We start from the raw sequence: 47,083 nt of genomic DNA, 5'->3' as shown, positions 1-47,083 counted from the left end.
ATTATATGTAAATACAGCCATAACATCGTAGGTTCTCAGTGAACCATTTTCAGGATAACTTTCTATGAAAGTAAACTTAATACTTTTCAGCTTATTTTTATTGGTCTCTATTATGGCATGCAATGTTTTTGCATTTTCCATTTCTGGTGGTGTAAGTGAGAGGAGCTATAAAGAGACTGAAAAAACATCAGCGATGACAACCACACACTCTACAAAATTTCAGCCATCACAGGCGATTTTGTTTAAGATGAGAGAAGATGCGCCACCATTAAACCTCACAGAAGAAATCACGCCTACTTATCCGACAAAGGCGAATTATCTTATTCATCCTGTGCGATAGCGTCTGTCACATGGCAGGTGAACAATCATGTCTGATGCTGATGTGAACACCTGCCCAAATGAGCCATCCTGACCCACTATCGCCTGCCATACCCCACCATAAAGCGAATCATCAAGCCACAAGCCGGGGCAAGAAACATAAATATCCCCGTCACTAGTTCATTACCGCCAGTTAACCACATGGTGAAGTAATAAATGAGTGCAGCGAGGATCACCATGCCGAAGAAAGAAGAGACCGCCGATACCACGTTCAGTACCTGACCGATGTAGCCGCTTACGCAGACAATACACAGGGCGAGAAACATCCATAAATAAATCATAGCTCAACCTCCTGCCGCGCTAAAAAACCTGTAACTTCAGTCACTTTAATAGTAAGACAATCCTTAACCTCTGGCAATTTTTGCTAAGCATCAATGAAAACAGCATGTTAAATGCAAGACTGTTGTGTACGGAAAAATATTTACTTTGCACGATTAATAATCAGTAGCTGAAAGCAGTCAGCGAGTGATAAAGTACAGATACCGCATTCATGCTCCTCGTGGTTATGTCCTGACTAGTCTTTACACTCTTTACAGGAACCATTGTCGTACATGATGGCCCAACCAATTGAGTGTACCGCTGTCGACATGGAATCTTCTGCGATACAACAATTCGTATCTACAGAAGGTAACTATGTTTCCACAATGCAAATTTTCCCGCGAGTTTCTACATCCTCGCTACTGGCTCACATGGTTTGGGCTTGGTGTACTCTGGCTTTGGGTACAGCTTCCTTATCCTGTTCTCTGCTTTCTCGGCACGCGTATTGGCGCAATGGCGCGACCATTCCTGAAACGTCGTGAATCTATCGCCCGTAAAAACCTGGAACTTTGTTTCCCGCAGCATTCTGCGGAAGAACGCGAGAAGATGATTGCCGAAAACTTTCGTTCACTCGGCATGGCGCTGGTAGAAACCGGCATGGCATGGTTCTGGCCCGACAGTCGCGTACGTAAATGGTTTGATGTTGAAGGGTTGGATAACCTTAAACGCGCACAAATGCAAAATCGCGGCGTAATGGTTGTCGGCGTCCATTTTATGTCGCTGGAACTGGGCGGCCGCGTGATGGGACTGTGCCAACCAATGATGGCTACCTATCGTCCACATAATAATCAGCTGATGGAATGGGTGCAGACCCGTGGGCGCATGCGCTCTAACAAAGCGATGATCGGCAGAAATAATCTGCGCGGCATTGTCGGTGCACTGAAGAAAGGTGAAGCGGTATGGTTTGCTCCCGATCAGGATTATGGTCGTAAAGGCAGCTCCTTCGCGCCGTTCTTTGCGGTGGAAAATGTCGCCACAACCAATGGCACCTATGTTCTCTCCCGTCTCTCTGGCGCAGCCATGTTGACCGTAACGATGGTAAGAAAAGCGGATTACAGCGGATATCGTTTGTTCATCACCCCAGAGATGGAAGGCTACCCGACAGATGAAAATCAAGCCGCTGCCTATATGAACAAGATTATCGAGAAAGAGATCATGCGCGCACCGGAGCAGTACCTCTGGATCCACCGTCGCTTTAAAACGCGCCCGGTGGGAGAATCGTCGTTGTACATTTAACAAACTGCTCTTACTCTTTCCCTCCTCAAATCGGCCATAATAACCTCATGGTTTTTATGGCTTTTTTCTTAAGGTTTTTTCCTTCGCTGAATATCTAATTATTACCGTCAGAAATTAAACTGTCGCCGATATGAGACACTTGTAAGTTACTAAAAGTAAATAAGAAAATGTCTCTTGTCTCGTTTCAGTTTTAGGCGTACATTAGCGCCGTCTCGAGCAGTTTAGCTCAGAATTCTGGGGTGATGCCCACGGTAAAATACAGGGCTTTTAAGGTCGCTTTGCCCGGTGTCAACTCACTGTATCAGGTGTAATGAAGTCATTCAGGCGTAACAGTAATTACGCGGAGAGATGTAAAGTGAAATATTTCTTTATGGGCATTTCTTTTATGGTCATCGTTTGGGCCGGTACTTTTGCCCTGATGATCTAAAAGCAAACTGTGCAATGAAAAACAGGAGCCATCAGGCTCCTGTTTGCATTTCTGACGACGGTGTTTATTCCGCGTTTTCGTGAATATGTTTGCTGCTGGCGGGTAGTAAACCGTCGGCACGGAACATCGCTTTAATCCCACGAATCGCCTGACGAATACGGTCGCGGTTTTCAATCAGTGCAAAGCGAACATGCGTATCACCATAGTCGCCAAAGCCAATCCCCGGCGAGACACAAACCTTCGCTTCGTTAAGGAGCTTCTTGGCAAATTCCAGCGATCCCATGGCCGCATATGGTTCCGGGATTTTCGCCCAGACATACATCGAAGCCTTCGGCATTTCAACCATCCAGCCCGCTTCATGCAGCCCTTTAACCAATACATCACGGCGGCGTTTGTACTGTTCGGCAATGTCGCGCACGCACTGTTGATCGCCCTCCAGCGCCGCAATCGCCGCCACCTGCAACGGCGTAAAGGTGCCGTAATCGTGATAGCTTTTAATACGAGCCAGGGCGCTGACCAGCGTTTTGTTGCCAACCATAAAGCCGATACGCCAGCCCGCCATGTTGTAGCTTTTCGACAGCGTAAAGAACTCGACTGCCACATCGCGTGCACCCGGTACCTGCATGATTGACGGCGCTTTCCAGCCATCGTAGACGATATCGGCATAGGCCAGGTCGTGGACCACCAGCACATCGTAGCGTTTCGCCAGCGCCACAACCTTTTCGAAGAACTCCAGCTCCACGCATTGCGCGGTTGGATTCGACGGGAAGCCGAGGATCATCATCTTCGGTTTCGGATAACTTTCACGAATGGCGCGCTCCAGTTCGTTGAAGAAATCGACACCTTCCACCAGCGGCACTGAGCGTACCTGCGCCCCGGCAATCACCGCGCCATAAATATGGATCGGGTAACTTGGATTCGGCACCAGCACCGTGTCACCATGATCCAGCGTCGCCAGCATCAGATGCGCCAGGCCCTCTTTCGAACCAATAGTGACGATGGCTTCTGATTCCGGGTCGATTTCAACGTCGTAGCGATCCTGATACCAGCGGGAAATGGCGCGACGTAACCGCGGAATGCCGCGTGAAGTGGAGTAACCATGCGTGTCCGGGCGCTGGGCCACAGTACATAATTTTTCGACGATATGCGGCGGAGTCGCACCGTCCGGGTTACCCATGCTGAAATCGATAATATCTTCGCCGCGCCGACGCGCAGCCATTTTCAGTTCAGCGGTGATGTTAAAAACGTAGGGCGGGAGACGATCAATGCGCGTAAAGCGACGTTCAGGGCGAGTGTCAGCCATAATTTCCTCAGATTAACGTTAGCGCCCGGACCGTCCGAGCGACGCTGCCACAATGGTGGCTGTTTTGAAAATAGCCTGATTAATTTCTGTCTGTCCAGCGTTTTAGAACATTTTTATCAATGGCTTTAAATGAGGAACTCCACTTCAAAAACAGGAAATTTTTCTACGCTAACAAGAAAATTACCACCAATTTTATTAACATTATAATTTCAATAAATTTACCAGCCAGAAGTGCATTATCAAGAGATACATTGCTAATACACCATTTATCTTTCAATCCCCTTTTAAATTTATGGTTTTTCCTCAAAAACGGCCTGCTGGTCATCAGCCTTCAGGTTACCTATCATAGAGGTTTAATCCTTATTCAGAGTCACCCGTGCACGAAATATTCAACATGCTACTGGCGGTCTTCGATCGGGCAGCGTTAATGCTTATCTGCCTGTTCTTTCTCATCCGTATCCGCCTGTTTCGCGAACTGTTGCACAAGTCGGCGCACTCCCCAAAAGAATTGCTCGCCGTTACCGCCATTTTCTCGCTGTTCGCCCTGTTCAGCACCTGGTCCGGCGTTCCCGTAGAAGGCTCGCTGGTGAACGTACGTATTATCGCGGTGATGTCCGGCGGGATTCTGTTTGGCCCGTGGGTAGGCATCATTACCGGCGTGATTGCGGGTATTCACCGGTATTTAATTGATATCGGCGGCGTGACGGCGATCCCCTGCTTTATCACCAGCATTCTGGCGGGTTGTATATCGGGCTGGATCAACCTGAAAATCCCCAAAGCACAGCGCTGGCGCGTCGGTATTCTCGGCGGCATGTTGTGTGAGACGTTGACCATGATTCTGGTAATTGTCTGGGCACCAACTACCGCGTTGGGGATCGATATCGTCTCTAAAATCGGCATTCCAATGATCCTCGGTAGCGTCTGTATCGGCTTTATTGTGCTTCTGGTGCAAAGCGTTGAGGGCGAAAAAGAGGCCAGCGCCGCGCGGCAGGCCAAGCTGGCGCTGGATATCGCCAACAAAACGCTACCTCTGTTTCGCCATGTCAATAGCGAGTCATTACGCAAAGTTTGTGAAATTATTCGCGATGACATTCACGCCGATGCGGTGGCGATTACCAATACCGATCATGTGCTGGCCTATGTTGGCGTGGGTGAACATAACTATCAGAATGGCGATGACTTCATTAGCCCGACTACCCGTCAGGCGATGAATTACGGAAAAATCATCATTAAAAACAATGATGAAGCCCACCGCACACCAGAGATTCATTCCATGCTGGTGATCCCATTGTGGGAGAAAGGCGTTGTGACCGGAACGCTGAAAATTTACTACTGCCACGCGCATCAGATCACCTCGTCATTACAGGAAATGGCGGTCGGTCTGTCGCAAATCATCTCCACCCAACTGGAGGTTTCACGCGCCGAGCAGCTACGTGAAATGGCAAATAAGGCAGAGCTTCGCGCCCTGCAAAGCAAAATTAATCCCCATTTCCTGTTTAACGCTTTGAACGCTATTTCATCATCAATCCGTCTGAATCCGGATACTGCTCGCCAGCTGATCTTTAATCTGTCGCGTTATCTGCGCTATAACATTGAATTAAAAGACGATGAGCAAATCGATATCAAAAAAGAGCTGTATCAAATTAAAGACTATATTGCCATTGAGCAGGCCCGCTTTGGCGACAAGCTGACGGTTATCTATGATATTGATGAAGAGGTGAATTGCTGCATTCCCAGCCTGCTGATCCAGCCGTTGGTGGAGAATGCCATTGTCCACGGTATTCAGCCTTGCAAAGGTAAAGGCGTTGTCACCATCAGCGTTGCAGAGTGCGGCAATCGGGTACGCATTGCGGTGCGGGATACCGGGCACGGCATCGATCCAAAGGTGATTGAGCGGGTCGAAGCGAATGAAATGCCGGGCAATAAAATTGGCCTGCTGAATGTTCATCATCGCGTGAAGTTATTGTATGGCGAGGGGCTGCATATCCGCCGCCTGGAACCAGGAACGGAAATTGCGTTTTACATTCCTAACCAACGCACCCCAGTCGCCTCACAGGCTACGTTATTGCTTTGAGCCGGAGTGATATTGTGAAAGTCATCATTGTTGAAGACGAATTCCTGGCACAACAGGAACTGAGCTGGCTAATTAAAGAGCACAGCCAGATGGAGATTGTCGGCACCTTTGACGACGGTCTGGACGTGTTGAAGTTTTTGCAGCATAACCGCGTCGACGCCATTTTTCTGGATATCAATATTCCGTCGCTGGATGGCGTGTTGCTGGCGCAAAACATCAGCCAGTTCGCCCATAAACCGTTTATTGTGTTCATCACCGCGTGGAAAGAACATGCGGTAGAAGCGTTTGAACTGGAGGCGTTTGACTACATTCTCAAACCGTATCAGGAGTCACGTATTACCGGGATGCTGCAAAAACTGGAAGCGGCCTGGCAACAACAGCAGACCAGCAGTACGCCTGCCGCGACGGTAACGCGTGAGAATGACACCATTAATCTGGTGAAAGATGAGCGAATAATCGTCACGCCAATTAACGATATCTATTACGCCGAAGCGCACGAGAAAATGACCTTTGTCTATACGCGGCGTGAATCCTACGTAATGCCGATGAACATTACCGAATTTTGCAGCAAACTGCCGCCGTCGCATTTTTTCCGCTGCCATCGCTCATTTTGTGTCAATCTGAACAAAATACGCGAAATCGAACCGTGGTTTAATAACACCTACATTCTGCGACTGAAAGATCTAGATTTTGAAGTGCCGGTCAGCCGCAGCAAAGTGAAAGAATTTCGCCAGTTAATGCATCTTTAATCGGGAACTTTCATGAAAGCACCAGGCTTGCCCGCCGATCAACAATTTTTCGCCGATCTGTTCAGCGGCCTGGTGCTTAACCCGCAACTACTGGGGCGCGTCTGGTTTGCCAGCCAGCCTGCCTCGTTACCGGTGGGCAGTTTATGTATTGATTTTCCCCGTCTGGATATCGTGCTGCGCGGCGAATACGGCAACCTGCTGGAAGCAAAGCAGCAGCGAATGGTGGAAGGAGAAATGCTGTTTATTCCGGCACGCGCGGCTAATTTACCGATCAACAACAAACCGGTGATGCTGTTAAGCCTGGTGTTCGCACCGACCTGGCTTGGGTTATCGTTTTACGATAGCCGCACCACGTCGTTGTTGCATCCTGCTCGCCAGATCCAGCTTCCCAGCCTGCAACGCGGTGAAGGTGAAGCGATGCTTACCGCCCTCACCCATCTTAGCCGTTCGCCGCTGGAGCAGAATATCATTCAGCCACTGGTGTTAAGTTTGCTGCATCTTTGCCGCAACGTGGTGAATATGCCGCCGGGTAATTCGCAACCGCGCGGCGATTTTCTCTATCACAGCATTTGTAACTGGGTTCAGGATAATTATGCCCAGCCGCTCACCCGCGAGAGCGTGGCGCAGTTTTTTAATATCACGCCCAATCATCTGTCAAAACTGTTTGCTCAGCATGGAACGATGCGTTTTATCGAGTATGTGCGTTGGGTGCGAATGGCGAAGGCGAGGATGATTTTGCAGAAATATCATCTGTCAATTCATGAAGTGGCACAGCGTTGCGGTTTTCCGGATAGCGACTATTTTTGTCGCGTTTTCCGGCGTCAGTTTGGTCTGACGCCGGGAGAGTACAGCGCCCGTTTTCAGGGCTAACGTCAGAAGGTTAATTCTGTTTCCAGCAGCGTCAGGATACTTTGTGCATCTTGCGCGGCAAACAACGACTGGCGGAAGTTTTTATTCACCAGTTTACGCGCCAGCTGCGAGAAGACTTTCACATGATTCATCCCTTCGTTAGCACCCAGCGTCAGCATGATCACCAGTTCGACTTCGCCCATTTCTGACTGCCAGTCAATCGGTTTCGCCAGCCGGGCAATGCTGATACTGGAATGACGGATCCACTGAGATTTGGTGTGCGGGATCGCTACGCCAAAACCAACGCCGGTGGTAACAATCTCTTCCCGCTGCCAGACATCTTCTTCCAGCTCAAACGGATGTTCAGTGCGCCCGTTAACGCCGAGGTTGCCGCACAGGAACTGGATCGCCTGCTCTTTATTGCTAAAATCCTGATCAACAAAGATATTCTCCAGCGCCAGCAGTGGGCGAACGTCTTCTTCCGGCGTAAAGGCGGTGAGTAACGCTTCAATTTCCTGCGCACTGCGGCATTCACATGCCTGACGCGCCAGTTCCCGACACGCCTCGCTATCCAGTTGACGAAGCTGGCTTTTCACCGCCGGAATACGCGGGCTACTCATACTCAGCTCATCCAGGCCCAGCCCAAGCAGTAGCGGCAGATAACGGCTTTCACCGCCCAGTTCACCGCAAATGCCTACCCATTTGCCCCGCTGATGCGCAGTGGTAACAATCTGCTGCAACATGCGCAGGAACGATGGCGTAATCGGGTTATACAGCGGCGATACGCGCGGGTTATTACGATCGACCGCATACAGATACTGGGTCATATCGTTAGAACCGATACTGAAGAAATCGACCTCATCGCAGAAGTGGTCGATGATGTAACACACCGACGGCACTTCCACCATGATACCCAGAGTAATCGTCTCTGCATGACGCAGGCCATCGCGCTTAAGCTCAACGATCGCTTTTTGGATCTCGCCCTTCACCCATAAGATCTGATCGAGGCTGTGAACCATCGGGATCATCAACTGGGCGTTGCCAAAACTGGCAGCGCGCAAAATCGCCCGTAGTTGAGTGCGGAACAGGCCAGCAAATTCCGGGTAAATACGTACCGCGCGATAGCCGAGGAACGGGTTCTCTTCCTGGGGAATATTCAGATAAGGAATGCTTTTATCGCCTCCGATGTCCATTGTGCGGAAGATAATCGGCTTGTCGCCCGCTGCCAGTAGCACCTGCTGGTAGGCTTCAAATTGCTCCTGCTCGTCCGGCGCGCTGTCACGATCCATATACAGCATTTCGGTACGGAACAGCCCGACGCCTTCCGCGCCGTTGGCAAACGCGCCTGGTGCTTCCAGAGCGGTGCCAATATTCGCCGCGATATCAATACGCTTGTTATCACGGGAATAGGCCAGCTGCGCGGCAGCCTGCGCCTGTTGTTTTTGGCGTTTATCCGCCAGCGTCTGCGCAACCTGATAATAACCGCTCACCGCGTCATTCGGGTTAATCGCCAGCACGCCGCACTGGGCGTCAAGCACCGCCGGTTGCCCGGCATAACGGGCAATCGCATCCAGCGGCAGGCCGCTCAGTACCGGGATCGCCGAGGCGCGGGCCAGAATCAGGGTATGCGAGGTGCGCCCGGTTTTCTCCAGAATCATGCCCGCAAGATTTTTCAAATCAAGGCTCAAAAACTGGCTTGGGGTTAAATCTTCAGCCACCAGAATGGTCGGTTTTTCCAGCACCAGATTGTTGCGCGGCTTCAGTTCCGGCCAGGTGATATGCAGCAACTGTTCGCTAATATCGCGAATGTCGCTAACACGTTCGCGCAGATAATCGCTGGCAGAAGCAGAAAGCTTGGCGCAAACCTGCTCCATATTGCTGATGATCGCCGCCCCCAGTCCCTGATGCTGTTCTGTCATCAGGCGACGGATATTGCCTGCAAATTCATCATCCTGAATCAGCGACAAATGAGCGCTGAGGATAGTTTTGCTTTCGCCGTCACGCTCACGCAATTGCTGGTTCAGTTGCTCGGCAAGCGTTGCCTGGCTGTGCTCCAGCCGGGTGGAATCTTGCGCACTGGCGGGGATTGCCCGATAACTGTCGAGGCTGTCGCTTTGTAACAGGGTCAGCGTACCCACGCCGACGCCGCTTGCCAGCACATTGCCGTACAGTAAATCCGGGTTAAGGCGGCTTAATGAACGCGGCAGCGGATGCGCCGTCAGTTCTGCCTGCGTAGGCTGAACGCTGTCGCTGTCGATAAAGCGCACCTGGATGTACTCTTCCAGCACGCGCCGCGCCTGCTCTTCATCGCTGCCGCTAATGTTCAGGCTGCAACTGTCATTAAATAGGGTGCCGGTGCCAATCAGCGCCAGCGAACTTTTCGCATCGGCCTTTGCGTTCTGGCGATGGTTAATAAAGGTGACTTCACTTTGCCACTGGCTGCACTGTTCTTTAAGTTCCCACGCCGGACGAGCATGCAGACCGTTAGGCAAAGGACAGAGAAATTGAATCGTTAACATAACCGCTCCGGGTTAATCAGGAGATCATCTGAAATCCGTCAGTTGAACAACCGTCTCACGGGTAAGACGTTGAATAAGGGCAGATAAAAGTTGCTGCATCTGCAAAATGTCGCGGCAATCGGCAATCGATGCCGCACAATGTCCGTGGCGCGTCGCTGGCCCCATCACCACCGTGGGCACGCCGGTGCCGGTTAAATGCACCGCTCCGCCGTCCGTGCCGCCGTTGCTGAACATATCCGCCTGCAACGGCACGCCAATTTCTGCCGCGACGGTTTCGATCCAGGCGGTAAGTTTTGGCGGCGCAATCAGCGACTTGTCGCTTAACACCAGCATCGGCCCGTTACCAATCTGGCGATGGTTAGCCGCGCTATAATCAAAGTTTTTCGCCCAGCAGGCGGTATCAAGCACAATGGCGACATCCGGCGACACCGCGCGGGTGGCAGTTTGCCCGCCGCGTAATCCCACCTCTTCGCTGGAACTTGCCACCAGCCACACCTCCGCAGGCAGTTCGGCGTCGTGCAGCTCACGTAGTAACGTCACCAGCAGATAGCAACCGAGGCGGTCATCAAAGGCTTTCCCCATCACCCGCTGGTGAGGGAGAACCTGAAAAGTTGTATCAAAGGTGACGCGATCGCCTGGACGAATTCCCGCCTGCATCACTTCGTCATACGAGCGCGCACCAATGTCCACGCGCATGGCGCTGACGTCATTCCCCTGCCGGTCGCCGTCAAGCAGGCCTGGAATTTTGCACTCTTCACGGGTGGTGATGCGCACCGGCTGCAGCTGGCGGGCAGCCATGCGCACGTTGCCAACCGGCAGCACGTCAATAGCGCCTTCGCGGGAGATGCTGCGCACCATAAATCCCACTTCGTCCATATGGGCGCAGATCATCACCTTCGGACCTGTCGATTCATTGAGGCGGATCAGCACCGATCCCAGACCATCAAATCGCACTTCTTTTTGCAGGCGATCCGCTTCTTCCAGTAGGATCTGCCGCACTTCCTGTTCCGAGGAGGCGATCGCATCTGCCTCGCTCAACGCTTTTAATAGCGATAAATCCATTATGCCTCTCCCGTGAGCAACACTGTTTTCGGCATGGCGTAGAGCACTTCTGCGCCTTGCGGGGTAACCAGCACAACATCTTCGATGCGCACGCCCCCTTGCCCTGGCAAATAAATCCCCGGCTCCACGGTCAGCAACATGCCTGGCTGTAGCGTCGTGGTGTCCCGCGGTGAAAAACGCGGATCTTCATGGACTTCAATGCCGATAGCGTGACCAGTGTTATGACCGAAATAGTCGCCAAATCCAGCCTCGGTAATGACCCGGCGCGCGGCGTCGTCAATCTGCTGGCAGCGCACGCCGGGGCGAATTGCAGAGATTGCCGCGAGCTGTGCCTGCAGGACAATCTGATAGACGTCAAACAGCGGGTGAGATTCGGCGCTCACCCCTTCGCCATTCACCAGCAAGGTGCGCGTCATATCAGAGCAGTAGCCCTGATACAGCGCACCAAAATCGAGAGTGACAAACTCGCCCGCTGCAACAATCTTGTCGCTGGCTTTGCCGTGCGGCAGCGCCCCGCGCCAGCCGCTGGCGACAATGGTGTCAAAAGAGGCTTTTTCTGCGCCCTGCTGGCGCATAAACCACTCCAGTTCAGCGGCTATCTCGCGCTCGCTCATCCCCGCCTGAATAAAGCGGCGAATATGCTCCGCTCCGCGATCGGCAATCCCACAGGCGAGGCGGATTATCTCCACCTCCTCTGGCGTTTTGATTTGCCGCAGCACATCCGGCGTGGCGCTAACCAGTTTCGCATTGAGTTCAGACTTCCAGCGGTGCGCGGTTTCCCAACTCACCTGCTGGCCTTCAAAACCGAGCGTTTGCAACTGCTCATCGGCAATGATTTGATTGACGATAGTGGTAAGCGTGTTCGTCGCGTCAAGCAAATGCAGCTGGTAGCCTTGCGCACGGGCTTCCACCTCAACGAAATAGCGCGAATCTACCAGAATGTGCGCACTTTCACGGCTAATAACCACATAGCCTGATCCGGTGGAGATCCCCAGATGCGGCTGTTTGTTCTGCCGTGAGGAGAGAAGCACTGCATCCAGTTGTTGCGCCTTAAGCCAGTCGCGCAGCGAAGCGAGTAATGTCATCTGGATTTTCCTTCTTACAGGCTATCGATTAACAATTTGCCTTTACGGAACATCATCAGACGCAGGAACACCACCATCAGCGCAGTTATGACTGCCCCCAGCGCGATCCCCGCCATATAGACGCCCAGGTTAGTGACCAGCGGCCATGCCCAGATAGCGGATTCCGGGAACCATTGCACTGCGCCCAGCCAGACAGCGGCGGTTGAGCCGACAATCGCGCCGACCATATACGACGGAATGGCGGTGATGGGGCTTTCCAGCGCAAACGGAATCGCACCCTCACTAATCCCCATAAAGGCAAGGAACATCGCGGTCTTACCCTGCGGATAAAGTTGAGCGTTGAACAGGCGTTTGCCGGTTAAACGACGGTCAATAATGGTCGCCAGACCCAGACCAATCGGAGGAATAACGATAGCGATAGAACGAGCGGTGACCGGTAATACGTGGTCGGTGGTAAAGCTGAAGGCAACGAAACCTGCCGCTTTGTTGATTGGGCCACCAAGGTCGATTGCGGTCGCCGCGGCAATCCCCATTGCATACATCAGCGCGCCCTTCTCACCTGCGGCAGTCAGCACGGTACGGATACCGCCGTTGATCCAGCCACCAAATGGGGTGATGACATAGTACATCGCCAGCATGACAAAAATGGCGGAAAGAATCGGTAGCAAAAATGTGGTTTTGAACGCTAACAGGAAATCTGGTAACTGGATTTTCTGGTTCATCCATTTCACAAGGTAACCAGCAACGATAGATATAATCAGCGCACCAATGAAGGTGGACGGCACCGGCGAAGAGGTCGCCCATTGCATAGTGCTGGGATCGAAGTTCAGCAGTTGCGTCGGCTGGGTAGACATCAAGCCGCCGATAAAACCAGCCGGGAACGCCAGTTTGCCGCCGATAGAGTTCGCCACAAAAGCGGCAAACATCGGAATAGCAAAGCCAAACAACACGCCGCCGAAGGACTGCGACAGCCAGGCAAATTTCAGTAAGGAGAGGTCGAAACCGGAGAATTTCCCGCTATTAAGAGCATCCATGATGCCGATCTCAGCAGGAATTTTAAGCCAGCTATAAGCAATCAGCTGGCTGAAAGCGAGGATCACACCGCCCATAATTAAGGTCGGCACCATGCGTGAAATCCCTGACATCACATGCTGCGGGAGTTCACCCCAGAAGCTGCTTTTAGAGGCCTGCGGATTCTTAACTGCCGCTGCCGCACCGGATGCGCCAGGCACAACGGTTGCACTGCGTTTTTTAATGGCCATAACAATTATCCCTGTCGAATATTACTGTTGTTCAGAGGCAATCATCTCTTCGATTTCTTTGATGATGCCTACAGCGTTTTTAATTGCGTCCTGCAAAGTGATTTCATAAACGTCGCGTGATTCGAAACGTTCGTTATCTTCCGGGGTAACTGCCACGGAATGGATGATGATGGTCGCTTCGGCGATATCCTGCGCCGTCAGGCGATTCTGGATGCCGTCCGCGCCCTGGGTTTCAATTTTCACTTCATAACCGGCTTCTACCGCCGCTTCTTCCAGCGCCTGAGCGGCCATAAAAGTGTGAGCCAGGCCCATCGGGCAGGCACATAAGGCAATCAGTTTCTTACTCATCGTTAATTCCTCGTTCAGTGATAGTTGACGAGTGAAATTATGAACGTGCAAAACAAATCGCCGTTACCAGACAAATAATGCATTTACTGGAGAATTAATCCCGCTGTATGGAAGTGTGACGCAGGTCGGCCTTGTGAGGGGACACAAAGAAAAATTGAATTAACTGTATGATTTAAAAGATTATCGGGAGAGTTACCTCCCGATATAACAGGAAGGATTTACAGAATGTGACCTAAGGTCTGGCGTAAATGTGCACCGGAACCGAGAAGACCCGGATTGTCATGGACGATGAGATACACCGGAATATCATGGACATATTCTTTAAAGCGCCCTTTATCTTCAAATGCGGCACGGAAACCAGAGGCTTTGAAGAACTCAAGGAAGCGCGGCACGATACCGCCCGCAATAAACACGCCGCCAAATGTCCCGAGATTGAGCGCCAGATTGCCGCCAAAACGGCCCATAATGACGCAAAACAGCGACAATGCGCGGCGGCAATCGGTGCAGCTGTCAGCCAGCGCGCGTTCGGTAATATCTTTTGGCTTGAGATTTTCTGGCAGGCGGTTGTCAGCTTTCACAATTGCGCGATACAAATTCACCAGCCCAGGGCCAGAAAGCACGCGTTCCGCCGAAACATGGCCAATTTCCGCACGCAGTATTTCGAGGATAATGGCCTCTTCTTCACTATTCGGCGCAAAATCAACGTGACCGCCTTCGCCCGGCAAGCTTACCCAACGCTTATCGACATGGACCAGATGCGCAACCCCAAGCCCCGTTCCGGCACCGTAAACCGCAATAGGCTTACCTTCTACCGGTTCTGCGCCACCAAACTGAATCAGATGCTCTTTTTTCAGCATCGGGATCGCCATCGATACAGCGGTAAAATCGTTAATAATTTCCAGATGGCTAAAACCGAGATTCTTTTTCATTTCGGCAATTGAGAACGCCCAGGTATGGTTGGTCATTGCCACCCAGTCACCGGTAATTGGGCAAGCGATGGCAATACAGCCGTCTTTCACCTCGACCTTATGTTCTTCAAGATAAACGCGAATGACCGCTTCGAGGCTGGGGTAATCAAGCCCTGAATAGGTCTTAGCCTGCGAGATTTCACCACTGGCAATATCACACAGAGCAAGACGTGCGTTGGTGCCGCCCACATCACCGACTAATGCATACTTTGTCATTCTTCAACTGCTCCGCTAAAGTCAAAATAATTCTTTCTCACACTGTAAATACCTGGGGGCATAACAACAACGCCGGAAAGGCAGGCTCCCTGTAAATATCGATCTGGGTCACACATTTACTTTATCGTTTCAGCACCAATTGCAGCGATGCCTTTTTGCAAGCTGGGCAAACTAAGTATCTGACCCCGCATAAGGAATAGAACATGCTCCATCCGCGAGCCAGAACCATGTTGTTATTATCGCTCCCCGCCGTGGCAATTGGGATTGCGTCCAGTCTTATTCTGATTGTGGTGATGAAAATCGCCTCGGTATTACAGAATTTGCTCTGGCAACGACTGCCGGGAACTCTGGGGATAGCCCAGGATTCACCTCTCTGGATCATCGGTGTATTAACGCTAACGGGTATTGCGGTGGGGTTGGTTATCCGTTTCAGCCAGGGTCATGCCGGACCAGACCCCGCCTGTGAACCGCTGATCGGCGCACCAGTTCCGCCCTCTGCGCTACCAGGACTTATCGTAGCATTAATTCTCGGTCTTGCTGGCGGCGTCAGCCTGGGGCCGGAACATCCGATCATGACCGTCAATATCGCCCTTGCCGTCGCCATTGGCGCTCGTCTGTTACCGCGCGTCAACCGAATGGAGTGGACTATTTTAGCCTCTGCCGGAACCATCGGCGCGCTGTTTGGCACACCTGTTGCAGCGGCGTTGATATTTTCGCAAACCTTAAATGGCAGTAGTGAAGTTCCGCTATGGGATCGTCTTTTTGCGCCGTTAATGGCGGCAGCAGCTGGTGCACTTACTACCGGATTATTTTTCCATCCCCATTTTTCACTGCCCATTGCGCATTACGGACAGATGGAAATGACCGATATTCTCAGCGGTGCAATTGTCGCGGCGATTGCCATCGCAGCAGGGATGGTCGCCGTATGGTGCTTACCACGGTTGCACGCGATGATGAATCAAATGAAAAATCCGGTGCTCGTGCTGGGTATTGGCGGATTTATTCTCGGTATTCTGGGGGTTATTGGTGGACCAGTTTCGCTGTTTAAAGGGCTGGATGAGATGCAGCAGATGGTGGCAAATCAGGCTTTCAGCACCAGCGATTACTTTTTGCTGGCGGTAATTAAACTTGCCGCCCTGGTCGTTGCTGCCGCCAGTGGCTTTCGCGGTGGGCGAATCTTCCCGGCAGTGTTTGTCGGCGTGGCATTAGGGTTGATGCTGCATGAGCACGTACCCGCCGTACCAGCGGCAATAACCGTTTCTTGCGCTATTCTCGGCATCGTGCTGGTGGTAACACGCGATGGCTGGTTAAGTCTTTTTATGGCGGCGGTCGTTGTACCCAATACCACATTGCTACCGCTGCTCTGTATCGTCATGCTTCCGGCATGGCTGTTATTAGCAGGTAAGCCGATGATGATGGTCAATCGTCCGAAGCAACAGCCACCCCACGATAACGTTTAGCAAAAAATGCTCTCCTTTATGATTTAAGAGTTATGGCGATGATACGGGGCTTTACCTCCCCGTAATATTGCGTTAACAGGCCGCTGACGGCTTCGATCGTGAAGGAGAATAACAATGTTCAGGTCACTGTTTCTGGCGGCCGCCCTGATGGCATTTACCCCGCTTGCAGCAAACGCAGGTGAAATCACCCTACTGCCATCAATCAAATTACAAATTGGCGATCGCGATCATTACGGTAATTACTGGGACGGTGGTCACTGGCGCGACCGTGACTACTGGCATCGCAATTATGAGTGGCGTAAAAACCGCTGGTGGCGTCATGATAATGGCTATCATCGTGGCTGGGATAAGCGTAAAGCGTATGAGCGTGGCTATCGTGAAGGCTGGCGCGATCGTGACGATCATCGCGGAAAAGGCCGCGGACATGGACACCGCCATTAAACACATTCGCCAATGGAACACAATGCCTGATGCGACGCTAGCGAGTCTTATCAGGCCTACAAACCGGCTCTTTAACGCGTAGGGCGGATAAGGCGTTTACGCCGCATCCGCCAATAGTGCCAGATGCGACGCTCATTCAACTACAATCCCAGCGCCGTCCCCACCAACAACCAGATATTCAGCGCCACGACCAGCACTACAATCACCCAGCCTGTCTGTTTTACGCGTTTGCTGTTCACCAGATCGCCCATCAACTTGCTGTCACTGGTGAAAATCAGCAGTGGAACCAGCGCCAGGGCGATACCAAAACTTAACAGCACCTGACTCATAACCAGAATCCGTGTCGGATCTAATCCCATCAGAATGACAATAAATGACGGCAACATGGTGACTGTACGACGCACCCACAGCGGGATATGGAAGCGAATGAATCCCTGCATCACCACCTGCCCCGCCAGTGTCCCCACCACCGTTGAGGACAGTCCGGCAGCAACCAGACTTAACCCAAAGACCGTTGCCGCAGCATGGCTTAACAGCGGTTGCAGCGTCAGATAAGCCTCATCAAGATCGGCAACACCAGTATGACCAGAAAAGTGGAACGCCGCCGCAGCTGTAGCCATCATCGCCAGATTGACAAAACCGGCAATCGTCATGGCGATAGCCACATCCCATTTGGTGGCGGAATAACGTTGTTGACGCGAACCGCCATGTAAATGCTGAGTGAGCGAGGAGTGCAAATAAATCACATGCGGCATAATCGTCGCCCCTAACACGCCTGCTGCCAGGAAGACCGCCTCCGAAGTAGGTAAACTCGGGATCACCATTCCTTTACCCAGCTGCGCCAGGTTAGGCTGGGAGAAAATCAACTCGACAATGTAAGCCGCGGCAACAAACAACAGTAACCCGCCAATCACTTTCTCCAGCGGTTTTTGCCCGCGACGTTGCAGCATTAAAATCAGGAAAGTCGCGATCCCCGTCAGCACCGCGCCCTGCAACAACGAGACACCAAGAATGAGTTTAAAACCGATCGCCGCACCAATAAATTCCGCCAGGTCGGTTGCCATCGCAATAATTTCTGCCTGAACCCAATAGAACCACACTACGGGACGCGGATAGTGATCGCGAATCTGCTCCGCCAGATTTTTACCGGTGGCAATCCCTAGTTTGGCAGAGAGGATCTGAATCAGCATCGCCATCAGGTTGGCCCAAACGACAACCCACAGCAGCTGATAGCCGAAGCTGGCACCCGCCTGAATATTGGTCGCAAAGTTACCGGGATCGATATAACCAATCGCCGCAATGAACGCAGGTCCCATTAATGCGAGCCTCATCTTGCGCGCCGCCCGTCCGCTGCTACTCTCAACGCGATAGTTCGTCATCTTGTGCCTCTAAAACATAGCCTTTGCTATGTTTCATGCTATGCCAAACGAGAATGATTATCAAATTCATTTAAATGGGTTGTGGTGATTTCTCTGATAGACCTGGATTATGACTACGAAAAGATTGATGACTTGAATGTTATGGTTATGTTTAATGTTAGCACATTTACATAACTTTCAGCTTCCATACACAACATAGCAGAAATGTATGACAGATCACTATTTTTGAAGCTTGTCACAGGACGTCATTATAGTGTGTGTCAGATCTCGTTTTCCTTAACCATGTTACATAGAATGTGCACGGAAATTTAACCTGCCTCATATTTGGAGCAAATATGGACCGCGTCCTTCATTTTGTACTGGCACTTGCCGTTGTTGCGATTCTCGCACTGCTGGTAAGCAGCGACCGCAAAAAAATTCGTATCCGTTATGTTATTCAACTGCTTGTTATCGAAGTGTTACTGGCGTGGTTCTTCCTGAACTCCGACGTTGGTTTAGGCTTCGTGAAAGGCTTCTCCGAAATGTTCGAAAAACTGCTCGGATTTGCCAACGAAGGGACTAACTTCGTCTTTGGTAGCATGAATGATCAAGGCCTGGCATTCTTCTTCCTGAAAGTGCTGTGCCCAATCGTCTTTATCTCTGCACTGATCGGTATTCTCCAGCACATTCGCGTGTTGCCGGTGATTATCCGCGCAATTGGTTTCCTGCTCTCCAAAGTCAACGGCATGGGCAAACTGGAATCCTTTAACGCCGTCAGCTCCCTGATTCTGGGTCAGTCTGAAAACTTTATTGCCTATAAAGATATCCTCGGCAAAATCTCCCGCAATCGTATGTACACCATGGCAGCAACGGCGATGTCCACCGTATCTATGTCCATCGTTGGTGCATACATGACCATGCTGGAGCCGAAATATGTCGTTGCGGCGCTGGTACTGAACATGTTCAGCACCTTTATCGTGCTGTCGCTGATCAACCCTTACCGTGTTGATGCCAGTGAAGAAAACATTCAGATGTCCAACCTGCACGAAGGTCAGAGCTTCTTCGAAATGCTGGGTGAATACATTCTGGCAGGTTTCAAGGTTGCCATTATCGTTGCCGCGATGCTGATCGGCTTTATCGCCCTGATCGCCGCACTGAACGCACTGTTTGCTACTGTGACTGGCTGGTTTGGCTACAGCATCTCCTTCCAGGGCATCCTGGGCTACATCTTCTATCCGATTGCATGGGTGATGGGTGTTCCTTCCAGTGAAGCACTGCAAGTGGGCAGTATCATGGCGACCAAACTGGTTTCCAACGAGTTCGTTGCGATGATGGATCTGCAGAAAATTGCTTCCACGCTCTCTCCGCGTGCTGAAGGCATCATCTCTGTGTTCCTGGTTTCCTTCGCTAACTTCTCTTCAATCGGGATTATCGCAGGTGCAGTTAAAGGCCTGAATGAAGAGCAAGGTAACGTGGTTTCTCGCTTCGGTCTGAAACTGGTTTACGGCTCTACCCTGGTGAGTGTGCTGTCTGCGTCAATCGCAGCACTGGTGCTGTAAAACCATACATAAAAAAGCCGGGGATCATTCCCCGGCTTTTTTACGCCTGTTAATCAGCTAATGGCTGCGGGCGACCAATCAAATACCCTTGCAGATATTGCACCCCGAGCTTATGCAATAGCGCCTGCTGCTGTTGCGTCTCGACAAACTCCGCGACCACACTCAATGACTTCGCTTTCGCCAGATCGGTAATTGATCTCACAATCATCGCATCCAGCGTGTTCGTGACAATATCTTTCACAAAGACGCCATCAATTTTGATGATATCAGCCTGCAAACGCTTTAACCGTTCGTAGTTGGCATATCCGGTGCCAAAGTCATCAATCGCAATCCGGAAACCAAACTTATGCAGCTGCTCGATGTTGTACATGCTGCTTTCTGCGTTAGAAAACGCCTGCTCCTCGGTGATCTCAAGAATGACCGCCTGCGGGGAGATGTGATAACGCTTAAACAGACGAATAATCCGCCCGGCAATATTCTTTTGCAGCAGCGTGAGCGGCATTAAATTGACTGAAAAGCGCGGTCCTTTTTTGTCGCAAGGGTGTGTTGCCAGCCACTTCAACAAGGATTCCAGCACTTGCAAATCAAAACGCGCGCTAAGGTTAAACTGAGCAATAAGGGGCAGAAACTTATCCGGGGTCATAATGCCGCCGTCATATTTCAGTCGCGCGAGGATCTCATCATAACCTTCACCCTCTTTGTTGCGAATTGGCTGGGCGTAGAGCAGCAAATCACCCTGATCTAACGCCGTGCGAATGGTATTCAGCAATAGCACCTGTTTAGTGGTCTGCCCGGAAACCATCTCCTCTCTGCTATCCAGCGCCAGCACATGATGATGTGCGCAGGATTGCTCCGCCAGCCAGCTTAACTGCCCCAACAAGGGTTGCAGGGTTTCCTGATTTCCATCAAAACGCCCCCAGGCAGCACCATAGCCCATATCCAGCCCGGTATTGTTCCAGTGAATTTGCCGACTATTCAGGATGTTAACCATATGCTGGAGTCGCCCTTCCGTTTCCGGCCCGCTCAGCACTAACAGCAGTTCACTACCCGGCAATTGATACAACTTTTCGTTTTCCTGCATCAACGGCAGCAGCGTACGGCAAATTGAGCGGATACAGTGAACGCGCATCATTAAGCCGTAATGACGACTCATAAACTCAAGATTATCAATGCGCAGGCAGCAAAAACTCTTGCCCGCCTCTTGCTCCGGCGCTTGTTCCAACGCACGAAAGTTGGGTAGGAGCGTTAACGGATCTGTCAGCGCCTGCAAATGCCAGCGGCGATTAAGCCATTCACTGCGATGATAAATGCGCACCATATAGAGCAGGCAAACGCTAAAGGAAATCAGCACCGCAAGAATAAATGCCAGCGAATATTCGGTTTCCACCCCTTGCAAAAAGTTCTGGTTGTAATTCAGAAGGCAAAGCGTTGAAACAGCCCAGGTGAGATTTAAAAACGGATAGCGAAGCTTACCGACCCCGAGGGTAAAGATGATGAAGAAAACGGGTACCAGGTAACCGGCAATAAAGTCGTTTTCATAAGGTGTGCACAACAGAAGTAGAAGCACGCTTAACGCTGCCAGCCAGCTTAAGGTAAATGCGCGTTTCTCTTTGCCCAACGACGGCGCGATATCCCTGCGCCACAATATCTGCGCAAAGTGGGGACTTACAATCATGCGAGTGAGATAGTAGAAAAGCATGTTGTAAATCAGCACAGCGGTGAAAAGGCTTAGCAAATCAACGACCGTGAAAATCGCATCCGCATCGCCGAAAAAGGTGGATATCTTTAGCGGGAAATCAAAGAAGCTCCCCACAAGATACATGCTGCATTTGATGCCGATCGGCGTCACCAAACCAAGCCAGAACAGACGTTGCCAGACATATCGGCTGGTCAATCCATAACGCCAACGCGTCCCCAGCTGCCAGCGTAATATTGCGCAGGCACACAACACGACAAACGTCTGGCTACCGAGCATGACCGCAGTCTGTAAAAAAGAGAGATGAAAGTTCCACAGATTGGTGCAAAACATCCCGCATAAAACGGGAACGACACCGCGCCAGCCAAAGATAAACAAGATTGACAGCATTACGCACAGTGGCATCCACGCCAGAAAGATATAACTGGAATGGATAATGGCAAGTGGCGAAATAAAACGGGATAGCTGAATAAGTACCACGGTGAGCGTAAACGCTAGTGTGAATATCTTGATATTTTTTATCAGGTTATGCTCCACAAACATGAGTACACTACTCTCACTGATCGGGGTTTTCAGGCACACAAATAATAAGTTTATTCGCATCGCGAAGCAAACAGGGGCCAGCCTGTTGCCGATTTTTCATCCAATGATGCTTTCACCAGGCGGCGCTAACCCGGACGTAGACTGTATTACAAAAGCGGCAAAAAGCAGAGACAAAAAACCCCCGCTTTGCAGCGAGGGTTGGAAATTTGGTGGAGCTAAGCGGGATCGAACCGCTGACCTCTTGCATGCCATGCAAGCGCTCTCCCAGCTGAGCTATAGCCCCACGATGCGTTTACGTACCAAATTTGCTGGGTGCAAAATTTGGTGGAGCTAAGCGGGATCGAACCGCTGACCTCTTGCATGCCATGCAAGCGCTCTCCCAGCTGAGCTATAGCCCCGTCACGTAAAGCTTGTCGAGTTGACGGGCGGCATCATATGAATTCCGCCCGAATGTGTCAACGGCAAATTGCAATGTGTAGTTTCAATCGCTGAAAAATCAGGCAAATGAACAATTTTGGAAAACCGCTCGCATTCAGTAGTTATTCATGTCACGGTTTCCTGTAAAGTGGTGTTATAAAATGAACTACTAATAGACCCACATACATTCAGGGAATTGTTATGTTCAAGGAGAGGATGACACCAGATGAACTTGCCAGACTGACCGGCTATAGCCGCCAGACCATTAATAAATGGGTACGCAAGGAAGGCTGGACAACGTCACCAAAACCTGGCGTCCAGGGTGGCAAAGCCCGACTGGTTCACGTCAATGAACAGGTTCGTGAATATATTCGCAATGCTGAACGTCCAGAAGGTCAGGGAGAAGCGCCTGCCCTTTCTGGTGATGCGCCGCTTGAAGTATTGCTGGTGACACTGGCGAAAGAGATGACGCCAGTTGAACAAAAACAGTTTACATCCTTGCTTCTGCGGGAAGGGATTATCGGATTGTTACAACGCTTAGGGATTCGCGATAGCAAATAATATGAAAAGATTACGCAACAAAATGACCACCGAAGAACTGGCTGAATGCCTCGGTGTGGCTAAACAAACTGTTAACCGTTGGATCAGAGAAAAAGGCTGGAAAACGGAAAAATTTCCCGGCGTGAAAGGCGGTCGTGCCAGACTTATTCTGGTCGATACGCAAGTTTGCGAGTTTATTCAGAACACGCCAGCCTTCCATAACACACCAATGTTGATGGAAGCTGAAGAGAGAATTGCTGAATACGCTCCTGGAGCACGCGCCCCGGCGTATCGACAAATCATCAACGCGATAGATAATATGACAGACATTGAGCAGGAAAAAGTCGCGCAATTTTTGTCACGTGAAGGAATTCGCAATTTCCTCGCCCGTCTCGATATTGACGAATCAGCATAAATAAAAAACGGCAGGATATTATCTCCTGCCGTTTATCTTTTTACACGCTAATTACTGCTGATTTTCGCGTTCAGCAATAAAATCCAGCGCTTTGTTGATACGCTCGATACTGCGGGTCTTACCAATTGCGTGAACGGTAACATCCAGTGCTGGAGACTGCCCCGCACCGGTTACGGCGACACGCAGCGGCATACCAACTTTACCCATACCCACTTCCAGCTCATCCGCCGTCGCCTGAATAGCGTGATGAACGTTTTCAGCGGTCCAGTCAGTAATCGCGGCCAGTTTGTCACGAACCACTTCCAGCGGCTGACGCGCTACCGGACGCAGATGTTTTTTCGCCGCATCGGCATCGAACTCAGCAAAATCTTCGTAGAAATAACGGCAGCTCTGTGCCATCTCTTTCAGCGTCTTGCAGCGTTCGCCCAGCAGTTTCACCAGATCAGCCAGCTGCGGGCCGTTACGGGTATCGATATTTTCCTGCTCAATGTGCCACTGTAAGTGAGTAGCAACATACTCCGGCGGCAGCGCGTTAATGTAGTGATGGTTCAGCCACAGCAGCTTGTCGGTGTTGAACGCACTGGCAGATTTGCTGACGGCATTCAAAGTGAAGTATTTGATCATCTCTTCACGAGTGAAGATTTCCTGATCGCCGTGGGACCAGCCCAGACGCACCAGATAGTTCAGCAGTGCTTCTGGCAAATAACCGTCATCACGATACTGCATTACGCTGACTGCCCCGTGACGTTTGGACAGTTTTTTACCGTCATCGCCATTGATCATAGAAACGTGCGCGTAAACCGGCACCGGCGCTTTCAGGGCCTTAAGAATGTTGATCTGGCGCGGCGTGTTGTTGATATGGTCTTCGCCACGGATAACGTGGGTGATTTCCATATCCCAGTCATCGACAACCACACAGAAGTTATAGGTTGGGGAACCATCGGTACGGCGGATAATCAGATCATCCAGCTCCTGGTTGCTGAACTCGATCGGACCACGGATCTGATCGTCAAAAACAACAGAACCTTCCTGCGGATTAGCAAAACGCACGACACACGGTTCATCATCAGCATGATGCTCATGGCTGTGGCGGCAGCGACCGTCATAACGCGGCTTCTCACCTTTCGCCATTTGCTCTTCGCGCAGCGCTTCCAGGCGCTCTTTAGAGCAATAGCATTTATAAGCAGTGCCCTCTTCCAGCATCTGATCGATCACCGCGTTGTAGCGATCAAAACGTTTGGTCTGGTAGTACGGACCTTCATCCCACTCCAGGCTCAGCCAGTTCATGCCATCCATAATGGCTTCGATAGCTTCCGGCGTGGAACGCTCAAGATCGGTGTCTTCAATACGCAGCACGAACTCACCGCCGTGGTTACGTGCAAAAAGCCAGGAGTAAAGAGCAGTACGCGCGCCGCCAACGTGCAGATAGCCTGTTGGGCTTGGCGCGAAGCGAGTTTTGATTTTCATGAAATGGCCTTACGTTTAGAAAGATGCCGACAACCGGCAAATCCTGGAAAAATTGAGTGGGCGATATTCTATCACTCCCGCCTGATTCCTCAATGTAGTTCGGGTTTCTACCTTACGCATTATTGTTTTCGTTGACAAATTGCGCAACACGGTCTGTTTTGCGATCATCTTGCTTAAATTTACGACGAACGAACAATTTCTTTAGAAAATGCGTTGACTCATTTTGAACTCTCCCTATAATGCGACTCCACACAGCGGGGGTGATTAGCTCAGCTGGGAGAGCACCTCCCTTACAAGGAGGGGGTCGGCGGTTCGATCCCGTCATCACCCACCAACTACTTTATGTAGTCTCCGCCGTGTAGCAAGAAATTGAGAAGTGGGTGATTAGCTCAGCTGGGAGAGCACCTCCCTTACAAGGAGGGGGTCGGCGGTTCGATCCCGTCATCACCCACCACTTTCTCGCCAGCTAAATTTCTTGTAAAAATGTGAAGTACCGAAGTGGGTGATTAGCTCAGCTGGGAGAGCACCTCCCTTACAAGGAGGGGGTCGGCGGTTCGATCCCGTCATCACCCACCACTTCGGGTCGTTAGCTCAGTTGGTAGAGCAGTTGACTTTTAATCAATTGGTCGCAGGTTCGAATCCTGCACGACCCACCAATGTAAAAAAGCGCCCTAAAGGCGCTTTTTTGCTATCTGCGATTTGTAAGATTGATTTTTCTTCTCAAGTTGCTTGTTCTTCTACCGATATTACCTCGTACAGTGACGAGGACTGAACAATGGCCACTATCTCTTCAACTTCAATTCCTTCCATACAAACACAGAGTAGTAACAGGGCATCACAAGGTAGCGATGTTGCTTCACAAATCGCGCGGATAAGTCAGCAAATCATCAAACTCACTCAACAAATTAAAGAGATTGTAGACACTAGCGGCAGTGCTGAAGACAAGCAAAAACAGGCCGAATTGATTCAACAGCAAATCACCCTACTGGAAACACAACTGGCGCAGTTGCAGAAACAGCAGGCAGAAAAGGCGCAGGAGAAAGAGCAGTGTTTGTCTCTGAATGTATCCCTTCTAAATCCTGTTGAAAAAACGACTCATATCGATATCTATATCTGATACAACGGATCCCCTTCCCGCCCAGCCATTAGCGCATTGCCCTGGTCTCGTACCACGTCCCATAACGCTTCAGCGGCGGTGGAAAGTGAACGGTTCTTCCTGCGCACCAGCATCAACTGGCGTTCAACCACCGGCGTAATGCGCTTAACCACCAGTGGGCTACCTTCAGGCAATGGTAGCGCCAGTGCAGGAAGAATACTGATGCCGATGCCTGCGGCTACCATCGGGAACAGCGTCGCCGGATGTCCAATCTCCTGCACAATATTCGCCTGAATACCATTGCGCGCCAGCGCTGCGTCAATCAGCGGTCGGCTGCCTGACGCGTAATCCTGCAACACCAATTTCGCTCCCTGTAATGCCTGCCAGGGTACATAATCTTCGACGGCCAAAGCGCTATCGCGATGGCAAAGCAGAAAGAAAGGCTCGGAAAGAATCGCTTCACATTGCAGATCGCCCACTGGGCCTGGATCGATGACGATGCCAAAGTCGACATCTCCCTGGCGAATACTTTCCATCACCCACTGCTGCGGACGATCGTGCAGGACAAACTGAATATCTGGATAGCGGCGATGGCTTTCAGCAATGCATTGCGGAATAAGATGCGCGGAAATGGTCTGGCTGGCAGCGACCCGAACTTTTCCGCTCAGTTGTTGCCCCATACGCCCGGTATCGCGCAACGTGCTGTTCAGTTCATCCAGCAGTCGCTCAAGACGCAAAGCCAGCTGCTGCCCTGCATCTGTAAGCACCACTTCACGCGTGGTTCTGTCCAGCAGGCGAACACCAGTATGATTTTCCAGTTCCTTCACACTGTGACTCACTGCCGACTGGCTCAGGCCGATACGCTCTCCTGCACGACTAAAACTTTTCTCCTGCGCTACTGTGACGAAAACCTTTAATTGTTTTAAAGAATAATTCATCTGTTTTCTTCATGAATGGATGCAATAAATCAATTTTATTTCTCAAACTGGAAGAAGCACAATAGAACCATCGATCATCTGGAGTCTTTATGAAACTTTTTCGTATCCTCGATCCTTTCACCTTAACCCTGATCACGGTGGTGTTGCTGGCCTCTTTCTTTCCGGCCAGAGGCGATTTCGTCCCCTTCTTTGAAAATCTGACCACCGCAGCGATTGCCCTGCTGTTCTTTATGCACGGCGCGAAGTTGTCGCGTGAGGCGATTATTGCTGGCGGTGGTCACTGGCGACTGCATTTGTGGGTAATGTGCAGCACCTTCGTGCTGTTTCCGATTCTGGGTGTACTGTTTGCCTGGTGGAAACCGGTAAATGTCGACCCGATGCTCTACTCCGGTTTTCTCTACTTGTGCATTCTCCCGGCTACCGTGCAGTCTGCAATCGCCTTCACGTCAATGGCGGGCGGTAACGTCGCGGCGGCGGTTTGTTCTGCGTCAGCATCCAGCCTGCTGGGGATTTTCCTTTCACCATTGCTGGTTGGTCTGGTGATGAATGTTCACGGTGCAGGGGGCAGCCTTGAGCAGGTCGGTAAAATTATGCTGCAACTGCTGCTGCCGTTTGTGTTGGGGCATCTTTCCCGGCCGTGGATTGGTGACTGGGTGTCGCGCAATAAAAAATGGATTGCGAAAACTGACCAGACGTCCATTCTGTTGGTGGTTTATACAGCGTTCAGCGAAGCCGTCGTTAATGGTATCTGGCATAAAGTTGGCTGGGGATCATTGCTGTTTATCGTGGTGGTCAGCTGCGTTCTTCTGGCTATCGTGATTGTAGTTAACGTCTTTATGGCACGCCGACTGGGCTTCAATAAGGCAGATGAAATTACTATCGTCTTTTGTGGTTCGAAAAAGAGTCTGGCAAATGGCATCCCGATGGCAAACATTCTGTTCCCCACATCGGTGATCGGTATGATGGTGCTGCCCCTGATGATTTTCCATCAGATCCAATTGATGGTCTGTGCGGTGCTGGCGCGTCGATACAAACGCCAGACCGAACAGTTACAGGCGCAGCAGGAAAGCAACACCGATAAAGCTTAAAGCGGACGCTTCAGGGGCTGGACCAGTTGCGTCAGCCCCTCGGTTTTAATCAGCAGCGTGATTTGCATTAGCTCACCGAGCTTCCCTGCCGGGAACTCATCTTTGCGGGCAAACCACAGCAGATACTCCTCCGGCAGGTCGATTAAGCGACGCCCTTTGTATTTTCCAAACGGCATTATCGTATTGGCTATTTCAATCAGCTGCTCTTTTTCCATCTCAGCTACCCAGCAAACGCAGCATTTCCGCTTCGTCGATGACTTCAATGCCCAGTTCCTGCGCCTTCGCCAGTTTAGATCCTGCAGCTTCACCCGCTATCACCAGATCGGTTTTCTTCGACACGCTGCCCGCGACTTTCGCGCCCAGTTCGACCAGTCGAGCTTTAGCGTCATCACGTGACATCTGACTTAAGCTGCCCGTAAGCACCACGGTTTTACCAGCAAACGGGCTGTCAATCTCTTCCGCGTTGATAACGATCGGCGCAGGCCAGTGGACACCTTCCGCCAACAGCTCGCTGATAACATTGCGGTTGCTTTCTTCGGCAAAGAAGTTGTGAACGTGGGATGCAACGACAATGCCAACATCAGGCACCTTTTGCAGCTCTTCAATCGAAGCGGCTTCCAGCGCTTCCAGCGTGCCGAAATATGCCGCCAGACCTGCTGCGGTGGCCTCGCCGACTTCACGGATGCCAAGTGCATAGAGGAAGCGAGCAAAGGTGGTTTCTTTCGCTTTTTCTAGCGCGTTAACCACGTTTTGTGCCGATTTTGGCCCCATACGCTCCAGTCCGGTCAGTTTGCCTGCGGTGAGTTTGAACAGATCTGCCGGAGTATGGACATATTCTTTTTCAACCAGCTGATCGATGATTTTGTCGCCCATTCCGTCAACATCCATCGCACGGCGGGAAACAAAGTGTTTCAGCGACTCTTTACGCTGCGCACCGCAAATCAGGCCACCGGTACAGCGGGCAACCGCTTCACCTTCCACACGCTCAACGTCAGAACCACATACCGGACAATGCGTTGGGAATACAACCTCACGGGTATCTTCCGGGCGTTCAGAAAGCACGACGTTAACCACCTGCGGGATCACGTCGCCAGCGCGGCGAATCACCACTTTATCGCCAATGCGTAAACCAAGACGTTCGATTTCATCCGCATTGTGTAAGGTTGCGTTACTCACCAGCACGCCAGCAACATGGACAGGTTCCAGACGCGCAACAGGCGTAATCGCGCCAGTACGCCCAACCTGAAACTCGACGTCACGCACAAAGGTCATCTGCTCCTGCGCCGGGAATTTAAACGCTACCGCCCAGCGCGGGGCACGCGCGACAAAGCCAAGCTGCTCCTGCTGTTCCAGTGAGTTGACCTTAATCACCACGCCGTCGATATCAAAGCCCAGCGTCGGGCGGTCTTCTTCCACTTTGTGATAGAACGCCAGCACTTCTTCCGCCGATTCACAAAGCGTTACCCGATCGCTGACCGGCAACCCCCACTTTTTAAATTGCAGTAAACGGCCAAGATGAGTATCCGGCAGCTCGCCACCTTCCAGAACACCAACGCCATAGCAGAAAAAAGTGAGCGGTCGCTTCGCTGTAATACGCGGATCAAGCTGACGCAGTGAACCAGCTGCCGCATTACGTGGGTTAGCAAAAACTTTCCCGCCCGTGCGTCGCGCATCTTCGTTAATCTTTTCGAACCCCGCCTGCGGCAGGAACACTTCACCACGCACTTCCAGACGCGCCGGGATATTCTCTCCGTGCAGCTTCAGCGGAATGGCGCGAATAGTACGCACATTAGACGTGATATCTTCCCCGGTGGTGCCATCGCCACGGGTCGCGGCACTGACTAAAACGCCATTTTCATACAGAATACTGACGGCAAGGCCATCCAGCTTCAGCTCACAGCACCAGGTGACTTTCTCGTTGTTTTTCAGACGGTCCTGCACACGTTTGTTGAAAGCAAGAAAGCTTTCTTCATCAAAAACGTTATCCAGTGACAGCATTGGTACTTCATGGCGTATCTGGCTGAAAGCCGCCAGCGGCGCAGCGCCTACACGTTGAGTAGGCGAATCAGGCGTAATCAGTTCTGGATGTTTGGTTTCCAGCTCGCGCAGTTCGCGCATCAGCCTGTCGTATTCAGCGTCGGGAATTTCCGGCGCATCCATCACATGATAAAGATATTCATGATGGCGAAGCGTCGTTCGCAGTTCTGTCAGTTGTTGTTCGATTGATTCCATATCGCACCATCAATGCTAAAAACCCCCGACAAGCGGGGGTTCGAAGAGGAGTTAATTTGCCTTAAGTGTATCAGGCGTTGGCGTCTTTGACTTCGCGGATGATGTCCTGGTACTCGCGCAATTTCTGCGGAGTCATCATACGGCGCTGATCGTCAAGCACGACACCGCCCACTTCATCGGCAATATGCTGCGCAGATTGCAGCATCAGCTTGAAGTTCTGCAGCTCGTCACCGTAAGACGGTACCTGCATAAAGATAGTGACACCCGGAGTAGTGAAATCCTTCATTTCAGGATCAAAGGTTCCCGGTTTCACCATATTCGCCAGGCTGAATAACGCCGGGCCGCTGCCATCCGGGCTAAGATGACGATGGTAAATATTCATATCGCCAAAAATGAAGCCCGCTTGTTGAATGCTGTTAAGAAGCAGTTCACCGTTTAGCTCGCTACCGTGATGCGCCGCGACGTTCATGATAATCACCGCTTCTTTGCGCTTCGGTTTATCCATAACTGGAGCAGGTTCCGCTACAGGCTCAGGCTGTGGTGCCGCTACGGGTTCTGCAGGCTGGAAAGCCTGTTGTGCCGGTTGCGGTGCTGAATGCACAGGCTGCGGCGCTGGCGCGACCTGTGGCGAAACTGGCTGCTGCAACGGCTGTTCAGGCTGCGGCTGATAGGCAGGCTGCTGCACCGGCTGCGCTGGATGCGGAGCATGTTGCGGCGGTACCTGCGCTTCAGGCGGCTGCTGGACCGGTTGACGCGGCTGCGCAGACGCATAAGGCGGTTGGTACTGGTGTTGCGGCGACGGACGAGCAGCCTCATGCTCCTGAGCGTTAGCCGGGGCATGATTCACGCGGTGAACACGAACCTCACCAACGCCCTCATCATCTTCGACATCCTCGTCATAAGAATCGTCGTCACGTTTTGACTTCATTCGTTTTAATGGCCGATCGCGGAACATAGAAGATCGTTCTTTACGGCTGGTCCAGAAACCATGTACCAGTAAAGCGATTATGGCGATCGCGCCAACAATGATTAATATCAGACGCAAATCCTGCATCATTATATTCTCTGTTGTTCTAACACCTTGCCACCACGGCAAACATTTACTCACTAAGAGTATTTGCCGATTACCTCAAGTGCAAGTGCACTATTAACTTTCACAGCACAAAGATAGATGAAATCGTGCTTTTTGCTGTTTTTTCGAACATATCCTAACTGTCCATTGCGCAATTACCCGGTAAAATACGCAGAATTTTCCTGGGATTGGTCAAAAGGAGCTCATCCTGATTATGGTTTCATCATTCACATCTGCCCCACGCAGCGGTTTTTACTATTTTGCGCAAGGCTGGAAGCTCGTCTCGCAACCTGGGATTCGGCGTTTCGTTATTTTACCGCTGCTGGTCAATATTTTGTTGATGGGGGGCGCATTGTGGTGGCTCTTTACACAGCTCGATGTCTGGATCCCGACTCTCATGAGTTACGTTCCGGACTGGCTACAATGGCTGAGTTATCTGTTGTGGCCTCTGGCTGTCATCTCTGTGCTGTTAGTGTTTGGCTATTTCTTCTCCACGATTGCTAACTGGATTGCCGCTCCGTTTAACGGTTTATTGGCTGAACAACTGGAAGCACGATTGACTGGCGCTACACCGCCAGATACCGGGATTTTCGGTATCATGAAAGATGTGCCGCGAATCATGAAACGCGAATGGCAAAAATTTGCCTGGTATCTGCCGCGCGCAATTGTATTGCTAATTCTTTACTTAATCCCTGGTATTGGGCAAACCGTCGCGCCGGTACTGTGGTTCCTGTTTAGCGCCTGGATGTTAGCCATCCAGTATTGCGATTACCCCTTCGATAACCACAAAGTGCCGTTTAAAGAGATGCGCACCGCCCTGCGCACACGCAAAATCACCAATATGCAGTTTGGTGCTTTAACCAGCCTGTTTACGATGATCCCGCTGCTTAATCTGTTCATCATGCCCGTTGCCGTTTGTGGCGCGACGGCGATGTGGGTCGATTGCTATCGCGATAAACACGCGATGTGGCGGTAACAATCTACCGGTTATTTTGTAAACCGTTTGTGTGAAACAGGGGTGGCTTATGCCGCCCCTTATTCCATCTTGCATGTCATTATTTCCCTTCTGTATATAGATATGCTAAATCCTTACTTCCGCATATTCTCTGAGCGGGTATGCTACCTGTTGTATCCCAATTTCATACAGTTAAGGACAGGCCATGAGTAAGATTTTTGAAGATAACTCGCTGACTATCGGTCACACGCCGCTGGTTCGCCTGAATCGCATCGGTAACGGACGCATTCTGGCGAAGGTGGAATCTCGTAACCCCAGCTTCAGCGTTAAGTGCCGTATCGGTGCCAACATGATTTGGGATGCCGAAAAGCGCGGCGTGCTGAAACCAGGCGTTGAACTGGTTGAACCAACCAGCGGTAATACCGGGATTGCACTGGCCTATGTAGCTGCCGCTCGCGGTTACAAACTCACCCTGACCATGCCAGAAACCATGAGTATTGAACGCCGCAAGCTGCTGAAAGCGTTAGGTGCAAACCTGGTGCTGACGGAAGGTGCTAAAGGCATGAAAGGCGCAATCCAAAAAGCAGAAGAAATTGTCGCCAGCAATCCAGAGAAATACCTGCTGCTGCAACAATTCAGCAATCCGGCAAACCCTGAAATTCACGAAAAAACCACCGGTCCGGAGATCTGGGAAGATACCGACGGTCAGGTTGATGTATTTATTGCTGGCGTTGGGACTGGCGGTACGCTTACTGGCGTCAGCCGCTACATTAAAGGCACCAAAGGCAAGACCGATCTTATCTCTGTCGCCGTTGAGCCAACCGATTCTCCAGTTATCGCCCAGGCACTGGCTGGTGAAGAGATTAAACCTGGCCCGCATAAAATTCAGGGTATTGGCGCTGGTTTTATCCCAGCTAACCTCGATCTCAAGCTGGTCGATAAAGTCATTGGCATCACCAATGAAGAAGCGATTTCTACCGCGCGTCGTCTGATGGAAGAAGAAGGTATTCTTGCAGGTATCTCTTCTGGAGCAGCTGTTGCTGCGGCGTTGAAACTACAAGAAGATGAAAGCTTTACCAACAAGAATATTGTGGTTATTCTACCGTCATCGGGTGAGCGTTATTTAAGCACCGCATTGTTTGCCGATCTCTTCACTGAGAAAGAACTGCAACAGTAATGCCAGCTTGTTAAAAATGCGTAAAAAAGCACCTTTTTAGGTGCTTTTTTGTGGCCTGCTTCAAACTTTCGCCCCTCCTGGCATTGATTCAGCCTGTCGGAACTGGTATTTAACCAGACTAATTATTTTGATGCGCGAAATTAATCGTTACAGGAAAAGCCAAAGCTGAATCGATTTTATGATTTGGTTCAATTCTTCCTTTAGCGGCATAATGTTTAATGACGTACGAAACGTCAGCGGTCAACACCCGCCAGCAATGGACTGTATTGCGCTCTTCGTGCGTCGCGTCTGTTAAAAACTGGCGCTAACAATACAGGCTAAAGTCGAACCGCCAGGCTAGACTTTAGTTCCACAACACTAAACCTATAAGTTGGGGAAATACAATGTTCCAGCAAGAAGTTACCATTACCGCTCCGAACGGTCTGCACACCCGCCCTGCTGCCCAGTTTGTAAAAGAAGCTAAGGGCTTCACTTCTGAAATTACTGTGACTTCCAACGGCAAAAGCGCCAGCGCGAAAAGCCTGTTTAAACTGCAGACTCTGGGCCTGACTCAAGGTACCGTTGTGACTATCTCCGCAGAAGGCGAAGACGAGCAGAAAGCGGTTGAACATCTGGTTAAACTGATGGCGGAACTCGAGTAATTTCCCGGGTTCTTTTAAAAATCAGTCACAAGTAAGGTAGGGTTATGATTTCAGGCATTTTAGCATCCCCGGGTATCGCTTTCGGTAAAGCTCTGCTTCTGAAAGAAGACGAAATTGTCATTGACCGGAAAAAAATTTCTGCCGACCAGGTTGATCAGGAAGTTGAACGTTTTCTGAGCGGTCGTGCCAAGGCATCAGCCCAGCTGGAAACGATCAAAACGAAAGCTGGTGAAACGTTCGGTGAAGAAAAAGAAGCCATCTTTGAAGGGCATATTATGCTGCTCGAAGATGAGGAGCTGGAGCAGGAAATCATAGCCCTGATTAAAGATAAGCACATGACAGCTGACGCAGCTGCTCATGAAGTTATCGAAGGTCAGGCTTCTGCCCTGGAAGAGCTGGATGATGAATACCTGAAAGAACGTGCGGCTGACGTACGTGATATCGGTAAGCGCCTGCTGCGCAACATCCTGGGCCTGAAGATTATCGACCTGAGCGCCATTCAGGATGAAGTCATTCTGGTTGCCGCTGACCTGACGCCGTCCGAAACCGCACAGCTGAACCTGAAGAAGGTGCTGGGTTTCATCACCGACGCGGGTGGCCGTACTTCCCACACCTCTATCATGGCGCGTTCTCTGGAACTGCCTGCTATCGTGGGTACCGGTAGCGTCACCTCTCAGGTGAAAAATGACGACTATCTGATTCTGGATGCCGTAAATAATCAGGTTTACGTCAATCCAACCAACGAAGTTATTGATAAAATGCGCGCTGTTCAGGAGCAAGTGGCTTCTGAAAAAGCAGAGCTTGCTAAACTGAAAGATCTGCCAGCTATTACGCTGGACGGTCACCAGGTAGAAGTGTGCGCTAACATTGGTACGGTTCGTGACGTTGAAGGTGCAGAGCGTAACGGCGCTGAAGGCGTTGGTCTGTATCGTACTGAGTTCCTGTTCATGGACCGCGACGCGCTGCCCACTGAAGAAGAACAGTTTGCTGCTTACAAAGCAGTGGCTGAAGCGTGTGGCTCGCAGGCGGTTATCGTTCGTACCATGGACATCGGCGGCGACAAAGAGCTGCCATACATGAACTTCCCGAAAGAAGAGAACCCGTTCCTCGGCTGGCGCGCTATCCGTATCGCGATGGATCGTAAAGAGATCCTGCGCGATCAGCTCCGCGCTATCCTGCGTGCCTCGGCTTTCGGTAAATTGCGCATTATGTTCCCGATGATCATCTCTGTTGAAGAAGTGCGTGCACTGCGCAAAGAGATCGAAATCTACAAACAGGAACTGCGCGACGAAGGTAAAGCGTTTGACGAGTCAATTGAAATCGGCGTAATGGTGGAAACACCGGCTGCCGCAACAATTGCACGTCATTTAGCCAAAGAAGTTGATTTCTTTAGTATCGGCACCAATGATTTAACGCAGTACACTCTGGCAGTTGACCGTGGTAATGATATGATTTCACACCTTTACCAACCAATGTCACCGTCCGTGCTGAACTTGATCAAGCAAGTTATTGATGCTTCTCATGCTGAAGGCAAATGGACTGGCATGTGTGGTGAGCTTGCTGGCGATGAACGTGCTACACTTCTGTTGCTGGGGATGGGTCTGGACGAATTCTCTATGAGCGCCATTTCTATCCCGCGCATTAAGAAGATTATCCGTAACACGAACTTCGAAGATGCGAAGGTGTTAGCAGAGCAGGCTCTTGCTCAACCGACAACGGACGAGTTAATGACGCTGGTTAACAAGTTCATTGAAGAAAAAACAATCTGCTAATCCACGAGATGCGGCCCAATTTACTGCTTAGGAGAAGATCATGGGTTTGTTCGATAAACTGAAATCTCTGGTTTCCGACGACAAGAAGGATACCGGAACTATTGAGATCATTGCTCCGCTCTCTGGCGAGATCGTCAATATCGAAGACGTGCCGGATGTCGTTTTTGCGGAAAAAATCGTTGGTGATGGTATTGCTATCAAACCAACGGGTAACAAAATGGTCGCGCCTGTAGACGGTACCATTGGTAAAATCTTTGAAACCAATCACGCGTTCTCTATCGAATCTGATAGCGGCGTTGAACTGTTCGTCCACTTCGGTATCGACACCGTTGAACTGAAAGGCGAAGGCTTCAAGCGTATTGCTGAAGAAGGTCAGCGCGTGAAAGTTGGCGATACTGTCATTGAATTTGATCTGCCGCTACTGGAAGAGAAAGCCAAGTCTACCCTGACTCCGGTTGTTATCTCCAACATGGACGAAATCAAAGAACTGATCAAACTGTCCGGTAGCGTAACCGTGGGTGAAACCCCGGTTATCCGCATCAAGAAGTAATTCTTGCCGCAGTGAAAAATGGCGCCCATCGGCGCCATTTTTTATGCTTCCGCCAGCGGCGGCAAAATCAATTCATCGCTCTCATGCTGCTGGGTGTAGCGCATCACTTCCAGTACGCGCAACCCCGCACGGTGCACCGCATCGTTTAACGCCTTCCCTTTCAGCAAACCACTGATAAGCTGAGCACAAAACAGGTCGCCAGTCCCTTTCAGGTCGGTTTTTACCCGTGAATGGGAAATGACATTCACGCTGTCGGCACTGACCACCACCACCTGCATCTCCTGATTTTCTTCATTACCGGAGGCGCTGGTAATCACCACCCATTTTAATGTGTCTGAAAGCAGACTTTTTGCGGCAGCAATGGCACTGTCGAGATCGCGGCAATTTTTACCGGTCAGGATTTCCAGCTCAAAGATATTGGGGGTAATTCCCTGCGCCAGCGGCAGTAAATATTGTCGATACGCCTCGGGAAGGTCAGGTTTGACATAAATTCCGCTATCAATATCGCCAATCACCGGATCGACCATGATCAATAGGTCAGGATGGTCTTTGCGTAGCGCAGTCAGCCACTCGGCAAGGATTTTGATTTGCGATGCCGTTCCCATATAGCCCGTGGTTACAGCGCGCAGCTGGCGCAGCGCATCACGCTCCTGAAGCGCACGCAAATAACCGCTAAACCATTCATCCGGAATCGCACCACCGTAGAAAGTGTCATAATGCGGCGTATTGCTCAGCAATACCGTCGGCACGGCAAAAACATTCAGACCGTTCTGTTTGATAGCAGGCACGGCAATGCTGTTGCCCACGCTGCCGTAAACCACCTGCGACTGCACGGCGACGATATCCGCCTGCAGCGCCCTGCTCTTATCGTTAAACAACAACAAACTACTCATTTAATTTTTTCTCCTTGCCGATGATCCTCATCGTATTCCAACCGAAACTTTACCTGATTCTGGCAGTCAAATCGGCTATCACAAAACAAGGATAAGGTAATTCAATGAAGAAAATCATTTGTCTGGTCATTACACTACTAATGACACTCCCCGCTTACGCGAAGTTAACTGCCCATGAAGAAGCCCGCATCAACGCCATGCTGGAGGGATTAGCACAGAAAAAGGATTTGATATTTGTGCGCAACGGTGATGAACATACCTGCGATGAAGCGGTTTCTCATCTGCGTCTGAAGCTGGGCAATACCCGTAACCGCATTGACACTGCCGAGCAGTTTATTGATAAGGTTGCTTCGTCGTCATCGATTACCGGGAAGCCGTATATTGTGAAGATCCCCGGTAAGAGCGATGAGAACGCACAGCCTTTTTTACATGCGCTAATTGCGCAGACGGATAAAACGGTGCCTGCGCAATAATCTTAAATCCCCGCCCCCTGGCTAAAATGCTCTTCCCCAAACACCCCGGTGGAAAGGTAGCGATCGCCACGATCGCAGATGATCGCTACCACCACCGCACCAGGGTTAGCTTTTGCCACCCGCAGTGCTCCGGCAACCGCGCCGCCGGAGCTGACGCCACAGAATATTCCTTCCCGCACTGCCAGTTCGCGCATGGTGTTTTCTGCATCGCGCTGATGAATATCCAGCACCTCATCCACCAGAGAAGCGTTGAAAATCCCCGGCAGATATTCCGCAGGCCAGCGGCGAATGCCGGGAATACTGCTGCCTTCTTCCGGTTGCAGGCCAACAATGGTCACCGGTTTGGATTGTTCGCGCATAAAGCGTGAAACGCCGGTGATAGTGCCGGTCGTCCCCATACTGGAGACAAAATGAGTGATGCGCCCGCCGGTTTGCTGCCAGATTTCCGGCCCGGTGGTGGTGTAATGCGCATAAGGGTTATCGGGATTATTGAACTGATCGAGCAGCTTTCCTTCGCCACGATTCGCCATCTCCAGCGCCAGATCGCGCGCACCTTCCATGCCCTGCTCTTTGGTGACAAGAATCAGTTCCGCACCATAAGCACGCATCGCCGCACGGCGTTCCTGGCTCATGTTGTCGGGCATCAGCAATTTCATGCGATAGCCTTTCAGCGCGGCAATCATTGCCAGCGCAATGCCGGTGTTACCACTGGTGGCTTCGATTAAGACATCACCCGGTTTAATTTCCCCGCGCTTTTCCGCCTCGACGATCATCGAAAGTGCCGCACGATCTTTCACCGAACCTGCCGGGTTATTGCCTTCCAGTTTTAACCACACTTCACTGCCGTTATCCGGCCCCATTCGCTGCAACTTCACCAGAGGCGTATTGCCTATTGTTTGTTCTAATGTACTCACGATCTCTATCCATACGTGGTGTTGCCTGATGCGACGCTTGCGCGTCTTATCAGGTCTACAGGTTACAAACCTTGCCATTAAAAAGCCCGGATCGCGGGAAGCGCCTCCGGGCGTTTAACATTCACTCAACCTATCAGGCGCTTTGTGCGAGAGCAAGTTCCTCATCGCGGGTTTCGATACGCTCGTCGCCGTTATACAGCCGCGCATGTTGCAGACCAACGAATAAACGCTCGCCACGCTGCGGGGCATCGTCGCCATGCATCACGACCGTCAGCGGTTCGTTGTACCACCCCAGCGGCTGCACCACTAATTGGGTGTAGTGACCTTTCGGGCTGGCTTCCAGTACCTGTACCGGCAGCGGCGAATCGAGACTGGTACGGCGGCTGATATCCACTTCCCACGGGCGCAGGAAGAGATCCACCGGCCCCTGATAAGCAGGTGTGTAGCCCAGCGGCCAGCGATGTGCGCCAACATGGAACTGCCCGCCGCGAATGGTTCCCTGCAGGCGGTTCACTTCGCCCATAAATTCGAGTACAAAACGGGTCGCTGGTTCGCGCCATACCTGATTCGGCGCATCAGCCTGTTCAATATTCCCCTGACTCATCACCACTACACGATCGGCTACTTCGGTCGCCTCTTCCTGGTCGTGGGTCACAAACACGCTGGTGAATTTCAGCTCTTCATGCAGTTGACGCAGCCAGCGACGCAGCTCTTTACGCACCTGCGCATCCAGCGCGCCAAACGGTTCATCAAGCAGCAGAATTTGCGGTTCTACAGCCAGCGCGCGCGCCAGCGCCACACGCTGTTTCTGGCCGCCGGAAAGCTGCGCCGGATAACGATCCGCCAGATGCGCAAGCTGGACCATTTCCAGCAATTTTGTCACTTTCGCTTTGATGGCTGCGGCATTCGGGCGCTCGCGACGCGGCAGCACCGTCAGGCCAAAAGCGATATTGTCGAATACCGTCATATGGCGGAACAGCGCGTAATGCTGGAACACGAAACCGACCTTGCGATCGCGCGCGTGCAGGCGGCTGACGTCGGTGCCGTGGAAGCGAATATGCCCGCTGGTTTGATGCTCCAGCCCGGCGATAATGCGCAGCAGCGTGGTTTTCCCGGAACCGGACGGCCCCAGCAACGCGACCATCTGACCTGAAGGAATATCCAGTGAGATATCGTTCAGCACCTGGGTGCGACCAAACGACTTCTTAATATTGGCAATCTCAATGCTCATGATGTTCCTCCTGCTGTGCGCGTTTTTCCTGATTCTCCAGGCGCCACTGCAACATACTTTTTAAAAACAGGGTGATAATCGCCATCAGCGTTAACAGTGCCGCAGCGGTAAAGGAGCCGACGGTGTTGTAGTCCTGCTCCAGCAATTCAATCTGTAACGGCAGCGAAAGTGTTTCGCCGCGAATCGAGCCGGAAACCACCGACACTGCGCCAAACTCGCCAATCGCGCGGGCGTTGGTCAGTACCACGCCATAAAGCAGCGCCCAGCGAATATTCGGCAATGTGACGCGACGGAACATCTGCCAGCCAGACGCGCCAAGCAAAATCGCCGCTTCATCCTCCTGGCTGCCCTGGCTTAACATCACCGGCACCAGCTCGCGCACCACAAACGGACACGTCACAAAGATGGTGACCAGCACCATTCCGGGCCAGGAGAACATAATTTGCAGATTATGTTCATCCAGCCAGCCGCCCAGCGGGCCGTTAGAGCCGTAGAACAGCAGATACACCAGACCGGCAACCACCGGCGATACGGCAAACGGAATGTCCAGTAGCGTCAGCAGTAACTGGCGTCCAGGGAAGTTAAAGCGCGTCACCAGCCAGGCCAGCAGAATGCCGAACACCAGGTTTACCGGTACGGCAATCAGCGCGATCATCACCGTCAGCCAGATGGCGTGCAGCATGTCCGGATCGGCCAGATTCTGTAAAACCGGCATCAGCCCCTTGCTGAATGCCTGCACGAAGATGTAAATCATCGGCACCAGCAGGATGAACGCCGAAACCAGCATCCCGATGCCAATCAGAAACCATTTGCCCCAGTTAATCGGGCGCGCGTCATAACGCTTCAATTGGGTAACTTCCGCCATTAATGACCTACCACACGCCGACCAAAGCGACTTTGCAGAGTGTTAATTGAGAACAGCAGTATCAGGGATGCCGCGAGGATCACCGAAGCAATCGCGCTCGCCGCCGGGTAATCAAACTCCTGCAAGCGCACAAAAATCATCAGCGACGTCACTTCCGTCTTCCACGCGATATTTCCGGCGATAAAAATCACCGCGCCAAATTCACCAAGACTACGGGTAAACGACAGCGCCACGCCCGCCACCAGCGCCGGAGAAAGCTCCGGCAGCACCACTTTGCAGAAACTCTGCCAGCGCGTTGCACCAAGCGTTTCCGCCGCTTCTTCATATTCCGGGCCTAACTCTTCCAGCACCGGCTGCACGGTACGCACCACAAACGGAATGCTGGTAAAGGCCATCGCCACCGCAATCCCCAGCCATGTATAGGTGACTTTGATATCAAACTTCGCCAGCCATTCACCGTAAAAACCGTTTACGGAAAAGAGCGAGGCCAGCGTTAAACCGGCGACAGCCGTTGGCAGCGCAAAGGGTAAATCCATCAGCGCATCAAGCAGCGTGCGGCCTGGGAAGCGATAGCGGGTTAGGATCCACGCCATCAGCAGACCGAAAACGCCGTTAAAAATCGATGCCACAAACGCCGACAGCAGCGTTACTTTGTAGGCCGCGACCACCTGCGGGTTGGTGATCACCTCCCAGTACTGCGCCCAGCTCATCTGGGCCAGTTGCATCACCAGCGCGGAGAGCGGCAGCAGCAAAATCAGGCACACAAACAGCAGACTGGTGCCGAGGCTTAAGGTAAAGCCCGGCAGCACGCGTCTGGAGGAGACAGCAAACATCAGTTACGCCCCGCCGCTAACAGCTTGTCTAACTCGCCGCCGCTGGTGAAGTGGGTTTTCATCACTTCCGGCCAGGAGCCAAATTTGTCTTCCACGCGGAACAGCTCGGTCTGCGGGAATTTGTCTTTCAGTTTGTCCATCACCTCCGGGTTATTCACGCGGTAGTAATAGTCGGTGATGATGGTTTGCGCCTGCGGGCTATAGAGCCAGTTCAGATAGGCTTTGGCGGCTTTTTCCGTACCGTTGGCCTGCACGTTTTTATCAACCCACGCCACCGGGAATTCCGCCAGAATGTTGGTTTTCGGAATCACCACTTCAAAGCCCTGCGCTTCATACTGTTTACGGATGTTGTTCACTTCCGATTCGAAGCTAATCAGCACATCGCCCAGGCCACGCTCGGCAAAAGTGGTGGTTGCGCCACGACCGCCGGTATCGAACACTTCAACGTTTTTCAGGAACTGGGTCATAAACTGTTCGGTTTTGGCTTTATCGCCACCGTCAGCTTTATCCGCTGCGCCCCATGCCGCCAGATAGGTATAACGCGCGTTACCCGACGTTTTCGGGTTCGGGAAAATCAGCTTCACGTCGGAGCGCACCAGGTCGTTCCAATCGTGGATATTCTTCGGGTTACCCTTACGCACCAGGAAGCCCATGGTGGAGTAGAACGGCGAGCTATTATTCGGCAGGCGCGACTGCCAGTCGGCCGGGATCAGCTTGCCTTTATCGTGCAGGATTTGTACGTCGGTCACCTGGTTATAAGTGACAACGTCGGCTTTTAAGCCCTGTAAAATCGCCAGCGCCTGTTTTGATGACCCGGCATGAGATTGTTTTATCGTCAGTTTGTCGCCGCCGTTATCTTTTGCCCATTGTTGCTCAAACGGCGGATTCAGGGCGGCAAACAGCTCGCGGGAGACGTCATAAGAACTGTTCAGCAGTTCCGTTGCCTGTACATGGCCCGCCAGCAGCAGAGAAGCGACCAGCGCGAGTGAGTTCTTTTTCAGTAAGTTAACGGCCATTGCGCACCCTTATAAATTTAATGACTTTCTAATAGCCATCATATTTATAACGGACGTGAAAGGAGTAACGGTTTTATATACCGTTTGGTGATTTGGAAGTTGAAAAGGGAATAAGAACCGGGTTTAAAACGAAATCCTCCCCACAAATGCAGGGAGGAAACAGAGGTGAATCAGATACCGACGCTAACCGTCTCCGGCAGTGTGCTGCCGCCATCAATCACATTCTGTGTACCGGTTAAATAGCTGGATTCATCCGATGCGAGGAAGGCCGCCAGTTCGCCGACTTCCAGCGGATCGGCGAGGCGACGCATCGGGATTGCTTTCGCCATTTCAGTCAGCACCGACTCTGGATCTTCCGGGTTCGACTGGCGGGCAATGCTTTCCGCCATTGGTGTGCGCACGTATCCCGGGCAAATGGCGTTAACGCGAATACCAGACTGCGCGTACTCCACCGCCAGCGATTTTGTCAGGCCAACAATCGCCGCTTTCGTTAAGGCGTACGCCGTTTCGCCAGGATCGGCCACCATATCACCAGTGACTGAAGACATCATCACAATGCGACCATCTTTGCGCGCAATCATCTCCGGCAGCACCGCCTTCGTGACGTTCCATACGCCTTTAATATTGATATCAATATGGAAATCGCGATCGTCATCGCTCATATCGAGGAAACTGCCCAGACGACAAACGCCTGCGTTATTCACCAGGATATCAATGCGCCCTTCTTTTTCCTTCGCGCGTTTGATAGCTGCGGCTACCGACGCCGGGTCACGCACATCGGCGACAACCGCCGTACAGCGATGACCACGACCACACAGTTCGTCCGCCAGCTTTTCGATCTCAGGGGAGATATCCAGCAAGATTAGGTTTGCGCCATGACGCGCAAAAGTTCTGGCAATTCCTTCGCCAATTCCCTGCAATGCGCCCGTAATCAGTGCTGTCTTGCCCGTGAGTTTACCCATTTTAATGCTCTCCTTGTTAATACAGAGCGTTACACTCCATTCCCTCTGAAAATACAGGATAAACAAAATATTGCTGCGGATCAGCTCACTAATTCAGGAAAATCTCAATCCAGTCGCTGCTTTATGCATCATTTCAGGCGTTGTGTTAGCTCACTGCTGCGCTGAATCATTTTCAATGACTCCACATCATTGAGTTGCACAAGACCAACAAACAGTAAATCGGTAACAGAATTTTGCGCCGTGCGGGTAGACATCGACGAGCTACGCCATTCGGTTTCACCGGAAACGGTATCGAGCGTGAAATGCGCCAGCCGCCGCAGCGGAGAATCAGCCAGAGAAGTAATGGCAATCACCGTTGCCCCCTGCTTTCGTGCCGCTTCTGCGCATAAGACAATCTCTTTTTTACTGCCGCTGTAAGAGATAGCGATTTGTACATCGCCTTTTTTCAACGCCTGGGAAACGGTGGCTTGTACGTGCGTGTCGGCTTCGCAGGCCACGCGATAGCCAATTTTCATCAGTTTGAACGACAGATCGCGCCCCACCAGCGCCGATCCGCCCAGGCCCGTTATCTGGATAAACGGTGCTTTACTGATGACCTCAATGATTTTTTGCAGCCGCGCGTAGTCGAACAACGCACAGGTTTGCTCCAGCGCCAGCTCTTTTTCGCGATTCAATTTGCGGGCAATCACTTCCAGCGAATCATCACTGGTAATCGAACTGTGCAGGTGCAGCGCCGTGGCATTCGTTTTCTCCCGGCTGGCACTGTATTCGCCTATTAACGCCATACGCAATTCAGTAAATCCTTGCGCGCCGAGTTTTTGGGCAAATTTCACTATGCTCGACTGGCTAATGCCGAGCTGTTTCGCCATCTGCCGTGAAGAAACGGATTGCAGCTCACTCACGTTGGCCTGCAGAAAGTCAGCGATTTTTTGCTCGTTTTCGGTGAATTCACTCCCCGCATTGCTTATTTTCGTCAGGTACAACATCTTCCACTCTCCTGGGCTGGCAGCATAAATTCCGCTTAAGTTCTTATGACGCTCTTCACACTCTGCGAGTGTAGACTCAATGATTCCTTTAAGTCTGTCAATTCGGGATATATGATTCCATACATCTGCAATTATTTGATCGTAAATAGTAAGGTCACCACCGATGCAACTAGAAAAGATGATTACTGAAGGCTCGAACACCGCCTCGGCTGAAATTGACCGCGTATCGACGCTGGAAATGTGCCGGATTATCAACGATGAAGATAAAACCGTACCGCTTGCCGTTGAGCGCGTCCTGCCGGATATCGCCGCGGCGATCGATGTTATCCACGCCCAGGTCAGCGGCGGCGGTCGTCTGATTTATCTCGGTGCGGGAACATCCGGTCGTCTGGGGATTCTGGATGCCAGCGAATGTCCGCCCACCTACGGCGTGAAACCGGGTCTGGTGGTTGGTTTGATTGCTGGAGGCGAATATGCCATTCAGCACGCGGTGGAAGGCGCTGAAGATAGCCGGGAAGGTGGTGTTAACGATCTGAAAAATATTAATTTAACGGCACAGGATGTGGTGGTTGGCATTGCTGCCAGCGGTCGCACGCCGTATGTGATTGCCGGACTGGAATACGCACGCCAGCTCGGCTGCCGCACAGTGGGAATTTCCTGTAATCCGGGGAGTGCCGTTTCCACCACCGCCGAGTTTGCCATTACACCGATTGTAGGTGCCGAAGTGGTCACTGGTTCTTCGCGAATGAAAGCAGGCACAGCGCAGAAACTGGTGCTCAATATGCTTTCCACCGGGCTGATGATTAAATCTGGCAAAGTGTTCGGCAACCTGATGGTCGATGTGGTCGCCACCAACGAAAAACTGCATGTGCGCCAGGTCAATATCGTTAAAAACGCCACCGGATGTAATGCCGAACAAGCGGAAGCGGCGTTAATTGCCTGCGAGCGCAACTGTAAAACGGCCATTGTGATGGTGCTGAAAAATCTCGATGCCGCAGAAGCTAAAAAACGCCTGGATCAACACGGCGGCTTTATTCGTCAGGTTTTAGACAAGGAATAACCCATGGCCAAAGAGATCAGCAGTGAGCTTCTGAACACCATCCTTACCCGTGTCGGCGGACCGGGAAATATCGCCAGTTGTGGTAACTGTATGACGCGCCTGCGTCTGGGTGTACATGACAGTTCACTGGTTGATCCCAATATCAAAACGCTGGAAGGCGTGAAGGGCGTCATTTTGACCAGCGACCAGGTTCAGGTCGTTTTTGGGCCTGGTAAAGCGCATCGTGCCGCAAAAGCGATGAGCGAGCTGCTGGGCGAGGCACCGGTACAGGATGCCGCAGAAATCGCCGCCCAGAACAAACGTCAGTTAAAAGCCAAACAAACCTCCGGCGTGCAACAATTTCTCGCCAAATTCGCCACCATCTTCACGCCGCTGATCCCCGGTTTTATTGCCGCCGGTCTGCTGCTGGGGATAGCGACGTTAATTGCCACGGTGATGCACGTTCCGGCAGATGCTCAGGGCACGCTACCCGACGCGCTGAATTTTATGAAGGTGTTCAGCAAAGGTTTGTTCACTTTCCTGGTGATTCTGGTGGGCTATAACGCCGCCCAGGCATTTGGCGGCACGGGCGTCAATGGCGCAATTATTGCCGCACTCTTTTTGCTCGGTTATAACCCCGCTGCAACCACCGGTTACTACGCCGGTTTTCACGATTTCTTTGGTCTGCCCATCGATCCGCGCGGCAATATTATCGGCGTGCTGATTGCCGCGTGGGCCTGCGCCCGCATTGAAGGCATGGTGCGCCGCTTTATGCCGGACGATCTCGACATGCTGCTGACCTCGTTAATCACCCTGCTGATCACCGCTACGCTTGCGTACCTGATCATTATGCCGCTGGGTGGCTGGTTATTCGAAGGTATGTCATGGCTGTTTATGCACCTGAACAGTAATCCGTTCGGTTGTGCGGTTTTAGCCGGGCTGTTCCTGATCGCCGTGGTATTTGGCGTGCATCAGGGCTTTATTCCTGTTTACCTCGCGTTAATGGACAGCCAGGGATTCAACAGCTTATTTCCCATCCTTTCAATGGCAGGCGCGGGCCAGGTGGGCGCGGCGCTGGCACTCTACTGGCGGGCGCAACCGCACAGTGCATTACGCAGTCAGGTACGCGGGGCGATTATTCCCGGTCTGCTGGGCGTTGGTGAACCGTTGATTTACGGCGTCACCCTGCCCCGCATGAAACCGTTTATTACCGCCTGTTTAGGCGGCGCAGCGGGCGGTTTGTTTATCGGCCTGATAGCCTGGTGGGGTCTGCCGATGGGCTTAAACAGCGCCTTTGGGCCGTCTGGTCTGGTGGCGCTGCCGCTGATGACTTCCGCACAAGGCATCCTTCCGGCAATGGCGGTTTATGCTGGCGGGATTCTGGTGGCATGGGTTTGCGGGTTTATTTTCACCACGCTCTTTGGCTGCCGTAACGTCAATCTGGACTGATATCATGAAACGGACAATGCTCTATCTTTCTCTGCTGGCTGTTAGTTGTAGCGTCAGCGCCGCAAAATACCCTGTTCTGACAGAAAGTTCGCCAGAGAAAGCAGGGTTCAACGTCGAACGGCTTAACCAGATGGATCGCTGGATTAGCCAGCAAGTGGACGCCGGTTATCCCGGCGTAAACCTGCTGATCATTAAAGATAATCAGATTGTG

44 protein-coding genes, 6 tRNA genes and 1 pseudogene are annotated in these 47,083 nt (G+C 51.6%); 26 read left to right on the top strand and 25 right to left on the bottom strand.

What is annotated here, in order from left to right; translation table 11 throughout:
* Positions 1 to 64 precede the first annotated feature (64 nt).
* The gene (gene ypdI / locus E0D98_RS04675) at positions 65 to 340 is read left to right on the top strand and encodes a colanic acid biosynthesis lipoprotein YpdI (protein WP_050877156.1); all 276 of its coding nucleotides are present in this window, start codon (positions 65 to 67) and stop codon (positions 338 to 340) included.
* Positions 341 to 416: 76 nt separating this feature from the next.
* Here ypdI and E0D98_RS04670 read toward each other — a convergent pair whose 3' ends face one another.
* On the bottom strand, positions 417 to 659 hold the full coding sequence (locus tag E0D98_RS04670; RefSeq protein WP_000639883.1) for a YfdY family protein: 243 nt from the start codon (positions 657 to 659) through the stop codon (positions 417 to 419).
* Positions 660 to 1,011: 352 nt separating this feature from the next.
* Here E0D98_RS04670 and lpxP point away from each other — a divergent pair, with 352 nt between their 5' ends.
* Complete coding sequence (gene lpxP / locus E0D98_RS04665) at positions 1,012 to 1,932, top strand: kdo(2)-lipid IV(A) palmitoleoyltransferase (RefSeq protein ID WP_000484404.1); 921 nt, start codon at positions 1,012 to 1,014, stop codon at positions 1,930 to 1,932.
* Between the two features lie 355 nt (positions 1,933 to 2,287).
* Positions 2,288 to 2,359: a membrane protein YpdK gene (gene ypdK / locus E0D98_RS04660; protein WP_010723117.1), complete on the top strand. Its 72-nt coding sequence runs from the start codon at positions 2,288 to 2,290 to the stop codon at positions 2,357 to 2,359.
* Between the two features lie 64 nt (positions 2,360 to 2,423).
* On the opposite strand, the gene alaC is transcribed toward ypdK, so the two are convergent.
* Positions 2,424 to 3,662 (bottom strand): alanine transaminase, encoded by a 1,239-nt coding sequence (gene alaC / locus E0D98_RS04655; protein WP_000785931.1) that lies wholly within the window; start codon positions 3,660 to 3,662, stop codon positions 2,424 to 2,426.
* Positions 3,663 to 4,038: 376 nt separating this feature from the next.
* Between alaC and ypdA the strand changes: the two genes are divergently transcribed.
* From ypdA to E0D98_RS04640, 3 genes are read left to right on the top strand one after another with little or no spacing between them, the layout of a single operon-like run.
* On the top strand, positions 4,039 to 5,736 hold the full coding sequence (gene ypdA, locus E0D98_RS04650; RefSeq protein ID WP_000544359.1) for a two-component system sensor histidine kinase YpdA: 1,698 nt from the start codon (positions 4,039 to 4,041) through the stop codon (positions 5,734 to 5,736).
* 14 nt (positions 5,737 to 5,750) lie between these two features.
* A complete protein-coding gene (gene ypdB / locus E0D98_RS04645) occupies positions 5,751 to 6,485 on the top strand; it encodes a two-component system response regulator YpdB (RefSeq protein ID WP_001295458.1) in 735 nt (244 codons plus the stop codon).
* Between the two features lie 12 nt (positions 6,486 to 6,497).
* Entirely contained in the window at positions 6,498 to 7,355 is an 858-nt protein-coding gene (locus E0D98_RS04640) for an AraC family transcriptional regulator (protein WP_000646844.1), read from the top strand.
* A gap of 2 nt (positions 7,356 to 7,357) precedes the next feature.
* Here the strand turns inward: E0D98_RS04640 and ptsP are convergent, their stop codons facing one another.
* The 6 genes from ptsP to glk form a co-directional block, all read right to left on the bottom strand.
* The gene (gene ptsP / locus E0D98_RS04635) at positions 7,358 to 9,853 is read right to left on the bottom strand and encodes a phosphoenolpyruvate--protein phosphotransferase (RefSeq protein ID WP_050877155.1); all 2,496 of its coding nucleotides are present in this window, start codon (positions 9,851 to 9,853) and stop codon (positions 7,358 to 7,360) included.
* Positions 9,854 to 9,877: 24 nt separating this feature from the next.
* Positions 9,878 to 10,915: an aminopeptidase gene (gene ypdE / locus E0D98_RS04630; protein ID WP_000366033.1), complete on the bottom strand. Its 1,038-nt coding sequence runs from the start codon at positions 10,913 to 10,915 to the stop codon at positions 9,878 to 9,880.
* The gene (ypdF, locus tag E0D98_RS04625) at positions 10,915 to 12,000 is read right to left on the bottom strand and encodes an aminopeptidase (RefSeq protein ID WP_000173242.1); all 1,086 of its coding nucleotides are present in this window, start codon (positions 11,998 to 12,000) and stop codon (positions 10,915 to 10,917) included. The genes ypdE and ypdF overlap by 1 nt, the downstream gene beginning before the upstream one ends.
* A 14-nt stretch (positions 12,001 to 12,014) precedes the next feature.
* Positions 12,015 to 13,262: a PTS fructose transporter subunit IIC gene (locus E0D98_RS04620; RefSeq protein WP_000985336.1), complete on the bottom strand. Its 1,248-nt coding sequence runs from the start codon at positions 13,260 to 13,262 to the stop codon at positions 12,015 to 12,017.
* A gap of 21 nt (positions 13,263 to 13,283) precedes the next feature.
* On the bottom strand, positions 13,284 to 13,610 hold the full coding sequence (locus E0D98_RS04615; RefSeq protein WP_001296874.1) for a PTS fructose transporter subunit IIB: 327 nt from the start codon (positions 13,608 to 13,610) through the stop codon (positions 13,284 to 13,286).
* A gap of 218 nt (positions 13,611 to 13,828) precedes the next feature.
* Positions 13,829 to 14,794 carry a glucokinase gene (gene glk / locus E0D98_RS04610; RefSeq protein ID WP_000170346.1) on the bottom strand — a complete coding sequence of 322 codons (966 nt, stop codon included), beginning with the start codon at positions 14,792 to 14,794 and terminating at the stop codon, positions 13,829 to 13,831.
* A gap of 203 nt (positions 14,795 to 14,997) precedes the next feature.
* Between glk and E0D98_RS04605 the strand changes: the two genes are divergently transcribed.
* Positions 14,998 to 16,254 carry an ion channel protein gene (locus E0D98_RS04605; protein WP_000903152.1) on the top strand — a complete coding sequence of 419 codons (1,257 nt, stop codon included), beginning with the start codon at positions 14,998 to 15,000 and terminating at the stop codon, positions 16,252 to 16,254.
* Between the two features lie 114 nt (positions 16,255 to 16,368).
* Complete coding sequence (gene ypeC, locus E0D98_RS04600) at positions 16,369 to 16,695, top strand: DUF2502 domain-containing protein YpeC (protein ID WP_000490072.1); 327 nt, start codon at positions 16,369 to 16,371, stop codon at positions 16,693 to 16,695.
* A 140-nt stretch (positions 16,696 to 16,835) separates the two neighbouring features.
* Here ypeC and E0D98_RS04595 read toward each other — a convergent pair whose 3' ends face one another.
* Entirely contained in the window at positions 16,836 to 18,074 is a 1,239-nt protein-coding gene (locus E0D98_RS04595) for an Nramp family divalent metal transporter (protein WP_000186369.1), read from the bottom strand.
* A 335-nt stretch (positions 18,075 to 18,409) separates the two neighbouring features.
* Here E0D98_RS04595 and nupC point away from each other — a divergent pair, with 335 nt between their 5' ends.
* On the top strand, positions 18,410 to 19,612 hold the full coding sequence (gene nupC / locus E0D98_RS04590) for a nucleoside permease NupC (RefSeq protein WP_000376337.1): 1,203 nt from the start codon (positions 18,410 to 18,412) through the stop codon (positions 19,610 to 19,612).
* Between the two features lie 49 nt (positions 19,613 to 19,661).
* Here the strand turns inward: nupC and E0D98_RS04585 are convergent, their stop codons facing one another.
* From E0D98_RS04585 to E0D98_RS04575, 3 genes are all read right to left on the bottom strand, one after another.
* Entirely contained in the window at positions 19,662 to 21,851 is a 2,190-nt protein-coding gene (locus E0D98_RS04585; protein ID WP_000497400.1) for a sensor domain-containing phosphodiesterase, read from the bottom strand.
* A 207-nt stretch (positions 21,852 to 22,058) separates the two neighbouring features.
* Positions 22,059 to 22,134, bottom strand: a tRNA-Ala gene (locus tag E0D98_RS04580).
* A gap of 39 nt (positions 22,135 to 22,173) precedes the next feature.
* A tRNA-Ala gene (locus E0D98_RS04575) sits at positions 22,174 to 22,249 on the bottom strand.
* Between the two features lie 220 nt (positions 22,250 to 22,469).
* On the opposite strand from E0D98_RS04575, the gene E0D98_RS04570 reads away from it, so the two are divergent.
* Together E0D98_RS04570 and E0D98_RS04565 are read left to right on the top strand one after the other, a co-directional pair.
* Positions 22,470 to 22,829, top strand: coding sequence for a YfeC-like transcriptional regulator (locus tag E0D98_RS04570; RefSeq protein WP_000472021.1), 360 nt, complete (start codon positions 22,470 to 22,472; stop codon positions 22,827 to 22,829).
* Between the two features lies 1 nt (position 22,830).
* Entirely contained in the window at positions 22,831 to 23,223 is a 393-nt protein-coding gene (locus tag E0D98_RS04565) for a YfeC-like transcriptional regulator (protein WP_000826503.1), read from the top strand.
* Positions 23,224 to 23,274: 51 nt separating this feature from the next.
* Here E0D98_RS04565 and gltX read toward each other — a convergent pair whose 3' ends face one another.
* On the bottom strand, positions 23,275 to 24,690 hold the full coding sequence (gene gltX / locus E0D98_RS04560; protein WP_000695655.1) for a glutamate--tRNA ligase: 1,416 nt from the start codon (positions 24,688 to 24,690) through the stop codon (positions 23,275 to 23,277).
* 258 nt (positions 24,691 to 24,948) lie between these two features.
* Between gltX and E0D98_RS04555 the strand changes: the two genes are divergently transcribed.
* The 5 genes from E0D98_RS04555 to E0D98_RS04535 all read left to right on the top strand — a co-directional run bounded on the left by E0D98_RS04555 (position 24,949) and on the right by E0D98_RS04535 (position 25,807).
* Positions 24,949 to 25,024 (top strand) — tRNA-Val (locus tag E0D98_RS04555).
* Positions 25,025 to 25,068: 44 nt separating this feature from the next.
* A tRNA-Val gene (locus E0D98_RS04550) sits at positions 25,069 to 25,144 on the top strand.
* Positions 25,145 to 25,190: 46 nt separating this feature from the next.
* A tRNA-Val gene (locus tag E0D98_RS04545) sits at positions 25,191 to 25,266 on the top strand.
* A gap of 4 nt (positions 25,267 to 25,270) precedes the next feature.
* A tRNA-Lys gene (locus tag E0D98_RS04540) sits at positions 25,271 to 25,346 on the top strand.
* 119 nt (positions 25,347 to 25,465) lie between these two features.
* Entirely contained in the window at positions 25,466 to 25,807 is a 342-nt protein-coding gene (locus E0D98_RS04535; RefSeq protein ID WP_000201411.1) for a FlxA-like family protein, read from the top strand.
* On the opposite strand, the gene E0D98_RS04530 is transcribed toward E0D98_RS04535, so the two are convergent.
* Positions 25,798 to 26,724: a LysR family transcriptional regulator gene (locus E0D98_RS04530; protein ID WP_001109794.1), complete on the bottom strand. Its 927-nt coding sequence runs from the start codon at positions 26,722 to 26,724 to the stop codon at positions 25,798 to 25,800. The two genes, E0D98_RS04535 and E0D98_RS04530, sit on opposite strands and share 10 nt — an antisense overlap.
* Positions 26,725 to 26,813: 89 nt before the next feature.
* On the opposite strand from E0D98_RS04530, the gene E0D98_RS04525 reads away from it, so the two are divergent.
* The gene (locus E0D98_RS04525; RefSeq protein WP_047086703.1) at positions 26,814 to 27,812 is read left to right on the top strand and encodes a bile acid:sodium symporter family protein; all 999 of its coding nucleotides are present in this window, start codon (positions 26,814 to 26,816) and stop codon (positions 27,810 to 27,812) included.
* On the opposite strand, the gene E0D98_RS04520 is transcribed toward E0D98_RS04525, so the two are convergent.
* The 3 genes from E0D98_RS04520 to zipA all read right to left on the bottom strand — a co-directional run bounded on the left by E0D98_RS04520 (position 27,809) and on the right by zipA (position 31,101).
* Complete coding sequence (locus E0D98_RS04520; RefSeq protein ID WP_000410201.1) at positions 27,809 to 28,027, bottom strand: DUF3820 family protein; 219 nt, start codon at positions 28,025 to 28,027, stop codon at positions 27,809 to 27,811. The two genes, E0D98_RS04525 and E0D98_RS04520, sit on opposite strands and share 4 nt — an antisense overlap.
* Position 28,028: 1 nt before the next feature.
* The gene (ligA, locus tag E0D98_RS04515; protein ID WP_000443665.1) at positions 28,029 to 30,044 is read right to left on the bottom strand and encodes an NAD-dependent DNA ligase LigA; all 2,016 of its coding nucleotides are present in this window, start codon (positions 30,042 to 30,044) and stop codon (positions 28,029 to 28,031) included.
* A gap of 70 nt (positions 30,045 to 30,114) precedes the next feature.
* Positions 30,115 to 31,101: a cell division protein ZipA gene (gene zipA, locus E0D98_RS04510; RefSeq protein WP_001300494.1), complete on the bottom strand. Its 987-nt coding sequence runs from the start codon at positions 31,099 to 31,101 to the stop codon at positions 30,115 to 30,117.
* A gap of 229 nt (positions 31,102 to 31,330) precedes the next feature.
* Between zipA and cysZ the strand changes: the two genes are divergently transcribed.
* The 5 genes from cysZ (at position 31,331) to crr (ending at position 36,211) form a co-directional block, all read left to right on the top strand.
* Positions 31,331 to 32,092, top strand: coding sequence for a sulfate transporter CysZ (gene cysZ, locus E0D98_RS04505; protein WP_000254848.1), 762 nt, complete (start codon positions 31,331 to 31,333; stop codon positions 32,090 to 32,092).
* A gap of 184 nt (positions 32,093 to 32,276) precedes the next feature.
* The gene (gene cysK / locus E0D98_RS04500; protein WP_000034402.1) at positions 32,277 to 33,248 is read left to right on the top strand and encodes a cysteine synthase A; all 972 of its coding nucleotides are present in this window, start codon (positions 32,277 to 32,279) and stop codon (positions 33,246 to 33,248) included.
* A 383-nt stretch (positions 33,249 to 33,631) separates the two neighbouring features.
* Complete coding sequence (gene ptsH / locus E0D98_RS04495; protein WP_000487600.1) at positions 33,632 to 33,889, top strand: phosphocarrier protein Hpr; 258 nt, start codon at positions 33,632 to 33,634, stop codon at positions 33,887 to 33,889.
* A 44-nt stretch (positions 33,890 to 33,933) separates the two neighbouring features.
* Positions 33,934 to 35,661, top strand: coding sequence for a phosphoenolpyruvate-protein phosphotransferase PtsI (gene ptsI / locus E0D98_RS04490; protein WP_000623136.1), 1,728 nt, complete (start codon positions 33,934 to 33,936; stop codon positions 35,659 to 35,661).
* A gap of 40 nt (positions 35,662 to 35,701) precedes the next feature.
* Positions 35,702 to 36,211 carry a PTS glucose transporter subunit IIA gene (gene crr, locus E0D98_RS04485; protein ID WP_000522247.1) on the top strand — a complete coding sequence of 170 codons (510 nt, stop codon included), beginning with the start codon at positions 35,702 to 35,704 and terminating at the stop codon, positions 36,209 to 36,211.
* A gap of 41 nt (positions 36,212 to 36,252) precedes the next feature.
* On the opposite strand, the gene pdxK is transcribed toward crr, so the two are convergent.
* Positions 36,253 to 37,104 (bottom strand): pyridoxine/pyridoxal/pyridoxamine kinase, encoded by an 852-nt coding sequence (gene pdxK / locus E0D98_RS04480; RefSeq protein ID WP_000096660.1) that lies wholly within the window; start codon positions 37,102 to 37,104, stop codon positions 36,253 to 36,255.
* A 104-nt stretch (positions 37,105 to 37,208) separates the two neighbouring features.
* Here pdxK and E0D98_RS04475 point away from each other — a divergent pair, with 104 nt between their 5' ends.
* The gene (locus E0D98_RS04475) at positions 37,209 to 37,577 is read left to right on the top strand and encodes a YfeK family protein (RefSeq protein ID WP_000719943.1); all 369 of its coding nucleotides are present in this window, start codon (positions 37,209 to 37,211) and stop codon (positions 37,575 to 37,577) included.
* Positions 37,578 to 37,579: 2 nt separating this feature from the next.
* On the opposite strand, the gene cysM is transcribed toward E0D98_RS04475, so the two are convergent.
* From cysM to murR, 7 genes are all read right to left on the bottom strand, one after another.
* Positions 37,580 to 38,491, bottom strand: coding sequence for a cysteine synthase B (gene cysM / locus E0D98_RS04470; protein ID WP_001297645.1), 912 nt, complete (start codon positions 38,489 to 38,491; stop codon positions 37,580 to 37,582).
* A 133-nt stretch (positions 38,492 to 38,624) separates the two neighbouring features.
* Positions 38,625 to 39,722, bottom strand: a complete 1,098-nt coding sequence (cysA, locus tag E0D98_RS04465) for a sulfate/thiosulfate ABC transporter ATP-binding protein CysA (RefSeq protein WP_000021040.1) — start codon at positions 39,720 to 39,722, stop codon at positions 38,625 to 38,627.
* Positions 39,712 to 40,587, bottom strand: coding sequence for a sulfate/thiosulfate ABC transporter permease CysW (gene cysW, locus E0D98_RS04460; RefSeq protein WP_000852686.1), 876 nt, complete (start codon positions 40,585 to 40,587; stop codon positions 39,712 to 39,714). The genes cysA and cysW overlap by 11 nt, the downstream gene beginning before the upstream one ends.
* A complete protein-coding gene (gene cysT / locus E0D98_RS04455; protein ID WP_000458405.1) occupies positions 40,587 to 41,420 on the bottom strand; it encodes a sulfate/thiosulfate ABC transporter permease CysT in 834 nt (277 codons plus the stop codon). Before cysT ends, cysW begins: the two co-directional genes overlap by 1 nt.
* Positions 41,420 to 42,436: a thiosulfate/sulfate ABC transporter substrate-binding protein CysP gene (gene cysP / locus E0D98_RS04450; RefSeq protein ID WP_000290223.1), complete on the bottom strand. Its 1,017-nt coding sequence runs from the start codon at positions 42,434 to 42,436 to the stop codon at positions 41,420 to 41,422. The genes cysT and cysP overlap by 1 nt, the downstream gene beginning before the upstream one ends.
* Positions 42,437 to 42,606: 170 nt before the next feature.
* Positions 42,607 to 43,398 carry an SDR family oxidoreductase UcpA gene (gene ucpA, locus E0D98_RS04445; RefSeq protein ID WP_000517431.1) on the bottom strand — a complete coding sequence of 264 codons (792 nt, stop codon included), beginning with the start codon at positions 43,396 to 43,398 and terminating at the stop codon, positions 42,607 to 42,609.
* Positions 43,399 to 43,526: 128 nt separating this feature from the next.
* Positions 43,527 to 44,384 (bottom strand): HTH-type transcriptional regulator MurR, encoded by an 858-nt coding sequence (murR, locus tag E0D98_RS04440; protein WP_000966468.1) that lies wholly within the window; start codon positions 44,382 to 44,384, stop codon positions 43,527 to 43,529.
* A 163-nt stretch (positions 44,385 to 44,547) separates the two neighbouring features.
* On the opposite strand from murR, the gene murQ reads away from it, so the two are divergent.
* The 3 genes and pseudogenes from murQ to E0D98_RS04425 form a co-directional block, all read left to right on the top strand.
* A complete protein-coding gene (gene murQ, locus E0D98_RS04435; protein WP_001175648.1) occupies positions 44,548 to 45,444 on the top strand; it encodes an N-acetylmuramic acid 6-phosphate etherase in 897 nt (298 codons plus the stop codon).
* A 3-nt stretch (positions 45,445 to 45,447) separates the two neighbouring features.
* Positions 45,448 to 46,872, top strand: a complete 1,425-nt coding sequence (gene murP / locus E0D98_RS04430) for a PTS N-acetylmuramic acid transporter subunit IIBC (protein ID WP_001040482.1) — start codon at positions 45,448 to 45,450, stop codon at positions 46,870 to 46,872.
* A 4-nt stretch (positions 46,873 to 46,876) separates the two neighbouring features.
* Positions 46,877 to 47,083 (top strand): annotated as a pseudogene (locus tag E0D98_RS04425) (penicillin binding protein PBP4B); the annotation flags it as partial.

Source organism: Escherichia sp. KCJ4928 (assembly GCF_004352695.1).
Taxonomy (GTDB): Bacteria; Pseudomonadota; Gammaproteobacteria; order Enterobacterales; family Enterobacteriaceae; genus ECMA0423.
This window is presented reverse-complemented; position numbering and strand designations above follow the sequence as displayed.

Bases quoted from the DNA above. Each gene is read 5' to 3' on its own strand.
- ypdI (WP_050877156.1), top strand. From the start codon at position 65: ATGAAAGTAAACTTAATACTTTTCAGCTTATTTTTATTGGTCTCTATT.
- E0D98_RS04670 (WP_000639883.1), bottom strand. From the start codon at position 659: ATGATTTATTTATGGATGTTTCTCGCCCTGTGTATTGTCTGCGTAAGC.
- lpxP (WP_000484404.1), top strand. From the start codon at position 1,012: ATGTTTCCACAATGCAAATTTTCCCGCGAGTTTCTACATCCTCGCTAC.
- alaC (WP_000785931.1), bottom strand. From the start codon at position 3,662: ATGGCTGACACTCGCCCTGAACGTCGCTTTACGCGCATTGATCGTCTC.
- E0D98_RS04640 (WP_000646844.1), top strand. From the start codon at position 6,498: ATGAAAGCACCAGGCTTGCCCGCCGATCAACAATTTTTCGCCGATCTG.
- ptsP (WP_050877155.1), bottom strand. From the start codon at position 9,853: ATGTTAACGATTCAATTTCTCTGTCCTTTGCCTAACGGTCTGCATGCT.
- ypdE (WP_000366033.1), bottom strand. From the start codon at position 10,915: ATGGATTTATCGCTATTAAAAGCGTTGAGCGAGGCAGATGCGATCGCC.
- ypdF (WP_000173242.1), bottom strand. From the start codon at position 12,000: ATGACATTACTCGCTTCGCTGCGCGACTGGCTTAAGGCGCAACAACTG.
- E0D98_RS04620 (WP_000985336.1), bottom strand. From the start codon at position 13,262: ATGGCCATTAAAAAACGCAGTGCAACCGTTGTGCCTGGCGCATCCGGT.
- E0D98_RS04615 (WP_001296874.1), bottom strand. From the start codon at position 13,610: ATGAGTAAGAAACTGATTGCCTTATGTGCCTGCCCGATGGGCCTGGCT.
- glk (WP_000170346.1), bottom strand. From the start codon at position 14,794: ATGACAAAGTATGCATTAGTCGGTGATGTGGGCGGCACCAACGCACGT.
- E0D98_RS04605 (WP_000903152.1), top strand. From the start codon at position 14,998: ATGCTCCATCCGCGAGCCAGAACCATGTTGTTATTATCGCTCCCCGCC.
- ypeC (WP_000490072.1), top strand. From the start codon at position 16,369: ATGTTCAGGTCACTGTTTCTGGCGGCCGCCCTGATGGCATTTACCCCG.
- E0D98_RS04595 (WP_000186369.1), bottom strand. From the start codon at position 18,074: ATGACGAACTATCGCGTTGAGAGTAGCAGCGGACGGGCGGCGCGCAAG.
- nupC (WP_000376337.1), top strand. From the start codon at position 18,410: ATGGACCGCGTCCTTCATTTTGTACTGGCACTTGCCGTTGTTGCGATT.
- E0D98_RS04585 (WP_000497400.1), bottom strand. From the start codon at position 21,851: ATGTTTGTGGAGCATAACCTGATAAAAAATATCAAGATATTCACACTA.
- E0D98_RS04570 (WP_000472021.1), top strand. From the start codon at position 22,470: ATGTTCAAGGAGAGGATGACACCAGATGAACTTGCCAGACTGACCGGC.
- E0D98_RS04565 (WP_000826503.1), top strand. From the start codon at position 22,831: ATGAAAAGATTACGCAACAAAATGACCACCGAAGAACTGGCTGAATGC.
- gltX (WP_000695655.1), bottom strand. From the start codon at position 24,690: ATGAAAATCAAAACTCGCTTCGCGCCAAGCCCAACAGGCTATCTGCAC.
- E0D98_RS04535 (WP_000201411.1), top strand. From the start codon at position 25,466: ATGGCCACTATCTCTTCAACTTCAATTCCTTCCATACAAACACAGAGT.
- E0D98_RS04530 (WP_001109794.1), bottom strand. From the start codon at position 26,724: ATGAATTATTCTTTAAAACAATTAAAGGTTTTCGTCACAGTAGCGCAG.
- E0D98_RS04525 (WP_047086703.1), top strand. From the start codon at position 26,814: ATGAAACTTTTTCGTATCCTCGATCCTTTCACCTTAACCCTGATCACG.
- E0D98_RS04520 (WP_000410201.1), bottom strand. From the start codon at position 28,027: ATGGAAAAAGAGCAGCTGATTGAAATAGCCAATACGATAATGCCGTTT.
- ligA (WP_000443665.1), bottom strand. From the start codon at position 30,044: ATGGAATCAATCGAACAACAACTGACAGAACTGCGAACGACGCTTCGC.
- zipA (WP_001300494.1), bottom strand. From the start codon at position 31,101: ATGATGCAGGATTTGCGTCTGATATTAATCATTGTTGGCGCGATCGCC.
- cysZ (WP_000254848.1), top strand. From the start codon at position 31,331: ATGGTTTCATCATTCACATCTGCCCCACGCAGCGGTTTTTACTATTTT.
- cysK (WP_000034402.1), top strand. From the start codon at position 32,277: ATGAGTAAGATTTTTGAAGATAACTCGCTGACTATCGGTCACACGCCG.
- ptsH (WP_000487600.1), top strand. From the start codon at position 33,632: ATGTTCCAGCAAGAAGTTACCATTACCGCTCCGAACGGTCTGCACACC.
- ptsI (WP_000623136.1), top strand. From the start codon at position 33,934: ATGATTTCAGGCATTTTAGCATCCCCGGGTATCGCTTTCGGTAAAGCT.
- crr (WP_000522247.1), top strand. From the start codon at position 35,702: ATGGGTTTGTTCGATAAACTGAAATCTCTGGTTTCCGACGACAAGAAG.
- pdxK (WP_000096660.1), bottom strand. From the start codon at position 37,104: ATGAGTAGTTTGTTGTTGTTTAACGATAAGAGCAGGGCGCTGCAGGCG.
- E0D98_RS04475 (WP_000719943.1), top strand. From the start codon at position 37,209: ATGAAGAAAATCATTTGTCTGGTCATTACACTACTAATGACACTCCCC.
- cysA (WP_000021040.1), bottom strand. From the start codon at position 39,722: ATGAGCATTGAGATTGCCAATATTAAGAAGTCGTTTGGTCGCACCCAG.
- cysW (WP_000852686.1), bottom strand. From the start codon at position 40,587: ATGGCGGAAGTTACCCAATTGAAGCGTTATGACGCGCGCCCGATTAAC.
- cysT (WP_000458405.1), bottom strand. From the start codon at position 41,420: ATGTTTGCTGTCTCCTCCAGACGCGTGCTGCCGGGCTTTACCTTAAGC.
- cysP (WP_000290223.1), bottom strand. From the start codon at position 42,436: ATGGCCGTTAACTTACTGAAAAAGAACTCACTCGCGCTGGTCGCTTCT.
- ucpA (WP_000517431.1), bottom strand. From the start codon at position 43,398: ATGGGTAAACTCACGGGCAAGACAGCACTGATTACGGGCGCATTGCAG.
- murR (WP_000966468.1), bottom strand. From the start codon at position 44,384: ATGTTGTACCTGACGAAAATAAGCAATGCGGGGAGTGAATTCACCGAA.
- murQ (WP_001175648.1), top strand. From the start codon at position 44,548: ATGCAACTAGAAAAGATGATTACTGAAGGCTCGAACACCGCCTCGGCT.
- murP (WP_001040482.1), top strand. From the start codon at position 45,448: ATGGCCAAAGAGATCAGCAGTGAGCTTCTGAACACCATCCTTACCCGT.